This is a genomic window from Delftia sp. WSY_10, assembly GCF_043104705.1.
GTDB classification, from domain to species: Bacteria; Pseudomonadota; Gammaproteobacteria; order Burkholderiales; family Burkholderiaceae_C; genus Comamonas; species Comamonas tsuruhatensis.
The window spans coordinates 1-57671 of record NZ_JBICKY010000012.1; the positions used below are offsets into that span (position 1 = coordinate 1).

General features: G+C 67.8%; 41 protein-coding genes (1 of these 41 running past the window's edge). 14 read left to right on the plus strand and 27 right to left on the minus strand.

The genetic code is table 11. The features are described 5' to 3' along the window. From ACF8ML_RS02180 to ACF8ML_RS02190, 3 genes are all read left to right on the plus strand, one after another. Positions 1–4749: RHS repeat-associated core domain-containing protein (locus ACF8ML_RS02180; RefSeq protein ID WP_392406166.1), on the plus strand; the 4749-nt coding region annotated here is incomplete at its 5' end. After that, complete coding sequence (locus tag ACF8ML_RS02185; RefSeq protein ID WP_392406168.1) at positions 4707–5252, plus strand: hypothetical protein; 546 nt, start codon at positions 4707–4709, stop codon at positions 5250–5252. The genes ACF8ML_RS02180 and ACF8ML_RS02185, both read left to right, overlap by 43 nt. A gap of 202 nt (positions 5253–5454) precedes the next feature. Further along, positions 5455–6396 carry a hypothetical protein gene (locus ACF8ML_RS02190; RefSeq protein WP_392406170.1) on the plus strand — a complete coding sequence of 314 codons (942 nt, stop codon included), beginning with the start codon at positions 5455–5457 and terminating at the stop codon, positions 6394–6396. A 240-nt stretch (positions 6397–6636) separates the two neighbouring features. Here the strand turns inward: ACF8ML_RS02190 and ACF8ML_RS02195 are convergent, their stop codons facing one another. The 5 genes from ACF8ML_RS02195 to ACF8ML_RS02215 form a co-directional block, all read right to left on the minus strand. After that, positions 6637–8196 carry a methyl-accepting chemotaxis protein gene (locus ACF8ML_RS02195; protein ID WP_160855491.1) on the minus strand — a complete coding sequence of 520 codons (1560 nt, stop codon included), beginning with the start codon at positions 8194–8196 and terminating at the stop codon, positions 6637–6639. A gap of 191 nt (positions 8197–8387) precedes the next feature. Then, positions 8388–9701, minus strand: a complete 1314-nt coding sequence (locus ACF8ML_RS02200; protein WP_016447830.1) for a DNA polymerase IV — start codon at positions 9699–9701, stop codon at positions 8388–8390. Between the two features lie 42 nt (positions 9702–9743). Further along, entirely contained in the window at positions 9744–10682 is a 939-nt protein-coding gene (locus tag ACF8ML_RS02205) for a DMT family transporter (protein WP_017404187.1), read from the minus strand. A 232-nt stretch (positions 10683–10914) separates the two neighbouring features. After that, the gene (locus tag ACF8ML_RS02210) at positions 10915–11742 is read right to left on the minus strand and encodes an anti-sigma factor domain-containing protein (RefSeq protein WP_016451141.1); all 828 of its coding nucleotides are present in this window, start codon (positions 11740–11742) and stop codon (positions 10915–10917) included. Positions 11743–11779: 37 nt separating this feature from the next. Beyond that, positions 11780–12364 (minus strand): RNA polymerase sigma factor, encoded by a 585-nt coding sequence (locus ACF8ML_RS02215; RefSeq protein ID WP_016447833.1) that lies wholly within the window; start codon positions 12362–12364, stop codon positions 11780–11782. 304 nt (positions 12365–12668) lie between these two features. On the opposite strand from ACF8ML_RS02215, the gene ACF8ML_RS02220 reads away from it, so the two are divergent. Continuing rightward, positions 12669–13217: a DUF3455 domain-containing protein gene (locus ACF8ML_RS02220; RefSeq protein ID WP_016447834.1), complete on the plus strand. Its 549-nt coding sequence runs from the start codon at positions 12669–12671 to the stop codon at positions 13215–13217. Positions 13218–13236: 19 nt separating this feature from the next. Here ACF8ML_RS02220 and ACF8ML_RS02225 read toward each other — a convergent pair whose 3' ends face one another. After that, on the minus strand, positions 13237–14094 hold the full coding sequence (locus ACF8ML_RS02225) for a helix-turn-helix transcriptional regulator (protein ID WP_017404188.1): 858 nt from the start codon (positions 14092–14094) through the stop codon (positions 13237–13239). A gap of 296 nt (positions 14095–14390) precedes the next feature. Here ACF8ML_RS02225 and ACF8ML_RS02230 point away from each other — a divergent pair, with 296 nt between their 5' ends. After that, positions 14391–16091 carry a 2-isopropylmalate synthase gene (locus ACF8ML_RS02230; protein WP_392406172.1) on the plus strand — a complete coding sequence of 567 codons (1701 nt, stop codon included), beginning with the start codon at positions 14391–14393 and terminating at the stop codon, positions 16089–16091. 64 nt (positions 16092–16155) lie between these two features. On the opposite strand, the gene ACF8ML_RS02235 is transcribed toward ACF8ML_RS02230, so the two are convergent. Beyond that, positions 16156–17331, minus strand: coding sequence for an alpha-hydroxy acid oxidase (locus ACF8ML_RS02235; RefSeq protein ID WP_016447837.1), 1176 nt, complete (start codon positions 17329–17331; stop codon positions 16156–16158). Between the two features lie 219 nt (positions 17332–17550). Between ACF8ML_RS02235 and ACF8ML_RS02240 the strand changes: the two genes are divergently transcribed. Together ACF8ML_RS02240 and ACF8ML_RS02245 are read left to right on the plus strand one after the other, a co-directional pair. Further along, the gene (locus ACF8ML_RS02240) at positions 17551–19209 is read left to right on the plus strand and encodes an L-lactate permease (RefSeq protein ID WP_016447838.1); all 1659 of its coding nucleotides are present in this window, start codon (positions 17551–17553) and stop codon (positions 19207–19209) included. Between the two features lie 155 nt (positions 19210–19364). Next, complete coding sequence (locus tag ACF8ML_RS02245) at positions 19365–20330, plus strand: GNAT family N-acetyltransferase (RefSeq protein ID WP_392406174.1); 966 nt, start codon at positions 19365–19367, stop codon at positions 20328–20330. A gap of 38 nt (positions 20331–20368) precedes the next feature. Here ACF8ML_RS02245 and pbpC read toward each other — a convergent pair whose 3' ends face one another. The 15 genes from pbpC to argH form a co-directional block, all read right to left on the minus strand. Continuing rightward, positions 20369–22693 (minus strand): penicillin-binding protein 1C, encoded by a 2325-nt coding sequence (gene pbpC / locus ACF8ML_RS02250; RefSeq protein ID WP_392406175.1) that lies wholly within the window; start codon positions 22691–22693, stop codon positions 20369–20371. A 33-nt stretch (positions 22694–22726) separates the two neighbouring features. Next, complete coding sequence (locus ACF8ML_RS02255) at positions 22727–23287, minus strand: HdeD family acid-resistance protein (RefSeq protein WP_012207099.1); 561 nt, start codon at positions 23285–23287, stop codon at positions 22727–22729. A 94-nt stretch (positions 23288–23381) separates the two neighbouring features. After that, entirely contained in the window at positions 23382–24251 is an 870-nt protein-coding gene (locus ACF8ML_RS02260) for an endonuclease (RefSeq protein ID WP_392406178.1), read from the minus strand. Continuing rightward, positions 24248–24637 carry a glyoxalase/bleomycin resistance/dioxygenase family protein gene (locus ACF8ML_RS02265; protein WP_016447842.1) on the minus strand — a complete coding sequence of 130 codons (390 nt, stop codon included), beginning with the start codon at positions 24635–24637 and terminating at the stop codon, positions 24248–24250. Before ACF8ML_RS02265 ends, ACF8ML_RS02260 begins: the two co-directional genes overlap by 4 nt. A 48-nt stretch (positions 24638–24685) precedes the next feature. Further along, positions 24686–25534, minus strand: coding sequence for a carbohydrate ABC transporter permease (locus tag ACF8ML_RS02270; protein ID WP_209799583.1), 849 nt, complete (start codon positions 25532–25534; stop codon positions 24686–24688). Continuing rightward, positions 25531–26427, minus strand: a complete 897-nt coding sequence (locus ACF8ML_RS02275) for a carbohydrate ABC transporter permease (RefSeq protein ID WP_392406181.1) — start codon at positions 26425–26427, stop codon at positions 25531–25533. Before ACF8ML_RS02275 ends, ACF8ML_RS02270 begins: the two co-directional genes overlap by 4 nt. Before the next feature lie 21 nt (positions 26428–26448). Next, positions 26449–27744, minus strand: a complete 1296-nt coding sequence (locus tag ACF8ML_RS02280; protein ID WP_160855509.1) for an ABC transporter substrate-binding protein — start codon at positions 27742–27744, stop codon at positions 26449–26451. A 91-nt stretch (positions 27745–27835) separates the two neighbouring features. After that, complete coding sequence (locus ACF8ML_RS02285; protein WP_046985879.1) at positions 27836–28903, minus strand: ABC transporter ATP-binding protein; 1068 nt, start codon at positions 28901–28903, stop codon at positions 27836–27838. Between the two features lie 93 nt (positions 28904–28996). Further along, on the minus strand, positions 28997–30397 hold the full coding sequence (locus ACF8ML_RS02290) for an amidase (protein WP_392406184.1): 1401 nt from the start codon (positions 30395–30397) through the stop codon (positions 28997–28999). A gap of 131 nt (positions 30398–30528) precedes the next feature. After that, positions 30529–31473: a helix-turn-helix domain-containing protein gene (locus ACF8ML_RS02295; RefSeq protein WP_016445818.1), complete on the minus strand. Its 945-nt coding sequence runs from the start codon at positions 31471–31473 to the stop codon at positions 30529–30531. A 95-nt stretch (positions 31474–31568) separates the two neighbouring features. Continuing rightward, positions 31569–33656, minus strand: a complete 2088-nt coding sequence (locus ACF8ML_RS02300) for a BCCT family transporter (protein ID WP_026062436.1) — start codon at positions 33654–33656, stop codon at positions 31569–31571. A 206-nt stretch (positions 33657–33862) separates the two neighbouring features. Next, positions 33863–34390, minus strand: coding sequence for a DUF2867 domain-containing protein (locus ACF8ML_RS02305; RefSeq protein WP_154833666.1), 528 nt, complete (start codon positions 34388–34390; stop codon positions 33863–33865). 89 nt (positions 34391–34479) lie between these two features. After that, a complete protein-coding gene (locus ACF8ML_RS02310) occupies positions 34480–40542 on the minus strand; it encodes an alpha-2-macroglobulin (protein WP_392406186.1) in 6063 nt (2020 codons plus the stop codon). A gap of 433 nt (positions 40543–40975) precedes the next feature. Further along, positions 40976–41974, minus strand: a complete 999-nt coding sequence (locus ACF8ML_RS02315; protein ID WP_016445812.1) for a Bug family tripartite tricarboxylate transporter substrate binding protein — start codon at positions 41972–41974, stop codon at positions 40976–40978. A 25-nt stretch (positions 41975–41999) separates the two neighbouring features. Continuing rightward, complete coding sequence (argH, locus tag ACF8ML_RS02320) at positions 42000–43481, minus strand: argininosuccinate lyase (protein WP_016445811.1); 1482 nt, start codon at positions 43479–43481, stop codon at positions 42000–42002. A 181-nt stretch (positions 43482–43662) separates the two neighbouring features. Between argH and ACF8ML_RS02325 the strand changes: the two genes are divergently transcribed. Together ACF8ML_RS02325 and ACF8ML_RS02330 are read left to right on the plus strand one after the other, a co-directional pair. Next, on the plus strand, positions 43663–44817 hold the full coding sequence (locus tag ACF8ML_RS02325; RefSeq protein ID WP_026062438.1) for a sensor histidine kinase: 1155 nt from the start codon (positions 43663–43665) through the stop codon (positions 44815–44817). Continuing rightward, positions 44798–45559, plus strand: a complete 762-nt coding sequence (locus ACF8ML_RS02330) for a LytTR family DNA-binding domain-containing protein (RefSeq protein ID WP_047326600.1) — start codon at positions 44798–44800, stop codon at positions 45557–45559. Before ACF8ML_RS02325 ends, ACF8ML_RS02330 begins: the two co-directional genes overlap by 20 nt. A gap of 158 nt (positions 45560–45717) precedes the next feature. Here ACF8ML_RS02330 and ACF8ML_RS02335 read toward each other — a convergent pair whose 3' ends face one another. Further along, positions 45718–47202 (minus strand): aminotransferase class V-fold PLP-dependent enzyme, encoded by a 1485-nt coding sequence (locus tag ACF8ML_RS02335; protein WP_016445808.1) that lies wholly within the window; start codon positions 47200–47202, stop codon positions 45718–45720. Positions 47203–47229: 27 nt separating this feature from the next. Then, positions 47230–47700, minus strand: a complete 471-nt coding sequence (locus ACF8ML_RS02340) for a Rid family detoxifying hydrolase (protein ID WP_016445807.1) — start codon at positions 47698–47700, stop codon at positions 47230–47232. A gap of 638 nt (positions 47701–48338) precedes the next feature. Here ACF8ML_RS02340 and ACF8ML_RS02345 point away from each other — a divergent pair. Continuing rightward, complete coding sequence (locus ACF8ML_RS02345) at positions 48339–49751, plus strand: cache domain-containing protein (protein WP_392406188.1); 1413 nt, start codon at positions 48339–48341, stop codon at positions 49749–49751. Next, complete coding sequence (locus ACF8ML_RS02350) at positions 49748–50410, plus strand: response regulator transcription factor (RefSeq protein ID WP_034366318.1); 663 nt, start codon at positions 49748–49750, stop codon at positions 50408–50410. Before ACF8ML_RS02345 ends, ACF8ML_RS02350 begins: the two co-directional genes overlap by 4 nt. A 17-nt stretch (positions 50411–50427) precedes the next feature. Here ACF8ML_RS02350 and ACF8ML_RS02355 read toward each other — a convergent pair whose 3' ends face one another. The 3 genes from ACF8ML_RS02355 to polA all read right to left on the minus strand — a co-directional run bounded on the left by ACF8ML_RS02355 (position 50428) and on the right by polA (position 55362). After that, positions 50428–51261 carry a ZIP family metal transporter gene (locus ACF8ML_RS02355; protein WP_016445804.1) on the minus strand — a complete coding sequence of 278 codons (834 nt, stop codon included), beginning with the start codon at positions 51259–51261 and terminating at the stop codon, positions 50428–50430. A gap of 303 nt (positions 51262–51564) precedes the next feature. After that, positions 51565–52461 carry a dienelactone hydrolase family protein gene (locus ACF8ML_RS02360; RefSeq protein ID WP_392406189.1) on the minus strand — a complete coding sequence of 299 codons (897 nt, stop codon included), beginning with the start codon at positions 52459–52461 and terminating at the stop codon, positions 51565–51567. Between the two features lie 57 nt (positions 52462–52518). Continuing rightward, positions 52519–55362, minus strand: coding sequence for a DNA polymerase I (gene polA, locus ACF8ML_RS02365; RefSeq protein ID WP_074921077.1), 2844 nt, complete (start codon positions 55360–55362; stop codon positions 52519–52521). A 72-nt stretch (positions 55363–55434) separates the two neighbouring features. On the opposite strand from polA, the gene ACF8ML_RS02370 reads away from it, so the two are divergent. The 3 genes from ACF8ML_RS02370 to ACF8ML_RS02380 all read left to right on the plus strand — a co-directional run. Next, positions 55435–55809: a hypothetical protein gene (locus ACF8ML_RS02370; protein ID WP_016451118.1), complete on the plus strand. Its 375-nt coding sequence runs from the start codon at positions 55435–55437 to the stop codon at positions 55807–55809. A 126-nt stretch (positions 55810–55935) separates the two neighbouring features. After that, the gene (locus tag ACF8ML_RS02375) at positions 55936–56892 is read left to right on the plus strand and encodes a homoserine kinase (RefSeq protein ID WP_016445800.1); all 957 of its coding nucleotides are present in this window, start codon (positions 55936–55938) and stop codon (positions 56890–56892) included. Positions 56893–57038: 146 nt separating this feature from the next. Next, a protein-coding gene (locus tag ACF8ML_RS02380) for a BPSS1780 family membrane protein (protein WP_016445799.1) crosses the window boundary here: on the plus strand, positions 57039–57671 show its 5' portion. Its footprint extends 201 nt past the window's final position; 633 of the gene's 834 nt are visible here — the first part of the coding sequence; the start codon lies at positions 57039–57041; its stop codon lies beyond the right edge, outside the window.

Sequence of the window (57671 nt, forward strand, 5' to 3'; positions counted from 1 at the left end):
CCCAGCCTGTGCGCCAGCGAGCAGCCGGGCAACGGCATCGTGCGCATCGAAGGCCCGGATACAAAGGGCACCAAGGAAACCAAGCCCGGCCAGGAACGGCACTACACCTGGCAATGGATGGACGGGCGCGAGCTGCGCTTCAACCACCGGGGGCGCCTGACCCGCATCAGCCTGCCCTCGGGCGAACAGGTCCGCCTGGACTACAACGCCAAGGGCAACCGCCTGCTCAAGGTCACCGACCCGCAGGGCCGCAGCCTGCGCCTGCACTACGCCCAAGCTTCGGGCGAGGGCAGCTTCACCGGCGTGCAGGCCATCGACACCCCGCTGGGCCGCATCGACTACCGCCACGGCAGCGCACCGTTGCCCGGCAGCACCCAGCCCCAGGCCAAGCTGAACGCCAGCCTCGTGCAGGTCAGCCTCCCATCGGCCGATGGCCAAGCCCCGGTCCAGCGCCACTACCACTATGAGAACCCGCGCCACCCCACCTTGCTCACCGGCATCAGCGTCCAGGGCCAGGGCAGCGACGGCAAGCCCATGGACGAGCGCATCGCCAGCTACGCCTACGGCGACACCGGCCGCGCCATCTTGAGCGTGCGCGGCCCGCCGGACAGCCACCAGGAAAAAGTCACCCTGGACCTCAGCCAGCCCTGGAAGAACACCCTCACCAACAGCCTCGGGCAAACAACCACCTACCACTACGACACCATCGGCGGGCAATGGCGATTGCTTGAAGTGCGCGGCCCGGGCTGCGCCAGCTGCGGCCCCGGCGACATGCGCTACCGGTACGACGCGCAAGGGCGCCTGACCGAAGCCACGCGGCTCGATCCCGCAGGCCGCCCGCTGGAAGGCACGCGCACCGAGCTGGACCCCTTCGGCCGCCCGCTGGCCGTATACCGCATCGCCTACACACAAGGCCAAGCCCGGGCCCCGCAACTGCAGGTGCGCTACGGCTACGGCAAGGACCCCTGGAAGCAATACGCGCCCGAACTCATCGCCCGGCCCAGCGTCGTGCCCGGGCGCGAACACCAGATCCGCATCCGCTACAACAGCAGCCGCCAGCCGCTGCAGATCACCGAGACGGGCTTCAGCCCATTGGATGCCCAGGGCCAGCCCGCAGGCAATGCGGACGGCGCCACGCCCATCGAACGCAGCACGCGCTACCGCTACACCGAGATCAACGGCCGCAGCGTGCTGGTGGACATCGACGGGCCGCTGCCCACCTCGCTGGCAGGCTATGACGACGGAAGCCCGGCGCAGAACGACCTCACGCGGCTGCGCTGGGACCGCAGCGGCAGCCACGTCACGCGCGTGCTGCAGCCCGATGGCACCGCCGTTGCGCTGGAGCATGACCAGGCCGGGCGCATCATCCAGATGCACAGCCGGGATCCCTCGGCCAAGGAGGATGAAACGGGCTGGCGCACCGAACTGCGCCACGACGCCCAGGCCCGACTGGTGGCCATGCGCAGCCTGGCCCCCGACGCCAGCGTGCTGCAAGAGCAAAGCTGGCGCTATGACGCGCTGGGCCACCTCACGGAAACCGGCACCGGCGGCTGGCCCGGCAACGGGGACAAGACGAGCAATGCCGCCTATGCGGCCCAGAGCCGCCAGCACCATGACGCCCTGGGCCGCCTGCTGTGGAGCGCCGATGTCCGAGGCAGCTTCACACAGCACCGCTACGACACGGAAAGCCGCCTGCTGCAGTCCGGTCGCTACGGTGGCCGCGCCGATGACGGCAGCCGCCTCATGGCCCAGGTGCAGACCTACCAGCCCGGCGCGCCAGAGCAGCCGCCATCCGCCGCAGACGAGGCCGGCACTGAACCTGCACCGCAGGCACGCCAGTTCTACGACGACTTCGGCCGCAGCGTCGCCACCCTCAGCCCCGACAGCGGCCTGAGCATTCGCGGCTACGACGCCACCGACCGGTTGGTCTCGGGCCGCGACGCCCTGGGCCAGCAGGCGCGCTACGAATACGACCTGCGCGGCCGCATCCTGCGCCAGACCATCACGCAACTGCCGCAAGATGGCGCGCGGCCAAGCACCACCACCACCCGCTGGCGCTACCAGGGCCCCAGGCTGGTGGCGCTGGAGCATCCCGAGCAAAGCGAGGCCTACGAATACAACGACAGGGGCCTGCGCGTGCGCAAGCGCATCACCCGCCATGAAGAAAGCGGTGCAAACGGTGAAAGCGGGGAGAGCAGCCAGCACCACACCCTCCACTACGAATACGACAGCCACGGCAGACTCTCCGCCGCCAGCCTTCCCGACGGCAGCTGGCTGCACTACCTGCGCGACGGCCATGGCCAGATCACCGGCCTGCAGCGGCAGCGCGTGCGCACTCCCTGGCTGCGCTGGCTCAGCCCGGCGCAAACCATTGCCACCGGATTCGAGCGCGACCTGGTGGGACTGCGCAGCTGGCAGGCAGGCAACGGCATCGAGGCCCGCTATCAGCGCAGCCGCGAAGGTCTGCTTGCGCGCATCGTCTACCGCCAGACCGGCAAGAACAACACACGCACTGCCTCTGGCACATCCCATGACTGGATGCTGGGCGCCCGGCCCGCGGACATTGCAGAGCAACTGCTAGGCCTGACCCCGGCCCATGCGGCCGAGCCCATGCAAGCCAAGGCACAGGCCACTGCAGCAACTGCCGCGCAAACGACAGCCGAACCGGCGCCCGACCAGCCCGGAGCCCTGGGCCAGCCCACCGAGCCCCAAGCCCTGCTGGACATGCGCTACCTGTGGGACAGCCAAGGCAACCTGCTGCTGCGCCAGGACCACTACAGCCAAGCCCCGCAGACTTTGCACCAGGACAGCCATGCCTACGACATGCACGACCGCCTGATCGTCCAGGTCCAGCGCACTGGCCAGGAACTGCGCTCCAGCCGCTACCACTATGACGAGGCCGGCAGGCGCACCCTGGACCAGCAGAACGTGGCCTCCGGCGATCTGCAGGCGGGCACGCGGGCCATCGCCTACCTGCCAGGCAGCCACCGCTGGAGTGCCGAGCGTGCAGCGGACCAGAAAGACACAACCACCCAGCGCACCCAGTACAACGCCAACGGCCAGCCCCTGCAGGCAGGCCCGCGCAGCTACCGCTGGGACGCATTGGGACGGCTGGAACAGGTCAGCGAACAGGGCGCCCCGCTGGCCCGCTACCGCTACAACCACCGGGGCGAGCGCATTGCCAAACACACCGGCAAGGCCCAAGGAGGCAGCCGGGCGTACCTCTACGAATCCGGCCAACTCAGCGCCGAACTCGATGCCCAGGGCCGCATCACGCGCCAGTACATCCACCTGGGCCAGTGGCCCCTGGCCGTCATCGACACGCCCCAAGGCCGCAAGCCTGCGGATGGCGCCGGCACGCTGGGGCGCATCGTGCAGGACCTGGGCACCATCGCGGGCCGCTGGGTGGGCGGCGGCGAACGCCTGGCCTGGCTGCACACCAACCACCTGGGCGCCGTGGAAGCGGCCACCGACACGCAGGGCCAGTTGATCTGGCGCGCCCGCTACACGGCGTTTGGCCGGCAGCAGGTGATGTCCCAACCTTCAGCCCCGGGCTTTGAAATGCCGCTGCGCCTGCCGGGCCAGTACCACGATGCCGAAACCGGGCTGCACTACAACCTGCACCGCTACTACGACCCGGACCGGGGCCAATACCTCACACCCGATCCGTTGGGCATGCCGGATGGACCCAATCCCTACAGCTATGTGCGGGGCAATCCGCTGCGGTATGTGGATCCGGAGGGGTTAATTCTGTTTGCGTTTGATGGAACAGGTAATTCCAATCCACCACCCGGAAATGACACGTTATCCAATGTCTACAAGTTTTTTCTAGCGTATGACGAGACAGCGAATGGACCGCGCCTGCATATCAATGGTGTGGGCCGTGATGACTTGGAAAAAGGTATCCGCACACGAATGGGAGACTATTCCAGGGGTGTCACAGCCCGCGAACGTGTGGACTACATGCTGGGACAGCTGGATAAGTACATGGAGTCTCATCAGTTTGCGGACGGAAAGAGAGTAAGTATAGATATTGTAGGTTTCAGCCGTGGTGCCGCCATGGCCAGGGACTTTGCAAACCGGGTGATCACTCGCACCAAGGAGCGTCGATGGAAGGAAAAATCCGACTGTGTGGAAATGCGTTTCCTGGGGCTGTGGGATACCGTAGCACAGTTTGGTGCCCTTGGAGCCAGCAATGACGAATGGCAACTCGCTATTCCTGCTGAAATTCAACATGTATTCCAGGCCGTGGCGCTGAATGAGCATCGCTCAATATTCCCTGGTGAAGCTATTGATCGAGGCATCCAGTTAGGCTTTATTGGAAGCCATTCCGATATTGGCGGCAGCTTTGGGACGGGCGACTTGTCCAATGTGGCGCTGAACTGGATTACAGAGAAGGCAAAGGAGAGTGGTTTAGCAATGAGAAGCTGGGAGGAGGCTGGTGACAAAAAATGGGGCACAGTAACCGAGCCCGTTCTTCACGACAAAAGCACTACACCTCCCGGCGGAATTCCAGAAGACAGCCTTTTTTGTTTAAAAAAGAACAATGAAAAGAAAGGTGATTGTATCTATCGACGTGTTGCAGAGATAGAAGGACTGACGCACGCCGAGAGCCAAAAATTCATCAAATATAGAGACAGGCCGGGATTTGATAGGGATGGTGTATCAGCTATTACTGGAGATATAGATATAAGGGAATATGCAAAATGGCTACAAGAAAATTATGGACTAACCGTCGCACTGCGATAGTTTATTTTTCCTCATCATTTTTATTACCATTAGCCAGTTGCGCAAATAGAAAGCAAGGCATTGGCTTGTCATTGTCTTTTTACAACAAAGGAATAAGCTCATTATTAGCAAAGCGTTTTGATTTTGACGGACGACGAGGACCATTTCCTGGTCCACTTGGCCCAGGAGGAGGAGGATCACATATGAGTTTTATGCCAGGAGATACACAAGGAGGAATACCAAGATCTGTAGAAATAGAGTGGTTTATTTATAGCAATGAATTTCTCGATTGGTCAAAAAACACTCCGCAAGAAATAAAGTACTCGAGCAAAAGCGATGAAATTTATGAGAAACTCTGGGCCACCAACCCCCATTACGTACAGCGTGTGGACCTGACTCCCATACTGACTCCAGAGCTTATTTCAAAAATCCGAGCAGACCGCCAAAATACCCAATTGAAGATGATTGTCATATTTCGAGATGACAAAGTGGAAGTCACCGCTGAACCTTATAAGTGGCGCTAGACAGAAGCAATTACTCAGGACATTAAATAAGGGGTATATGCAGGAAAATAAGCTCCAGCCCATCCATGACGATATGGATGCAAACCCCGTAGGCCTGTGTTCTTTCATGTTGTACTTTATGCCTATGCATGAACAATCCAGAACACATTCCACAACATGTCGTACGCCAGACAATCATTCATCAAACCATTCGGAATATTTCATGAAAATATTCCAATTATTGATCATATATTTTGCGACCAGCATCACTCAAGCGTACGCAAAGTTAAATTTATCCACTACAAATACAAAGCCAGCCCATCCTCCGTATGTACAATTAATCTCACGAAATGGCACCTCGCATCTAGTCAAGTCAATATTAAAAACACACTCATCTGAAAACACCCCATCTCTATATACCCAGGAAATGAGATGTGGCTCAGAAAAATCCACCGAGATAATAAATTCACCGATCAGCCTCTATATTCTCCCGTCATTTGCACAAACCACCCAATACCGTCCATTACTAGTTCACATGGGCCGCAAAGGCGATTCGACAATTCTGCAATTGAAGAAAGACTTGTCAATGGTATCGCGCACCAGACCATTGAGCGAAATGACACTTGTCCGCAGCATCGCCGCAAGTGCCAAGGGCTATTTCATAGGAGGAATAACAGAAAAAGATATGCCATTCCTACAACATCTCAGCCATGACCTACAGAAAAGCAAGCCACTAAAAATACAAGGCAATCGCCAAGGGGAGATAACGGCGCTGTTCGAAAGCCAGGGGCGCATCATCGGAATCATCAACTATTACGTAGAAAAAATCTCTCAGCAATCTATCGGATCGGCACTGAGAGTCTATGGTGCCACAGGAAATCTGTTGATTGAAATCCCTTTGAATTCAACTGCAACCACAGGCATTGCACTCAAAGATGGAGGCCTGGCCATCAGCTACTGGATCGGCGAGCAGCTCTATGTAGAAAAACGTTCGGAGAATTTTGGATTTCTATGGAGAACCAAGCTTCATCAACGCCAGAACATCGCTTCCATTTTTGGGAAGATGGTAGAGGTGGGCAAAGACATTGCCTGGGTTGGCGTAAATGATAGGAAGCTCCTATTCACCGCATCAGTCAGCAAGACCAATCAGTCCATACAAGCATAGATACAGAATCAGGTGTAGTGGCATCCGGCAATGATTTCAACTACGTGCATGCTTATGGCAACGAGCTGCATATCGTCAGCGCGGACTCTCGCCTCAAAACCGACTCAGGCGCGAACAGCACCGAATTCTGTTTTATCGAAAGCCGGGATTTCTGAACTGTCCCGGCATTTCAAGGCAGTCACAGCCCATGGCCTGACTGTGGCCTGCCCCAAGCAGACCCCCTCCAACCGGCCCTTCCCCTCACCGCAACGTAAACACCTCCAGCGACCGCTCCAGCGACTGGGCGCTGGCGCGCAGCGAGCCCGCCGCGCCGGCCGATTGTTCGACCAGGGCGGCGTTTTGCTGGGTGACGGAGTCGAGCTGGGCCACGGCGTCGTTGACCTGGGCGATGCCTACGGATTGTTCGCGCGTGGCGATGCTGATCTGGTGGACCAGGTCGCTGACGCGGCCCACGGCGTCGACCATGCCGTCGATGGTGCGGCCTGCGGCGTCCATGCGGGCGTTGCCATCGTTGATGCCGTCCACGGTGCGGTTGATGAGGCCGCTGATTTCCTTGGCGGCCGAGGCGCTGCGCTGGGCGAGGGCCCGCACTTCGCCGGCCACGACGGCAAAGCCGCGGCCCTGCTCGCCTGCGCGTGCCGCTTCGACGGCGGCATTCAGGGCCAGCAGGTTGGTCTGGAAGGCAATGCTTTCGATCACGCCGATGATCTCGCCCATGCGGCGCGAGGAGCCGCGGATGTGCTCCATGGCAGCGCCCACTTCCTGGATGGCGGCGCCGCTCTTGCCGGCGACCTGGCGGCTCTGGTCGCTTTCATGGGCCATGAGCTGGGCCGTGTCGGCGGTCTGCGCCACGGTGCCCGATATCTCTTCCATCGAGGCTGCCGTCTGCTGCAGGCTGGTGGCCTGGGATTCTGTGCGCTGCGCGAGGTCGAAGCTGCCCTGGGCGATCTCGTGGGCCGTCGTGGCAAAGCCGCGCATTTCGGTGCGCACGTCGCCGACCACGGCGCGCAGGTTGATCTGGATCTGCTGCAGCCGCTGCATCAGGGCACCCATGGGGCCGCTGTAGTCGTGCTGCATGTCCGTGCCCAGCTGGCAGCTGGCAATGTCGGCGGCAAAGCCGCTGGCCTGCTCCAGGCCCGCCACGCAGCGCTGCTGGAAGCGCCACAGCACAAAGCTGCCGCCCGCCAGCAAGGCGGCCAGGCGCGTGCCCCAGGCTGCGGCGCCCTGCCAGCCCAGCAGGTCGGGCAGCATGGCCGCCAGGCCCACGCCGCCCAGCATCAGCGCCATGCGGGCTGTCAGGCCCAGGTCGCTGCGGCGGTCCCACAGGCCTGCCAGGCCCAGGCGGCGCAGTTCACCGCCGCGCAGTCGCAGGGTTTCCTGGCCGGCATCGGCTTCGGCGCGCATGCGGGCATAGAGGGCTTCGGCGGCTTCGATCTCAGCCGCCTGGGGCTTGGTGCGCACGGACAGGTAGCCGCGCGGCCGGCCGCCTTCCATGATGGGCGTGACGTTGGCGCGCACCCAATAGTGGTCGCCATTCTTGCGCCGGTTCTTGACCAGGGCAGTCCACGGGTAGCCGTGGGCGATGGTGCGCCACATGTCCTTGAAGGCGGCGGCCGGCATGTCCGGGTGGCGGATGAGGTTGTGCGGCTGGTCGATCAGTTCCTCGTAGGTATAGCCGCTGACCCGCACGAAGGCAGGGTTGCAATGGGTGATCTCGCCCTTGGTGTTGGTGACGGATACCAGCAGCTCATCGCCCGGAAAGTCGTAGTTGAGCTGGCTGACGGGCAAATTCACGCGCATGGGTACCACTCCTTTGGGATGTCTCTTGTTCTTGTGAAATGGCAAGGCGAAGCGCTCTGAAGCCACCGGAATCCATCAAACGGAAACACAAATTCACATTTCCAAATCATCTCACAGCACGGCAACCCCAGTCCCATGCTCGGAACTGGTGCATGGTTTTACAGCGTGTGCGCCAGATTTGTGGTGATGATTCAGAACAGTTGAGGTGTAAAGGGATCGCTGTCCGGCGCGGGCTGGGCCGGTCCCCTGAGCAGTTGCTCGCGCGCCAGCGGGTCGTGGGCGGTGGCGTTCCAGTCGGCCGTGCGAACGAGGTTGCCCACGCGCACGCCCAGCAGGCGCAGCCGCTTGGCCAGGGGCACGCGCTTGAGGCATTGGCCTGCGGCGCGGCGCAGGGTGGCGGCATCGGCCATGGGCAGCTCCAGCGTGTGGTCGCGCGTGGCGGTCTTGAAGTCGTCGTAGCGCAGCTTGATGCCCACGGTGCGGCCCATGTAGCCCTTGCGCTGCAGGTCCTGGGCCAGGCGTTCGCACAGGTCGGTGAAGATGGCGCTCAGTTCGGCCCGGTCGCGCACGGCATGCAGGTCGCGCTCGAAGGTGGTCTCGCGGCTCATGGAGACGGGCTCGCTGTGCGTGACCACGGGCCGGTCGTCACGGCCCCAGGAGGCACCATGCAGCCAGTTGCCGTAGGCGCGGCCAAACCATTGCACGAGCTGGGGCAGGCTTTGCGCGGCCAGCTCGCCGATGGTCCGTATGCCCAGCGCCTGCAGCTTGGCGTCGGCCTTGGGGCCTATGCCATTGATCTTGCGGCAGGCCAGCGGCCAGATGACGGTCTGCAGGTCCTCGGGCTGGACGATGGAGATGCCGTTGGGCTTGTTGAATTCGCTGGCCATCTTGGCCAGCAGCTTGTTGGGGGCCACGCCGATGGAGCAGGTCAGGCCCGTGGCGTCGGTGATGGTTTTCTGGATCAGCCGGGCCAGCACGCGCCCGCCTTCGCGCTGGCCGCCAGGCACGTCGGTGAAGTCGATGTAGACCTCGTCCACGCCGCGGTCCTCCATCAGCGGGGCGATGGAGACGATGATCTCCTTGAACATGCGCGAGAAGCGCCGCACCTCGGCAAAGTCCACGGGCAGCATGATGGCCTGGGGGCACAGGCGCGCGGCCTTCATCATGCCCATGGCCGACCCCACGCCGAACTGGCGCGCCGGGTAGGTGGCCGTGGTGATCACGCCCCGGCCGACGTAGTCCTTGAGGCGCGAGAACTCGTCCACCGGAATCTCGTGCAGCCGCCCGGCGTAGCGCGCATCCAGCGCCTCGTCATGCGCGCGGCGCCCGCCGCCGATGACCACGGGCAGTCCCTTGAGCTGCGGATAGCGCAGCAGCTCCACCGAGGCATAGAAGGCGTCCATGTCCAGGTGGGCGATGCGGCGCGCAGGCGCAGCATCGGCAGGGCTTGCGGGTGTCGTGGGTGTCGTTTCAGGCACGCCGCCATTATTGCGGCAACTGTGCATTCATACAGCCTGCAGGGCTTGTTCCCACAGGCCCTGGACCATTCATCCCTGCAGGCAGATGAGGACCAGTCCCAGCACCATCAGAGCCATGCCGATCTTCTCCTGGCGGCTCAGGCTTTCGCTGAGCACGCGGCGCGAGACGATGTAGCTGAACACCACCTCGACCATGCCCAGCGTGCGCACGGGCGCGGCGCCTTGCAGGGCGTAGGCGGTGAACCAGGCCAGCGAGGCGGCCGCGCCCATGCCGCCGGCCAGCAGCGACACGCGCCAGGCGCGGAAGATGGGGCGCAGGCCCTGCGCGTGGGTGCGCGCAATCCAAGCGCCCAGGCCCAGGGTCTGCATGAGCTGGGCAATCAGCACGCCCCAGGCGCCCGACAGCCAGGGAGATATCTCGCCCAGGCGCGCCAGTTCCACGGCGCCGCCCCGGTAGCCCACGGTGGCGATGGCAAAGCAGGCACCGCAGGCCAGGCCGTAGAGCGCCGAGCGGCTGGCCCAGGCCGACAGCGACAGCATCTGGCCGCGCGGCGGCAGCGACAGGATGAGCACGCCCAAGGTGGCCAGCGCCATGGCCAGCAGGGCCACGGCCGTGGGCAGCTCGTGCAGGAAGAGGCCTGCGAACAGGGCGACCTGCAGCACCTCGGTCTTGGACAGGGTGACGGCCACGGCGAAGTTGCGCTCCTTCATGGCCAGCAGCAAGGCCGCCGTGGCCGCTACCTGGAAGAAGGCGCCCAGCGCGATCCAGCCCAGGTAGGCCCAGGAGAACCGGGGCAGCGCCCAGGCCCCGTCCCCTCCCAGGTACAGCGCCAGCAGGTAGATGCCGGCAAACGGCAGGCCGTAGAGAAAGCGCACCAGGGTGGCCGGCAGGGTGCCGAGTTCGGAGGTCAGCGAGCGCTGGGCCGTATTGCGCACAGTCTGGGCGGCTGCGGCGAACAGCACCACGGGCACCCACAGCCAGGTCAGGTCTTGGAGGGAAGAAAGCATGTCGGCAAAAAAGGGAAGGCACCGCCGGCATGGCGCGGGCGACTGAGTGCCGGCCAGCATAGCCGCCGGTCGGGCACCAGGCGCACGCACTTGGAGAAGGCTGCCGCGCCCGGCAGCGAAACAGAGGCCGGCCAGCCAACGCTGCACGCGCGCCCTGCTCTGGCCAGGGCAAGCAGGCTGCGTTGTGCAGCAGCACGGCCGTCGCCAATGGCGAGCGGGCCTGCGCGGCGCGCTACAGGTCGCGCCGGATCAGCGCGCCCTTGAACAGCACCGGTCCCGTGGGCCCGGTCTGGCTGGGCACGCCGCCCTTGGGCTCCAGGCTGATGGCCAAGGCAGGCACGCCCTGGACTTCGGCGGCCGCTGCCGTCAGCTTCACGAGCTTGTCGCGTCCCAGCACGCCCAGCGATTGCGGGCCGCCCTGGGGCGGCAGGGCCCACAGCTGCAGCGATTTGTCTGCGGCCTCGTGGAAGTCGCCCACGCGCTGCAGCACCAGGCTGTTCTTGCCGGGGTCGAAGGTCACGAGCATGGAGGCATCGGCCTTGTCGTCGGCCAGCACGGCCACGTACTGGATCTGGGGCGTTGCCTGCAGCGCGACCTGGGCGGCCTGCAGCTGGTTGCGCAGCACGGCCAGCTGGCGCTCACCGCTTTGGCGCAGGTCCTGGTGCGACCACAGCCCCACGGCCACGGCCGCCACGGTGGCGCAGGCGCCCAGCAGGGCCGCGCCGCGCCACCAGGCCAGGGCACGGCCCACGCCGGATTTCGCGCGTTCGTCCAGGCCTTGCCCATCAACGGCGCGCCGCCGGTGCGGCTGGGCGGCGCGGGCTTTTTCGGCCTGCAGCAGGTTGTCGATGCGGACCCAGACCGCATCGTCGGGGCGCACGGGAGCCTGCATTTCGGACAGGGCCGACCAGCGGCCCTGCCACAGCAGGGCGGCGGCGCGCACCGGGGCCTGGTCACGGGCCAGTTGCTCGAAGCGGCGGCGTGCCGCACCGCGCAGCGTGCCCAGGGCGTATGCGGCGGCCAGCCGGTCCAGCAGTTCGGGGTGTCGGGAAATATTCATGGCAAATCCTTGGGCCGCTCAGAGCATGTCATCTGCATCACGCATGGCGCGAGAGGCAGCGGCGCAACTGCTCCAGGCCGCGCCGGATCCAGGTTTTGACCGTGCCCAGCGGCAACTGCAGCTGGCCGGCCAGTTCGCCGTGGCTGAGGTCACGCAGGTAGGCCAGGCTGACCACCTCGCGCTGGCGGCCTTCCAGCCGCTCCAGGCACTGGTACAGCGCCACCGCCTGCTCGCTGGCCTCGGCCAGTTGCAGCGGGCCCTGGCTTTCATCGCTACCGCCGCCATGGGCTGCCAGTTGCGCCTCATCGAACTCCTCGTTCAGGTGCAGGCGTTCGGCGCGGCGCCGGCGCAGGAAGTCCAGCGCCCTGCTGCGCACCACCAGGCCCATCCAGGCCAGCGGCGGGCTCAGCGAGCCCCGGTAGCCCGAGGCGCTGCGCCAGATGTGCAGGTAGCTGTCCTGCAGCACGTCTTCGGCCCAGTCCTTGTGCCGCAGGATGCGCAGCGCAAGCCCGTACAGCCGGGACGAGGTGGCCTCGTACAGGCTGCGGAGCGCGGGCTCGTCCTGCGCTGCGATGCGGTCCAGAAGGTCCATCAGCTCTTGGTCGGTTGGTGTAGTGCCCATGCACGCATTGTGGGCGAGCGGGCGGCCCCGTGGCCCGCACTGTTGCGTCGCCGCCCCGGGGGGCTTGTCGTGTCCTTCAATCGGCTGCAGGGGTCATATCGGTGGCCTGCAGGGGGTCTGGTACCGGTCTGCCGGCCTGCGCCGGCTCTCACTGGGCAATACGCAGCACATTGCGAACCGGATGCGGATAAATTTTTTTTGCACCCAGGTGAATCCAACCTCACCCATGCTGCGTATTCCGTGTGTCGCGCCCCGGACAGCGGTCCAAGGCGACATCCCTCAACCCCTCGACCTGGAGAACCTCATGAGCTACATCCTCCCCCTCGGCCTGGCCACCATGGCTGCACTGACGCTTGGCGCCTGCTCCTCCATGGACATGAGCAAGAGCTATTCCCAGTCCGGCCTGCCGGCCGCCGTGCAGGTGCCCGCAGGCCACAAGGTCGCCATGGAAACCGTCGGCATCGGTCAGATCACCTACGAGTGCCGCGCCAAGAAGGACCAGGCGATGGAGCAGGAGTGGGCCTTCGTCGGCCCCGATGCCCGCCTGACGGACCGCCAGGGCCGCGTCATCGGCCGCTACTTCGGCCCGCCCGCCACCTGGGCGCACCAGGACGGCTCCAAGGTCACGGCCACCCAGGTCGCGGTGGCGCCGTCCAGCGCAGGCAACATCCCCCTGCAACTGGTCAAGGCCGAACCTGCCACCGGCATGGGCGCCATGCAGGGCGTGACCTATATCCAGCGCGTGGCCACGCGCGGCGGCGTGGCGCCGGCCATGGCCTGCAACAGCTCCACGCTGGGCCAAAAGCAGGTGGTGCAGTACCAGGCCGACTACATCATCTGGAAGGCTTCCTGATCCGCCGCCACCGGTGCCGCTACGGCTGCCCGCCCCCTGCCCCGAAGGCCGAGGGCGGCATGCCGAACTGGCGCCTGAAGGCCAGCGAATAGGCGCTGTGGCTTTCATAGCCGGCCTCCAGCGCCACCTGCACGATGGGCCGGCCGGCCAGCAGGGCCTGCATGGACGACAGCAGCCGCGCGCGCTGCCGCCAGCGGCCGAAACTCAGGCCGGTGGCCTGCAGGAAATGGCGGTGGAAAGTCTTCTCGCCCATGGCCAGCCGTGCGGCCCAGTCGGCGGCCGTGGCGGCCAGGTTTTCAGCCCGTTCACCGCCCTGGCCCACGGCCTGGCCGCCTTCGGCCAGCGCGCGGCAGACAGCCGCCATGCGCGCATCCTGCGGCCAGGGCAGGTGAAATGGCACGACAGGCGGCTGGCGCAATTCCTGCAGCAGCAGTTCGACGACCAGCCGGTTCCTCGTTTCATCCTGTCCGCGCTGCGGCGCCGCCGGCCAGCGCGCGACCTCGCTGATCAGCTCGCGCAATAGCGGCGAGACCTCGATCACGCAGTCCGCCACCGGCAGCCCCTGCGCCGCCTGGGCATCCACGAACAGGCTGCGCACCTGCACGGCACCACGCATGCGCAGGCTGTGCGGCACGCCCGAGCACAGCCAGACGCCGCGCGTGGGTGGCACCACCCAGCGCCCGCTGCGCGCACGCACCTCCAGCACGCCCTGAACGGCATAGAGCAGTTGGCAGCATTCGTGGGAGTGCTCCTGCACTTCCATCCCGGCCGGGTAGTCGCCGGCCACGCCCGTGACGGGCAAGGGCGCGGCAGCCTGCAGCTCAGGCAGGCCGGCATGGCCACAGGGCACGGCGGGAAGGTCGGCGGCAGTGCGCATGTTTGTCCAGATCCATGGAGAAAATGAGAAATTCTATAAAGACAGACAAACGCCCTGCCCGCAAACTGGCAACCGTTCCCTGTGATTCACCGCCATCGCACCATGCACCGCCTGCCCTCGCCCTCCCTACCATCCCTGGCCCATGGCCGGGGTCCGGGCGCCTGCGCAGGCGCCGCATTTCGCACCGACTCTCCCTGATCCCGGCCTGGCGCAGCTTCCCCACACCGGGAAGCCAGGAGAGCGGGGCTGCCGGCCGATCCGGTGGCTGCATACCCAGCGTTTCCTGCGAGGCCCGCATGCTGAAGAATCCCGCGTCCAGATACCTTCCCTTCCCCGCCGTCGACCTGCCCGACCGCCAATGGCCTTCGCGCCAGCTGAGCCAGGCGCCCGTGTGGCTGTCCACCGACCTGCGCGACGGCAACCAGGCCCTGTTCGAGCCCATGAACCGCGAGCGCAAGCTGCGCCTGTTCCACGAGCTGGTGCGCATAGGCTTCAAGGAGATCGAGGTGGGCTTTCCCTCTGCCTCGCAGACCGACTACGCCATCGTGCGCCACCTGATCGACGAAGGGCTGATCCCCGCCGACGTGACGCCCATGGTCATCACCCAGCTGCGCGAGGACCTGATCCGCGCCACGGTGGACAGCGTGGCCGGCGCGCGGCGCGCCATCGTGCACTTCTACAACGCCGTGGCACCGGCCTGGCGCGAGATCGTCTTCGGCATGCAGGTGCCCGAGATCATCGCCATGGTGGAGCGGCACATCGCCCTGCTGCGCGAACTGACCGATGCCCACCCCGAGACCGAATGGGTTCTGCAGTACTCGCCCGAGACGTTCTGCATGGCCGAGCTGGAGGTATCGCTGGCCGTGTGCAACGCGGCCATCCGCGCCTGGGATGCAGGCCCCGCGCGGCCCATGATCATCAACCTGCCGACCACGGTGGAGGTGAGCACGGCCAATGTCTTCGCCGACCAGATCGAGTGGATGCACCGCCGCCTGGAGCGACGCGAGCACATCGTGCTGTCCGTGCACCCGCACAACGACCGGGGCACGGGCGTGGCCTGCGCCGAGCAGGCGCTGCTGGCCGGCGCCCAGCGCGTGGAAGGCTGCCTGTTCGGCAATGGCGAGCGCAGCGGCAACCTCGATGTGGTGACGCTGGCGCTCAACCTGTACACGCAGGGCATCGCGCCGGGACTGGACTTCTCGGACATCGCCGCCGTGGCGCGCATTGCGGAGGAATGCACGGCCCTGCCCATCCACCCGCGCCACCCCTATGTGGGCGACCTGGTGTTCACGGCGTTTTCGGGCTCGCACCAGGACGCCATCGCCAAGGGCTTTGCGGCGCAACGGCCCGATGCGCCCTGGCGCGTCCCCTACCTGCCCATCGACCCGCAGGACCTGGGCCGCACCTACGACAGCATCGTGCGCGTCAACAGCCAGTCGGGCAAGGGCGGCATCGCCTTCCTGCTGCAGCGCGACCATGGCGTGACCATGCCCCGGCGCATGCAGGTGGAATTCAGCGCCGTGGTGCAGCGCCAGGCCGACGCCAGCGAGGCCGAGCTGGCCAGTGAAGACCTGTGGGAGCTGTTCAAGTCCACCTACCTCGCACCCCGGCAGCTTCCCTGGCGCTACCACAGCCACTATCTGTTCGACAGCGCCAAGGGCCAGGGCATTGCGCTGGAAGTGGTGCGGACGGACGGGCTTCGAATGCAGCTGCATGGCGAGGGCAGCGGTCCCATCGACGCCGTGGCCGCTGCCATCGGCCAGCACCTGGGCGTGGCGCTGCGCATAGACCACTACGAGGAGCGCAGCCTGGGCCAGGGCGCCGGCGCCACGGCGCTGGCCATCGTCGAGGCCGCCCTGCCCGGCGTGGCGGGCACGCGCTTCGGTGCGGGGCGCCATGCCAACATCGTGACCGCCTCCATCCTGGCGGTGCTGCATGCGGCGGGCCGGCTGGTGGCGGCGCAGCCGGAAAACCGGCGCGTACCTGCCCAAGCCTGAGGCGCAGCCTGAAAGGAAAAAAGGACCGCCGAGGCGGTCCTTTTCTCGTGCAGCTTTTGCCGGTTCAGCGCACGGCGCCCGGATAGGTTCCGGGCAGCAGGATGCTGCGGTCCACGGTATCGATCTGCGTGTGGCCGCAGAAGGCCATGGTGGTCTCCAGCTCCTTCTGGATGATCTGCAGGGCGCGCGTCACGCCATGCTCGCCGTAGGCACCCAGGCCGTAGAGGAAGCTGCGGCCGATCATGGTGCCCTGGGCGCCCAGGGCACGCGCCTTGAGCACGTCCTGCCCGCTGCGGATGCCGCCGTCCATCCAGACCTCGATGTCCTTGCCCGCCGCCTCGGCAATGCCCGGCAGCGCCTCGATGGACGAGGGTGCGCCGTCGAGCTGGCGCCCGCCGTGGTTGCTGACGACGAGCGCGTCGGCGCCGCTGTCGGCCGCCAGGCGCGCGTCCTCGGCGTCCATGATGCCCTTGAGGATGAGCTTGCCGCCCCAGAGCTTCTTGATGCGCTCCACGTCGCCCCAGTTCAGGCTGGGATCGAACTGGCTGGCGGTCCACGACGACAGCGAACTCATGTCGGCCACGCCATCCACATGTCCGACGATGTTGCCGAAGGTGCGGCGCTTGGTGCCCAGCATGCCCAGGCACCAGTGCGGCTTGGTCGCCAGGTTGGCCAGGTTGCGCAGCGTGGGCTTCGGTGGCGTGGACAGGCCGTTCTTGATGTCCTTGTGGCGCTGGCCCAGGATCTGCAGGTCCAGCGTCAGCACCAGGGCCGAGCAGTTGGCCGCGCGGGCACGCTCGATCAGGCGCTCCATGAACCGGCGGTCGCGCATCACATAGAGCTGGAACCAGAACGGATGGCGGCCCGTGTGCTCGGCAATGTCCTCGATGGAGCAGATGCTCATGGTGGACAGCGTGAACGGAATGCCGAAGGCCTTGGCCGCGCGCGCGCCCAGGATCTCGCCGTCGGCATGCTGCATGCCGGTCAGGCCCGTGGGCGCGATGGCCACGGGCATGGCGACCTGCTCGCCGATCATGGTGGTGCGCGTGCTGCGCCCCTCCATGTTCACGGCCACGCGCTGGCGCAGCTTGATCCGGTGGAAGTCGTCCTCGTTGGCGCGGTAGGTGCCCTGGGTGTAGGAGCCCGAATCGGCGTAGTCATAGAACATGCGCGGCACGCGGCGCTGGGCCACGACGCGCAGGTCTTCGATGCAGGTGATTTTGGAAAGGTCGGTGGACACGTTTTCTGGCTTTCTGGAACCCGCATGCCGCGGGACTGCCGAGCATGGTAGTGCCGTGCGCGGGCTCCGGCCACCCGTTCGGGTTTGAAGTGATTTGTGCGCCGATTGAAATTTTCTCTCTCGCAGCCCAACCCAGGGCTAACGCTAGTGCGCCAAACCGCCATGGGAGTAACGATCCGCCCCGCACAACATCCTAAAAACTCTTCAGGAGAAGCTCCTATGGTTTGGCAACAGGTCTACGACCCTCTTTCCAACATGTGGCTGTCCACACTGCTTGCGGCCATTCCGGTCGTGGTCATGCTGGTGGGACTGGGCTTTTTGCACATGAAGGCCCATCTGGCGGCCGGCGCCGGGCTGGTTGCCGCGCTGGTGATCGCGGTCTTCGTCTACAACATGCCGGCCGGCATGGCCGGGCGCGCGGCGCTGTTCGGCGGCTTCACGGGGCTGCTGCCCATCGGCTGGATCGTCCTGAACATCATCTTCCTGCACCAGCTGACCGAAAAGAACGGCAGCTTCAAGATCCTGCAGGACTCCATTGCCGGCATCACCGAGGACAGGCGCATCCAGCTGCTGCTGATCGCCTTCGCCTTCGGCGCCTTCTTCGAGGGCGCGGCCGGCTTCGGCACGCCCGTGGCCGTGACGGCGGCCATCCTCATCGGCCTGGGCTTTTCGCCGCTGGCCGCCTCGGGCCTGTCGCTGATCGCCAATACCGCGCCCGTGGCCTTCGGCGCGCTGGGCACGCCGGTGATCACGCTGGCCAAGGTCCATGGCTACGACCTGATGGAGGTCACGGCCATGGTCGGCCGCCAGCTGCCGTTCTTCTCGGTGCTGGTGCCGTTCTGGCTGATCTGGGCCTTTGCTGGGCGCAAGGCCATGATGGAGATCTGGCCCATCATTTTGGTGACCGGCGTGTCCTTCGCCATTCCGCAGTACCTGGTGTCCAACTTCATCGGACCCGAGCTGGTGGACATCATCGCGGCCATCGTCTCCATGGTCTGCACGGTCGGCTTCCTGCGCATATGGCAGCCCAGGACCATCTGGCGCTCGACCTCGCTCAAGGGCCATGAGAGCAGCGGCGGCGAGGCCCAGGCGCCCCGCGCCGTGACCCAGCACCCGCGCGCCGACGTGATCCGCGCCTGGACGCCCTGGGCCATCCTCACGGTCTTCGTCTTCATCTGGGGCCTGCCCTCGGTCAAGGCGGCGCTCAATGGCCTGTTCGCACCGGCCTTTCCCATGGAAGGCCTGCACAACATGGTCGAGAAGGTGCCGCCCGTGGTGCGCCAGCCCACCAAGGAAGGCGCCATCTACACGCTGAACCTGCTGTCGGCCACGGGCACGGGCATCCTGCTGTCGGCCATCGTGGGCGGCCTGGTCATGAAGTACAACCCCGTGCAACTGGTCAGCCAGTTCGTGCGCACCCTCTGGCTGGTGCGTTATTCGCTCATCACCATCGTGCTGATGCTGGCGCTGGGCACGCTGACGCGCTACTCGGGCACCGACACCACGCTGGGCCTGGCCTTCGCCAACACCGGCGTGTTCTACCCCTTCTTCGGCACGCTGATGGGCTGGCTGGGCGTGGCGCTCACGGGTTCGGACACGGCATCGAACGTGCTGTTCGGCGGCATGCAGAAGGTGGCGGCCGAGCAGCTGGGCCTGTCGCCCAACCTCATGGGCGCGGCCAACAGCTCGGGTGGCGTGATGGGCAAGATGATCGATGCGCAGTCCATCGTCGTCGCCTCCACGGCCACGCGCTGGTTCAACCACGAGGGCGACATCCTGCGCTACGTGTTCTTCCACTCCGTCGCCCTGGCCTGCCTGATGGGCATCTTCGTGACGCTGCAGGCCTATGTCTGGCCGTTCCGCCTGATGGTCAATTGAGCCTTGCGCATCTGCGCCAGGCCCCAGCCGCCCGCATGCGCCGGGCGGCTTTTTTGCGCCTGGGGTATGCATCGCTGCATCAACAGATGCGCAGCGGCATCTATGGTTGTACCATGCAACCATATTCAAACCCTGCACGGCCCCAAGGAGCACCCATGCCGCAGCACGATCTTTCCCTGGTGGACGACATCCGCGCCGCCTCGCGCCAGATGGTGCGCGAGCTGGGCTTCATGCAGGCCACGCTGGCGGCCACGGACTATCCGCCCTCGGCCGTGCACGCCATCCTGGAGATCGGCGCGCAGGGGTCCATGGCGGCCTCGCAGCTGGCCCAGGCGCTGGGGCTGGAGAAATCCAGCGTCAGCCGCATGGTGCGCAAGCTGGTGGAGGCCGGCGAGCTGAAGGAAGCCGCCGATGGCGAGGACGGCCGCGTCAAGCGGCTGGCCCTCACCGCCAAGGGCCGGCGCACGCTGGCCGCCATCGAGGCCTTCGGGCGCCAGCAGGTGACGGCCGCGCTGGACCGCATGCAGCCGCCGCAGCAACAGGCGGTCTCGCGCGGGCTGGCCCTCTACGCCCAGGCACTGCAGGCGCATCGGCAGGAGGAGCCCCTGCCCGCACCCGCGCAGATACAGGTCCTGCCCGGATACCGGCCCGGCTGCATCGGCCGCATCGTGGAAATGCATGCGCGCTTCTATGCACGCCACGCAGGTTTCGGCGTCTTCTTCGAAAGCCGCGTGGCCAGCGGCCTGGCCGAGTTCGCTAGCCGGCTGGACAAGCCCTGCAACCAGCTGTGGACGGCGCTGGACGGCGACCGCGTCGTGGGCTCCGTGGCCATCGATGGCGAGGACCTGGCCAAGCACCCCGAGGACCGCCAGGCGCACCTGCGCTGGTTCATCCTGGACGACGGCCTGCGCGGCGCCGGCACGGGGCGCCAGCTGCTGCAGCAGGCCCTGGCGTTCTGCGACCAGCAGGCCTTCGAGGCCACCCAGCTGTGGACGTTCAGCGGCCTGGATGAGGCACGCCGGCTCTACGAATCGTCAGGCTTCACCCTGGCCGAGGAATGGCCGGGCCAGCAATGGGGCGAGACCGTGACCGAGCAGCGCTTCGTGCGGGCTCGGCCCTGATGCTGCCCTGAGGCTGCCCTGGGGCCGCACTGCGGCCTTCAGCGCCCGCCCGCGCGCGAAGCCACCACGCCGGCGCCGCGCACCTCCACCTGCACGCTGTCCAGCACCTGCCCCTTGGCATCGACCAGTTCCAGCCGGTGGCGGCCGGGCCAGGGCATCCAGGCGGCGGCAGCCCCCCGGCCGATCTCCTTGGGCGGCGGCTCGGCCGCGCCGGGCGCGGCAGCACTGACCATGCGCCAGCGCAGGCTGGCGTCCTGCCATTCCTGCGTGGCGGCCGTGCCTGCGGGGCGGGCCGACAGCTGCACGCGCTGGCGGTCTGGCGGAATGTCGGGGTCCAGCGCGAGGATGGTGCCGTTGGCCGGGCGCGCAATGCGCACGGGCGAGGCGGCCGAAGTCCCGCGTGTCGATGCGGATGCGGCAGGCAGGCCGCTGCCCGCCATGGCGAACAGGCTCTGCTGCGTGCCCGCCACGAACCATTCGCTGCGCGCGCTCTCCAGCGGCAGGCCCGACGCATCGGGGCCGAAGCGCACGGCCTGCTGCAGCACGCCCGCCGGCGCCTTGGGCGCGCGGCTGGGTGTGCGGGCATGCAGGAAGCCCATCACGGCGGCCCAGACAGGTGCCGCGCCGCTGGTGCCGCTGACCGAGTGCATGGCCTCGCCGCGCGCATTGCCCACCCACACGCCCACGGTGTAGCGCTGCGACCAGCCCACGGCCCAGTTGTCGCGCATGTCCTTGCTGGTGCCGGTCTTGACGGCCGTCCAGAAGCGCGTGGCCAGCACGCTGTCGGTGCCGAAGGTGGGCGCGCGCGCCATGGGATCGGACAGGATGTCGCCCACGATGAAGGCCGCGCGTGCGTCGATGGCCTGCACGGGCGCAGCCGGCTTTTGCGCTGCGGACCCCGCGCCCGTGGGCTGCGCCGCCCAGCGCACGGGCGTCAGCTGCCCGCCGTTGGCCAGGGCGCGGTAGGCGTTGGTGAGCTGCAGCAGCGGCACCTCGGCACTGCCCAGCGCCAGGCTGAAGCCGTGGTAGCCGCCGCTTTCGCGCAGCGGCAGGCCCAGGCGCTGCAGTTGCGAGAAGAAGGCATCGGGCGTGACCATGACCAGGGTGCGCACGGCCGGCACGTTGAGCGACGACGCCAGCGCCGTGCGCGCCGAGACCCAGCCCTTGAAGCGCCGGTCGTAGTTCTGCGGGATGTAGAGCCCGTTCTGCGTGGGAATGTGGGCCGATGAATCCTCGATCAGCGAGGCCGCCGTCAGCCGCCGCTCGGCAATCGCCTGGGCATAGAGAAAGGGCTTGAGGGTGGAGCCGGGCTGGCGCATGGCCGTGACGCCATCCACCTCGGCCGCCTGGCTCAATTCGCCCGACGAGCCCACCCAGGCCAGCACCTCGCCCGTGGCGTTGTCCAGCACGACGATGGCGCCGTCCTCCACGTTGCGGCCCTGCAGCTCGCGCAGTTGCTGCTGCAGGCTTTGCACGGCAAAGCGCTGCACGGGCGCGCTCAGCGTGGAGCGCACGCGGGCCTGGCCTTTGGACTGCGGCTCGGCCAGCAGGCGGCGCGCCAGGTGGGGGGCCTGGCCTTCGCTGGCCGCCCATTGCCGGCGCAGCAGCACGCTGGCGGTGAGCAGTTCCATGGCCGTGCAGTCGCGCGCCGCCGCATCCTCGGGCGCCAGCGACTGCAGCACGCCGCAGGCGCGCCGGCCCACGCGCTCGGGCGAGGCGTTGGGGGCACGCACCAGGGCGGCGGCAATGGCGGCCTCACGTGCGTCCAGCCCGTGCGCGGCCTTGCCGAACAGGGTGCGCGACAGCGCATCGATGCCCACGATCTCGCCCCGGAAGGGCACCAGGTTCAGGTAGGCCTCCAGGATCTGGTCCTTGCGCCAGCGCCGGTCCAGCACCTGGGCCGACACGGTCTGGCCCAGTTTCTGCACCACGCTGCGCCCGCCCGGGCCCTGGCGCCAGTCGCCGTCCAGCAGGCCCGCCAACTGCATGGTGATGGTGCTGGCGCCGCGCGTGCGCTGGTTCCAGAGGTTGCCCCAGGCGGCGGCGGACACGGCCGCCCAGTCCACGCCGCTGTGCTCGTAGAAGCGCTTGTCCTCGCTGAGCACCAGGGCCGTGCGCAGCGCGGGCGAGATGTCGGCCAGGGCCACCCAGTCGCCACGGCGCACGCTGGCGTCGGTGCGCTGGCGCTGCAGCACCTCGCCCTCGCGCGAGAGCAGTTCGGTCTCGGAGGAGCGGTGGCCTTCGCGGACTTCGGAAAAGCTGGGCAGCGCCTGGGCGGCACCGGCCGCCGCGAACAGCAGCGCGGCCGCCAGGGCCGCGCGGGAAAGACGCATGAAGGGGGAAGGTCGCCGGGATTCGATCATGGAGCCGGCATTGTCCGCCTTTGGGCCAGCGGCTCAGGAAGAATGGCGTATGCCCTTCTTGAGCTTGAAGGACAGCAGCACCATGAGCACGCCGAAGACCACCGCATACGTGGCCAGCACCCAGAGCATGGCCATCATGCCCGCGCCCGGCTGGGCCAGCACAAAGGCGCCGAACAGCACAGACAGCACGCCGCCCAGGATCAGCAGCCACTCGCCCGTGATCTCCTTGCGCAGCCGCACGGCCGCCACGATCTGCAGCAGGCCCGTGACCAGGGCCCAGGCGCCGATGTACAGCGTCATGACCAGGGCCGTGACGCCGGGCGCGACCACGGTGAGCACGCCCACCACCACGCCGGCCAGGCCCCACAGCAGCAGCACCCACCAATGGCGCATCTGGTCGCGCCCCTGGATGGCCGAATACACGCCCAGCAGGCCATCGACGAAGGTGAAGGCACCGAAGGTCAGCACCAGCGCCGCCAGCGATACCGCCGGCTGCGCCCAGGTCAGCACGCCGAAGGCGATGGCGACCAGGCCGCGCAGCAGCAGCACCCACCAGGTGCGGTGAAGAATCGTGGACAGCGGATTGGGGCTCATGGATGCTCCTTCAAAACAGTCCCCATGACCTTGGAGCAGGCCCGCCACACTGTCTGTAGGCGAAGGCCGGCTTGGCGGCGGACCCTGACCTGGATCAATCCAGCTGCAGCAGCACGGGCTGGTGGTCCGAGAGCCTTGTGTCGCTGTCCACGGCCCAGCCACGCACATGGCCGCGCAGGCTGTCGCTGACCCAGGCGAAATCGCAGGCGCCGGGCTCGGGGCCCCACTGGCGGTCGAACAACCGGAAGGTGGGCGGCTGGGGCTTGTCCGGGTGCAGCACGCTCCAGCTGTTGTGCCATTGGCCTGCGCTCAGGGCGCCCTGCTCGCCGGCCGCCCAGGGGGCGGACAGGCCGGCGTATTCATCCTCGTGCGGCTCGAAGTTGAAGTCGCCGCAGAGCACGGCATGCGTCGTGTGGGGCTTGGTCTGCTGGGGCGAGCCGTCGCTGGCTGGCTGGGGCGGCGCCTCGGCCTGGCCCAGGGCCTCGATCTGCAGGGAACGCAGCGCCAGCGCCTGGGCCATGCGCTGGCGGCGCGAGAAATATTCGAGGTGGGTGCTCATCACGCGCACGGGGCCCAGTGCGGCATCCATCACGGTCACTGCCGTGCAGCAGCGCGGCATGCTGCGCACGCCGCCATCGTGCGGATACGGCAGGCGGTGATGGGCCACCTGCAGAGCAGGCAGGCGCGTGGCCACCAGGTTGCCGAAGCGCTGCCGGCCCACGGCCGTGAATTCGTCCACGGCGGCGCCGAAGAAGACCTTCCAGCCTTCGGGAAGGGCCTGGCGGATCTGCTCCACCTGGTCGCCGGGCGCGCCCTGCAGGCCCGGATAGTGGATGGCGATTTCCTGCAGGCACAGCACGTCGATATCGGCCATGGACAGCGCATGCGCCACGATGCGCTCCGGGTCCATGCGGCCGTCCAGGCCCAGGCACCATTGGGTGTTCCAGGTGAGGATCTGCATCATGCGGACAGCGGCTCGCGCAGCTGGAACAGGTTGCCTTCGGGGTCCATGGCGTTGCACACGCGAAAGCCCGGGCCCAGCCAGGACTGCTCCCACAGCTGGCCGCCATGGGCGATGACCAGGGGGCGCACGGCCGCAAAGCTTTTCACGGTGGCAAAGAACTTGATGGCCACGTTCTCGCGCGGCTGGGGTGGCTCGGTGATGGTGATGTGCCGCGCAATCGCCTCGGGAATGGCGTGCAGCACCAGTTGCAGGTCCGGCGACTGCAGCACCATGAGCTCGCTCGTGTGGTGCAGCATGCGCATGGCCAGCACCTCCATGTAGAACAGCGCCAGCCTGTCGGGCTGCTTGGCGTAGATGAACAGACCTGCGGATGCGGGACCGGACATGGTGGACCTCGGGGTGAAAGGCTGGGACAAGGAACTTTAGCACCGCCCTCACTTGATCCCCGCACGCATGAAGCTCTGCACGAACTGGCGCTGGAACAGCACGAAGGCCACCAGCAGCGGGCCCGAGCTCATCAACGTGGCGGCCGTGATGGTGGCCCACTCCACGCCAGACTCCACGCTGGAGAACACCTGCAGGCCCACAGTGAGCGGGCGCGCCTGCACGCTGTTGGTGATGATCAGCGGCCACAGGAAGTTGTTCCAGTGAAAGCTCACCGACACCAGCGCAAACGCCAGGTACACGGGCCGCGCCAGCGGCACGTAGACGCGCCACAGGATCTGCAGGGTGCTGGCACCCTCCACCCGCGCGGCCTCGTCCAGTTCCCGGGGAATGCCCAGGAAGGTCTGGCGCAGCAAAAAGATCGCAAAGGCCGATGCGAAGTACGGCAGGCCTATGCCCAGCAGCGTATCGACGGCGCCCAGTCGCGACACGGTCTGGTAGTTCGCCACCAGCAGGATGTCCGGCATGATCATCAGCTGCACCAGCACCAGCGCAAAGGCCAGGCCCTGGCCGCGAAAGCGGTAGCGTGCAAAGGCATAGGCGGCCAGCGTGCCCAGCACCAGCTGGGCCGCCAGGATCATGGCCACCAGCACGGCCGTGTTCAGGAAATAGCGCGCAAAGGGCGCGGCCTGCCAGGCACGGCGAAAGTTCTCCAGCGTCCAGGGCGCGGCCAGGTCGAAGCGTGCCGAGTATTCGGGCGGATGGAAGGCCGTCCAGAACGCATAGGCCAGCGGCAGTATCCACAGCAGGGCCAGCAGCCAGGCGGCCAGCGTGTCCAGCCAGGTGGCGCCGTACAGCGCGGGCGGCGCATGGCGCGGGGCAACGGGTGCGGCGCTCATTGGTAGTGCACCTTCTTGTCGAGCACGAAGAACTGCAGCAGCGCCACGGCCGCAAGCACCACGACCAGCACCACGGTGATGGCCGCCGCATAGCCCGTGTCCCAGAACTTGAAGCCCACTTCGTACAGGTGATAGAGCAGCAGCGTGGAGGCGTTGTCCGGCCCGCCGCGCGTGAGGATGAAGAGGTGGTCCACCAGGCGGAAGGCATTGATCACCGCATTGACCAGCACGAACAGCGTGGTCGGCATCAGCAGCGGCCACTGCACGCGGCGCAGGAAGTACCAGCGCGAGGCCCCCTCGATGGCCGCCGCCTCCTTGAGGCTGGGGTTGAGCGTCTGCAGCGCGGCCAGGTAGAAGATCATGAAAAAGCCCGCCTCCTTCCACACCGCCACCACGGTCACGCAGGCCAGCGCCGTGGACGGGTCGCCCAGCCAGTTGTGCGCGGGAAGGCCCACTGCGCCTCGCAGCTGCTCCAGCAGCCCGTACTGCGGTGTGTAGAAGAACAGCCAGATGTTGGCCACGGCAATCATGGGCAACACCGTGGGCGTGAAGTACGCCATGCGCACGAAGGCGCGGCCGGCCAGCCTCTCGTTGACCCACAGCGCCATGGCCAGCGCCAGCGCCATGGACAGCGGAATCGTGGCCGCCGCAAACCACAGGTTGTTGCGCACGGCCTGCCAGAACACCGGGTCGTCCAACATGACGGCGTAGTTCTCCAGCCCCACCCATGGCCCCGGCTGGCCGCCGCGCGGCGTGGCATGCAGGCTGTCGATCAGCGTGGCCACGGCCGGCCAGTGCGTGAAAGCCACCAGCAGCACCAGCGCCGGCAGCAGCATCAGCCAGGCATGGACGGCCTGGCGGCCGCTCGCAAAAGAGGAGGAAGCGTGGCTCATGCGGTCAACGGCGCGAGGCCATCACTTGTAGCGGCGCAGGATGCGGTCGGCCTCCCTTTGCGCATCCTGCAGGGCCTGGGCCGAGGTCTTGCTGCCGTTGAGGGCGGCCTGCACGGCGTCGTTGAGCACCTTGGTCACGCGCTGGTTCTCATGCGTGGAGAACTCGGCCACCGACACGGGCAGCTGGTCGCGCGCCACCAGGGCCTGCGGGAAGTCCTGGCCGTACTTCTTGAGCGCGGGCGTGTCATAGGCGGCGGGCGAGACGGCCACGTAGCCGCTGTCCATGCTCCACTGCGCGGCCAGCGGGGGCTGGGTGACCCACTTCATGAACTGGAAGGCCGCCTCCTGCTGCTCCCGGGGCGCCTTCTTGAACAGGTAGAAGTTGCCCCCGCCCGTGGGCGAGCCCTTGCGCACGTTGCCTGCGATCTGGCCCACGCCGAAGTCGAATTTGGCATTGGCACGGATATTGGTCAGGTTGCCCGTGGTGGTGACGATGATGGCGGCCTTCCTTTCCATGAAGTCCTTGGGCGTCGTGCCCCACTCCACCACGCCGGCAGGGTGCACGCCTTCCTTGACCAGGCCCACCCAGAAGTCCAGCGCCTCCACTACCTTGGGGCTGTCCAGCGTGACCTGGGTGCCTGCCTCGTTGGCCAGCAGCACGTCATTGGGCGTGGTCAGCGTCTGCAGCATCCAGTAGGCAAAGCCGGTGGACGGGATCTGGATGCCGTACTGCACGACCTTGCCGCTGGCGTCCTTCTTCGTCAGCCTGTGGGCGGCTTCCTTGAGCTCCTTCCAGTTCTGCGGCGCCTTGTTCGGGTCCAGGCCGGCTTCCTTGAAGGCTTCCTTGTTGTAGTACATGACCACGGTGGAACGCTGGAAGGGCACGCCCCAGGTCTTGCCGCCCGCCTGACTGTTGGCCATGAAGGCCGGGTAGAAGCCCTTGAGCCAGGCCCGGTCGGCATCGGTCTTCACGAAGTCGTCGATGGGGGCGATGGCGTCCTCGTCGATCAGCGTGAACATGTCGGTGGACAGCAGCACCGAGGTGGCCGGCGGCTTGCCCGACTTGTGGGCCGTCAGCGCCTTGACGATGGTCTCCTGGTAGGTGCCCGCATAGACGGGCGTGATCCGGTACTGCGGATGGGCCTTGTTGAACTCGGCCGCATAGCCGTCGATCACCTTGGTGATGGGGCCGCCCACGGCCACGGGAAAGTAGAACGGCACCTCCAGCGGCGTCTGCGCGCTGGCGGTGTGCAGCAGGCCCGTGGCGGCCAGGGCGGCAGCGGCTGCGAGGGTTTTGAGGAAGGCATGGCGTTGCATGGCGGACTCTCCTGGAAGGTGCTTCGGGTGCGAAAGCCGGAACGGCTGAAACGGTGGAACTGCGGAGGAAGATAGGAGCGGTGCCACGGCCTCAGGCCGCGCAGCGCCGCCCCTGTTCGTCAAAGAAATGCGTGGCCTCGCGCGCCCAGCGCAGGCCCACGAGCTGGCCCGGCTGCAGGCCGCCGAGCTGGCTGCCAGCGGTGCGCACCATCAGTTGTTCGCTGCCCACGCGGCAGCGCAGCACCAGGTCGGCGCCCAGGTATTCGAGGCTCTCGATGTCGGCAGCCACCACGGGGCCGCTGCCGACATCGCCATGGAGCGACAGGCGCATGTCCTCGGGCCTGACGCCCAGCCAGCGCGCCTGGCCCGGCTGCTGCAGGCCGGCGGGCGCGGCGCTGGCATGGCTGCCCGCGATGTGCAGGCCGTCGAGGCGCGCGATGTTCATGGCCGGCGTGCCGATGAAGCGCGCGGCAAAGGTGGTGGCGGGCCGGCGGTAGATCTCCTGGGGCGCGGCGCATTGCTCCACGCGCCCCTGGCTGAGCAGCACCACCTGGTCGGCCATGCCCATGGCCTCGGCCTGGTCGTGCGTGACATAGACCACGGTCAGGCCCAGGCGCCGCTGCAGCTCGCGCAGCTCGGTGCGCATTTCCTGGCGCAGCTGGGCGTCGAGGTTGGACAGCGGCTCATCCATCAGGCAGACCCGGGCGCGGGCCACCAGGGCGCGGCCCAGCGCCACGCGCTGCTGCTGGCCGCCCGACAGCTGGCCGGGCCGGCGCGCCAGCAGCGCGTCCAGGCCCAGCAGCGCGGCGGCCTCGTCGATGCGCCGGCGTGCCTCGGCCGCCGGGACCTTGCGCACGGACAGGCCGAAGCCGATGTTCTGCGCCACCGTCAGGTGCGGGAACAGCGCGTAGTTCTGGAACACCATGGCAATGCCGCGCCGAGCGGGCGGCAGTTGGGTGACGTCCTGCCCATCGATGCGCACACGGCCCGAGGTGGCGCTTTCCAGGCCCGCGATGATGCGCAGCGTGGTGGACTTGCCGCAGCCCGAGGGACCGAGCAGCACGCAAAAGGATCCGGGTTCAATGCGCAGATCCAGCGCCTGCAGTGCCGTGGTGCCGCCCCAGGACTTGGCAACACCTTCCATCTCGATCAAGGACATCACGCCAGTCTAGGAAGGCTGTGTGACAGGCCCGTGTCGCGCCACCGGACTGGCGCCCCGCGCAGCTCAGGCAGCTCAGGCAGCTCAGGCAGCTCAGGCAGCAGGGTGCCGTCTGTGCCAGTCCGTGGCCTGCTGGAACGCCCAGCCCGCGCGCACCAGCAGGTCTTCGCGGAAGTCGGGGGCCACGAACTGGAAGGCCACGGGCGCGCCCTCGGGAGTGCGTCCGCCGGGCAGCGTGATCGTGGGGCTGCCCGTCAGGTCGAACGGGCAGGTGTAGCGCAGCATGCCCGAGAACAGCTCGGCATCGGAGCCGAAATGCGCCATGCGCTGCAGCGTGGGGGCCCCAAAGGCCGTGGCGGGGACCAGCAGCAGGTCCACCTGCGCGAAGAGTGCGCGTACCCGGCCCGTGAAGTCCGCGCGGCGCAGCAGCAGCCGCTGGTAGTCGGTGGCGGACAGGCCCAGCCCCAGGTCGATCAGCCCGGCGAGCCCGGGGCCATAGGCCTCGCGCCGTGCAGGGAAAGTGGCGCCGTGCGCCACGGCGGTCTCCACCGCGCACAGCGCCGGCCAGTCCTCCACCGCCTGGGTGGCATCGGGAAAGCGGACTTCCTGCACGCTGGCCCCCAGGCGCTGCGCCACCGCCAGGGCCTGCTCCACCGCCTGGCGGGAAGGGGCATCCACGCCGTCCAGTGCCCATTGCCGGTCCATGCCCAGGCGCAAGCCGGAGAATCCGCGCGTCATCAGGGCCAGATAGTCGGGCACGCTGCACTGGCTGGCCGTAGGGTCCAGCGGGTCCGCCCCGGCGATGGCCGCGAGCATGGCTGCGGCATCGGCGGCACTGCGCGCCATCGGGCCTATGTGGTCCAGGGACGCGGCCAATTCGAAGGCGCCGTGGCGGCTCACCCTGCCCCAGGTGGGCTTGAGCCCCGTGATGCCGTTGGCGGCCGATGGAAAGCGGATGGAGCCCCCGGTGTCCGTGCCCAGCGATCCGAAGCACAGCCCCGCCGCCGTGGCCACGCCCGAGCCGCTGGACGAGGCCCCGGGCCATAGCTGGGCGCCCCAGGGGTTGACGGGGGCAGTGATCTCGGGATGGTGGTCGGCGAAGGCGCCTTCGGTCTGCTGCAGCTTGCCCAAGATGACGGCGCCGGCCTCGCGCAGCCTGCGCACCACGGTGGCATCTTCCGTGGGGCGATGGTCGCGGTGCAGCGTCATTCCATGCGTGGTGGGGACGCCCCGGGTCCACAGCAGGTCCTTGAGCGCCAGCGGCACGCCGTGCAGCGCACCGCGGCGGCGGCCCTGCGCGATCTCGGCGTCGGCGCGGCGGGCGTCCTCCATCGCCTGCTGCGCCATCACCGTCACGTAGCTGTGCAGCCGCGCGTCCACGGCCTCGATACGCGCCAGCATGTGGCGGGTCACCTCTTCCGACGAAATGCGGCGGGACTGGATCTCGCGCCCCACCTCCAGCAGTTCGAGATGGTGCAGTTCGCTGTCGTTCATGGCATGTCTCCCGGCGCCCGGCTCCGGGGCGCCACCGTTGTTGCACTGGAAAAGCCGCACGGGACGCGCGGCAGCCCCATGCTAGGGAGCCGGCGGCACCGACGCTTGTTCGGGAGGGTCAGCGACCTTGCTCAGGCGGCCAGCAGGCTGCGGGGCGTGCAGCCGAACGCCTTGCGAAAGGCTCGGCTGAAGTGCGCCGCATCGGAGAACCCATGCGCGAAGGCCGCCTCGGTCACGCTGGAGCAGCGCCCCTGCATCAGGGCCTGGCGGCTGGCCTGCAACCGCAGCTGCCATACCAGGCCCATGGGCGTCTGGTTGTGCCGCGCAAAGGCCCGCGTCACGGTACGGGGCGAGACGTTGTGCTGCTGCGCCAGCCATTGCAGCGACAGCTCGGGCGAGCCCAGGTTGTCCTGGATGAACGCCTGGATGCGGCCATGCAGGTCCCTTTCCGCGCGGGGCTGCACGGCCATTTCCTGCATCTCCAGCGCCAGGGCCAGCACGTCGAGCAGCGCCATGCCAAAGCGCTGCGCCAAGGCATCACCGTGCGGCGCAGGCGGCATGGCCATGGCCTCGCCGAGCATGGCCCGCAGCGGCGCCACGGCCGGGGCATGGCCATGCAGCGCCCGTCCCGCGTGCAAGGGTGCACGGGCAAAGCGATTCAACAATTCGCTGCGCGGAATGCGCATCAGCAGGATATCGCGGGGCGCCACCGAGAATTCGAAGGGCTGCGCAGCGTCATAAAGCACCAGATTGCCCGCACTCAGCCGGGCCACTTGCCCGCCCTGGCGCACCTCGGCCTGGCCCTGGAGCAGATAGCCCAGCCACAGCTCATCGCGGGCATGCAGGCGCAGGTGGGCTGCGTTGCGCACCCAGCGGTGGCTGGGCGCCGACATGGCACTGATCTCCAGCAGTCCCAGGGACCGCACGGACAGCGTGGCCCCGAAGCCGCCGGGACCTGCACCATCCCCCTGCGCGCGGTGGCTGTCGGCCGGGATGCAGTGGCGGCAGACCACCTCATGCCAGTAGTCGAAACGATGGCGTGGCTCCTGCGAATGGGTAGAGTATTCGAGCTGCATGGCAGCGCCCAGTATCCGCAGGCGGCCGCCGGCTGGCACCCCGGTGTTTACCCAAAGGCCCGGGGTGCCGCGACGGCGGCGCTGCCAGGCACGGCTCAGCTGTGGCCCGGAGCCCGGTTCAGCAGATGCGTGCGCTGGTCGGCGCTCAGCGACAGGTAGCGCTCGTAGTGGCGCAGGATGTCGGCGATGACTTCCTCGCTGCGCAGGTACTGGATGTCGTGGCCCAGGCGTCCGTCCTCGAAGAACGTGATGGGCTCGTAGACATGGCGGCGCTCCTGCTCGTTGGCCGCCTCGCTCACCAGGAAGGTGGGCACCGTGCGGCGCGTGGCGCGCACGCCGTAGACGAAGTCGCGCAGCGAGGGATCGGGCACGGTCAGGCGCACGGCGCCCTCGCCGTCCAGGTCCTCGGTGACCACCGCCTCGACGCCGCGCTTGTGCATTTCGGCTGCCACCTCGTTCATGGCGGGCAGCACCACGCCAGCCAGGAACCTGCGCACATCGGCGCGCGAGGGCTGGTGCACGATCTGCTCCAGGCGCTTGCGCCAGTGCTGGCCGCTCCAGAAGCTGGTGGCCGGAGCCAGGTCGGGCGAGAAGTGCGCGCGGTCGGCCAGCAGGCCGCGCCACAGCCCGTAGCACAGCGCCAGCATGATGACGGCCACCGGCAGGGCCGCCACCAGGGTCATGGCCTGCAGTGCCTTGAGGCCGCCGGCCAGCATCAGCACCATGGCCGTCGCGCCCAGCACGGCAGCCCAGAACAGCCGCTGCCAGACCGGCGAACGCGCATGGCCGCGCGAGGCGATGTTGTCCACCACGAAGGCCCCGGAGTCCGCCGAGGTGACGAAGAACACCGCGATGAGCACGATGGTGAGCCAGGCCACGGGCTTGAACCAGGGCAGGTACTCGAAGAAGCGGAACAGCAGCGCATCCACGTTCGAGGCCGTCTGCCCCAACGCGCCCATGGCCACGTGGGTGTCTATCCAGATGGCGCTGTTGCCGAAGGCCGTCATCCACAGCAGGTTGAAGGCCGTGGGCACCAGCAGCACGCCGGTCACGAACTGGCGGATGGTGCGCCCGCGCGAGATGCGTGCGATGAACATGCCCACGAAGGGCGACCAGGAGATCCACCAGGCCCAGTAGAGGATGGTCCAGCCGCCGAACCAGCCTTCCTGGCTGGGCGGCTCGTAGGCAAAGGTGCGGAACGACAGCTGCACCAGGCCAGACACGTAGTTGCCGATGTTCTCGCTCAGCGCCTCGAACAGGAAGACCGTGGGCCCGGCGACGATGACGAAGGCCAGCAGGATGAAGGCCAGCATGAGGTTGAACTCGCTCAGGCGCCGCACCCCTTTGTCCAGGCCCGAGACGGCCGACAGCCCGGCCAGGCAGACCACGATGACGATGACCGCGATGCGGAAAGCCGCCGCAGAGGTGTCCCAGCCCGTGAGGGTGTGCAGGCCGGCGGCCAGCTGCAGCGCGCCGTAGCCCAGCGTGGTGGCGATACCCGCGATGGTGCCCACCAGCGCGAAGGCATCCACGCTGTGGCCGATGGGGCCGTTGATGCGCTTGCCCAGCAGCGGGTACAGGCCCGAGCGCATGGTCAGCGGCAGGTTGTAGCGAAAGCCGAAGTAGGCCAGCACCAGGCCCATGGTCCCGTAGACGGCCCAGGCATGGAAGCCCCAGTGGAAGAAGGTGGACTGCAGGGCCTCACGTGCGGCGGCCGGCGTGGAAGGCACGGCCGTGGGCGGCTTGAGGAAATGCTGCAGCGGCTCGCCCACGCCGAAGTACATCAGGCCGATGCCCATGCCGGCGGCGAACAGCATGGCGGTCCAGGAGATGAAGCTGAACTCGGGCTCCGCATCATCGGGCCCCAGGCGGATGTCGCCGAAGCGGCTGGACGCGACGAAGATCAGAAAGACCAGGAACAGCGTGACCGAGACGGCATAGAACCAGTCCATGTGCCCCACCACCCAGGCCTGGGCGCTGGAGAACAGCCGGTCGGCGCTGTCGGGCATGAAGCCGCAGTACAGCAGCAGCAGGCCCAGCACCAGCAGGGAAGGAATGACGACGGGGCCCGAGAACGTGATGCGCGGTGCAGGCTCTGCAGGCGATGGCGTGGCCGCCTGCGGCGCATCCGGTGGCGGAGCCGCCGGTGGCGCCGTGCGGGGATCGGTGTTCATGTCTGGCATAGACCCTCTCTCTCTTGTGATCAATGGTGTGCCCGGGAACCGATTCGCAATGGTGGCGGCCTTGCCCTTGTGGGGCGGGCCGCGTTCCCTGCTCGGGGTATGTCCGCCGGGCAAAGGCCGCAAGTATCGTGACTCTTCGCGTCTGCCCGCGTCGGACGCAGGCCCTGAAGGCTTCCGTTTTGCTGACGTGATGCCTTCAGGCCAGGTCAGCCGGCCAGCCTGGCCACCACGGCCGGGGCGATGACGCGGTGGGCCGGCGCCACGCCCAGCATGTAGATACGGCCCAGGGCATTGTGCACATGGACCACGGTGGACATGGCGGCGGTGAAGGTGGCGGACGGCGTGCCCTCGGGGCCGGGCAGCCGCATGAGGGAGACCTGCACGTCCAGGTGCCTGTCGCTGTCGCCCAGCACCACCTCGCTGTCGCTCAGGGCATGGACACGGAAGATGCCGGCGCGGTCGCCCACGCGGTAGCTCGATGGCTGGCGCTGCGCATCGACGCCGCTGAGCGTGCCCAGGTCCTTGATGCCGAAGGGCGCCACCACGCGGTTGCGCAGGCGCATCAGAAAGTCGATCCAGCCCGGCGTGCGGCCCACGCAGCGCAGGTACAGCGCCATGGGGCTGCTGCCGTCGTCCGGCAATTGCAGCTGGTAGCTGTCGTGGAAATAGGCGGTCTTGAGGCGGTCCTGCAGGGCGCTGCCTGCGGGAACCGGGGAGAGGATGACTTGTGCCATGGAGCGGAGGGTGATGAAAAAAGGGGGTGGTCCTGCAGCCATCATAGGCCGCAGGGCCGCCCCCTTGTCAGGGCGCCATCAACGCTGCATCAGCGCTTGTCGCCCACCTTGATGCGGGCGTTGGGAACCTCGCCGAACATCTCGGGCGCATACAGCGCCTCCACCCGCGTGGGCGGCAGCGCGAAGTCGCCGGCATTGTTCAGCCGCACGGTGTACTCCACGCGCGTATTGCCCTTGGGCAGGTACTGGTAGTAGGCGCGGTAGGCCTCGAAGCTGCGCTCCTCATAGGCCAGCCAGCCCGCGCCTTCTGCGCGCTCGCCGCCCGAGGCGATCTCCGAGTCGCGCCCCAGACCGCCGCCCAGGATGGTGGCGCCCGTGGGCACGGGGTCGGTGATGGCCACCCAGGTCATGTCGGTGCGGGCCTGCACCTCCAGCGTGACGCGCAGCACGTCGCCGCGCGAGTACTGGCCTGCGGGCAGGCTCTTGTCGGCCTGCTCCACGGGCTTGACCGTGCGCGTGACGGTGTAGCCGGCGCTGAACGGCGCCTTCAACTGCACGGCCGCCACAGACTGCAGCGTGAGCCAGGGCTTGCCCGTGCCCTGCTGGGTCACCGTCAGCTGGCCCTTGCGGGCCTCGCCCACCGCGCTCCAGGGCAGGAACATGGTGTTGTTGCGCAGGCCGCCGACCACCGTGGTCGCGCCGAAGCTGGACGCCTGGTGCGCCGCGCCCTCGGTGTCGCTGGCGCGCATGCGCGTGACCTGGCTCCACTCCACGCGGGCCTGGGACGCGCCCAAAGCCGCCTGGGTGGCGCCCGTCACGGGCGTGGCCTCGAACTGCTGCGAGAAGCGCTGCAGTGCCAGCGCCCCCCACAGGTTGGCCGTGGTCGTGCCCCAGGCGCCATTGCTCTGGCGCGAGATGAAGCCGTTGGCCAGGCGCGGCAGCTCTTCCTTCCACGTCGGGTCGTCCATGTTGACCAGCATCAGGCGGGCCAGGTTGACCTCGGGGCCCTGCATCAGCCACCACCACTGGTCGTCCTGCTCGTTGCTGAAGGCCACGCGCGTGCCCTGGTAGCTCAGGCGGGCGCGCAGGATCTGCTGGGCCTGGGCCAGCTGCTGTTCGCGCTGGGGCAGCTCGCGCATGTGCTTGAGCAGGGCCACCCAGTCGATGACGGCATGGGTGGGCCAGTCGTTGGGCGCGATGGTGATGCTGTCGAGCATGCGCGGATTGGCGCGGCCCGTCAGCGCCAGCGCCTGGATGGCGGCCAGCTTGCGCATGTCCAGGTCCTTGCGCGGGCTCCAGAAGCTGCGCTGGATGCGGCCTTCGACGAAGGCGATCAGGCCGTTTTCCATGCGCTCGCGCTCGGCCGCCGGCAGCACGAAGCGCTTGTCCACGCCCTGCGCCAGTGCCGAGAGGTTGAGCAGGTGGGCCGTCAGCGTATCGCTGCCGCGGGCCGCACGGCCCGAGCCGTCGCCGGCCAGCGGGAAGTAGCTGGCCAGGCCGTCGCTGTCCAGGTAGCTGGGCAGCTGGCCCATGGTGGACTGCCACAGCGTGGCGTCACTCATGCCCACGGCCTTGCTGGTGACCTGCTCCAGGCAGCTGTAGGGATAGCGCGCCCACCAGTCGCGCACGCCCGGCAGGCCTTCGGCCAGCTTGGGCGCCAGCGACATGCGCAGGCCGCCGCGGCCGGCCAGCGCGTCGGCCGGCAGCTGCACGGGCAGGTTGATGCTGCCATCGACCTGCATCAGCGTGCCCTGCTGCACCGTCAGCGGCACGGCCGGGATGATGCGCTGGCTGACTTTCAGCCTGTCGCTGGCGGGCTTGTCGCCACCTGCGGTGTCACGGGCCTCGATCTCCCAGATCAGCGACTCGGCGCGGGTCTGGCCCAGCTGGGCCGGGGCGGTGACGTTCCAGCCCACCTCGCGCGCCTCGCCCGCGGGAATCTCCACGGTCTGCGCTGCCAGCTCCAGCAGCGTGGCGCGCGGCGTGACCTGCACCTTCATGGCCTTGGCCGAGGTGTTGCGCAGCGTGACCATGGCACGGAACTGGTCCTCCTCGCGCACCAGCGGCGGCAGGCCGCTGATGATCTGCAGGTCCTGGGCCGTGCGGATGGGCGCCTGGCCCGTGCCGAACATCGACACGCCATGGTCGGCCACCGCCACCACCTGGAAGGTGGTCAGCGAGTCGTTGAGCGGCACGCTGACCTGGGCCTTGCCCTGGGCATCGAGCACCACGCTCGGATTCCACAGCAGCAGCGTCTCGAACAGCTCGCGCGTCTGGCTGCGGCCACCGCCGCCGCCAGCGGCCACGGCCTTGCGGCCGTAGTGGCGCCTGCCGATCACCTCCATCTGCGCGGTCGAGGTCTGCACGCCCCACTCGCGGCGGCGCAGCATGGCGTCGGCCAGCTGCCAGCTGGTGTTGGGCATGAGTTCCAGCAGGGCCTGGTCCACGACCGCCAGGGCCACCTCGGCGCCAGCGGCGGGCTTGCCGTCGGGCAGCGTGGCGCTGATGGTGACCTTGGCGGTGCCGCGCACCTGGTAGCTGGCCTGGTCGGCCGTGACCTTGACGTCGATGCGGTGGGCCTTGGTGCCCACGCGGATCTCGGCCATGCCCAGGCGGTAGGCGGGCTTGGACAGATCGACCAGGGCCGTGGGCGCGATGTATTCCTTGCCCTCATGCCAGAAGGCATTCCACCACTCGCGCGGCGCCTTGAAGCCCCAGGTGAAGAAGCTGTACCAGGGCACCTCGCGCAGCCGCCCGCGCAGGGCCAGCACGCTCACGTAGACGTTGGGCCCCCAGTCGGGCTGGACCTTCAGCTCCACGGTGGGGTTCTGGCCATTGAGCTGCATGACCTGGGTGCTGACGATGCCTTCGCGCTCCACGGCGACCAGGGCCGTCGCATAGCGGAAGGGCATGCGCACCTGAAAGCGCGCGGTCTCGCCGGGCTCGTAGCTGCGCTTTTCGGGCAGCACGTCCATGCGGTCATGGTCCTCGCCGCCGAACCACAGCTCGCCCTGGCGCGTGACCCAGACGCTGGAGGCGGCCTGGGCGGGCCGGCCATCCTTGTCGGAGGCGGTGACGATCAGCTCCACCTCGCCGGGCTGCGACAGCTGGGCCTCGCACTGCACCATGCCCTGGGCATCGCTGTTGCCCGTGCACACCGTGCCCATGGATTGGAGCGCGGTCTGGTTGTCGTAGCTGTAAAAGCCCCCCACCAGGCGCTTGCGGCTGCTGGTGGTGACGCGGGAGATGGCCTCGACCTTGACCGGCACGCCGGCCTGGGGCTTGCCGTCCACCCCCAGCGCCAGCGCCTGGAACTGCAGCTTGCGGCCCGTGGTGATCCAGCTTTCGGCACGCACGCCGGCCACGATGGCCGCGGGCCACAGCATCTGCGTGCTGCGCAGGGTCTGCACCTCGCCATTGGGGTCGGCATAGGTGGCCTCGATCAGCAGCTCGCGCGGCTCGCGCAGCTTGGGCAGGTTCTCGATCTTGAGCTTGCCCAGTCCTTCACGGTCCAGCGTCACGGGCAGCTTGTCGGCCACCACCTTGCTGTCCTGGGAGGCCGTGGCCTCCTCGTCATCGCTCTGGCCCGTGTCCTGGGCGCTGCGCGGTGCCGAGAAGCTGAAGCCCTGCCAGTCGCTGCGGTCCATCCAGGTGGAGCGCACCAGGGCGGACACACGCACCGGCAAATTGGCGGCCGGGCCGCCGGAGACGTAGTTCACCTGCACCTGCACCGGCAGGCTGGAGACGCCGACCAGGGCCTGCTTGCCCTCGGGGCCCACACGGCCTTCGAGCACGGGCAGGCGGAATTCCTCGACACGGAAGCTGCCCGTGCCGAAGCGGTTGTTGCGCCCGCGCGAGCCGTTGCCATCGCCGCGCAGCTCCACGGAATACGAGCCGAGCTTGGCGCCCTTGGGCACGGAGAAGCTGTTTTCCGCACTCAGGCCGCCCGTGCCCGTGGAACGCCACTGCAGCGGCTGCGTGTACTGCTGGCCGCTGCCTTCATGGGTGATGACCAGTTGCGTGGGCCGCTGCTCGGGCAGCGCAAAGCCGCCCTGCCCCTGGCCGATGCCGGTCTGGGTGCGCATCAGGTGCTTCATGGACACGGTCTCGCCGGCGCGCAGCAGCGTGCGGTCGAAGATGGTGTGGGCCACCTCGTCGCGCTGTGCGCTGCGGCTGGTGGGCACGTTGAAGCGCCAGGACTCGATGCCGCGCTGCCAGTCGCTCCAGGTGAAGGCCAGCTCCTGCTGGCCGTCCTTGCCCTGGGCGCGTGCGCTGACGAAGTAGGCCGGCGAGCGGTAGCCGACACCGCCCGTGCACTGGGGCGGCTCGGGCGACAGGCCGTCCAGGCGCGCCACGCCACTGGCGTCGGTGGTGGCCGAGGTCAGCACCTTGCCATTGCAGTCGGAGACCTGGACCCTGGCATTGGCCACGGCCTGGCCCTTGTCCAGCGTGGTCACCCAGGCGGCCGCGTTCTCGCGGCCGAGCTTGAAGTGCACGGACAGGTTGGTCACCAGGGCCGAGGTGCGCACATACATGCTGCGCGCCGAGCCGTAGCGCTCATCGAGCAGCGACTGCCCCAGCAGCGGCGAGGCGATCTCGACCACGTGAAAGCCCGGCGTGAGCGGAATGCCCACCACCTCGAAGGGGCGCGGATCGCCCTTGACGGGCTTGGGCAGCTCCAGCGTCTTGACATCGCCCTGGCCGGCCAGCAGCGACAGCATGCGCGTCTGCACATAGTCGCGGTTTTCGTTGTCGATCACGGGCGGCAGCGGGCCCTTGATGTCGCGCGAGGCGCGCTTGCGGTCCATGTCGGAGGACTCGTAGTCCGCCACGCGGCGCATCCAGGCGATGATCTCGGCATCGCTGCCGGGCTGCTTGGTGCTCACGCGGCTGGCATCCAGGGACCTGGTGGCCAGCTCGGACTCCACATTGCGCAGCGTCACGGGCAGCAGGGCCGGGCCGTCCGGGCCTTCGGCATAGCGCTCGACGATGCCGAAGGGCGAGGCCGCGAACTTGGCCAGCGGCGGCAGCGCGCCCGTGGCCACCTGCAGCGGGAACATGTCGGCATTGCTCAGGCTGCGGCCTGCCGCGTCCTTGAACTGCGGAGGCAGCTCCACCGTGTAGCGCGCCTGGGCCTGCATGGTGGCCGGGAAGCTCAGGTTCTGCACCAGCGAATCCTCGCTGAGCTTTTCGCCGTATTCGCTGTCGATCACGGGCGCCACCTTGGAGGCGCCGCTGCTCAGGCGAATGCCCTCGGCCAGCTTGCGCGGCACGGGGGCGTTGAAGCGCAGGCGCATGGGACGGATCGGCAGGCAGGCGGCCTGGGCGTTCTCGCGCTCGCAGCTGAACTCGGCGGCGAAGGGCTCGCGCACGCGGTACTCGAAGCGCTTGTCCTGGCGGCTGGCCACGCCGTTGGGCGTGGCAATGCCGGCGCCGAAGACCAGCTTCATGGTCGTGCCCGCCGTCAGGCGGCGGTTGCAGGCCAGCGTGGCGTACTGCAGCGGGTTCTTGGCAGCGGCCTTGTCCCAGCCGCGGTGCTTGAGCAGCTCGTCGCGCTCCTTGCCTTCGATCAGGCGCACGGGAATGCGCTCGCCCACGCCTTCGGCCGTGCACCACATGTGCTGCTGCAGGCTTTGCACGGTGGCCGGGCCCGACAGGCGCAGCGCGAAGTACTGCTCCTCGTCGATCTGTTCATAGGTGTCGGGTGCCATGTCCAGCACGGCCGGGCCGCCGGTCTGGAACTGGTAGCTGGCAGCGCCCGTCACGGCCGTGCCCGCAGGCGACTTGTAGCCGGCCACGAGCTGGGCCGTGCAGCGCACGCCGGGCGGCAGGGCCTGCTTGAAGTCGAACACCCATTCGCGGTCGCTGTTCCAGCGGCCCGTGCCCTGGGTAGCCGCCGCATCGCTGCAGCTGAGCGTGACCGGCGCGGCCGCCTTGGGGTCGCCAAAGCGCACGGCCGTGCCATCGAACTGCACCACCACCTGCTCGACCTTGGCCACCTCTCCCTGCGGGCTGAACTGGCGCACGCCCACGGCCTGCGCCGCCAGCGCCGCCGATCCCAGCAGCAGGCCCAAACCCCACCGGCCCCAGGGCCGGCCGTGCGCCGGCGGACTCTGGAACCCCTTGATCGCTGTCGTGCGAAGCACCCCCATGGCAATCCCTTCTGTCGGGCTCAGATGGCCCGGTGTTTTCTTGGAATGAGCAGGCTTTCAGCGCTGCGGCGCGCGCCGTGCACGGTGCACAGGCTGCAAATGAAAAGCCCTGCGCTGCGGCAGGGCTCGGCGGCAAGGGCTGCAACGAGGCAGATGCCCGCCGCCCGCATGCGCCGAATGCAGGGCCGCATCCGCTGCGGCTGAAAACCACTGCGCGGGATGATACCGGGCCGCATCCGCTGCAGGCCCCGCTGCAGGTGCCCGGAACCGGGTCTGCGGTGTATCCATCTGTAAGACATCGGCGCACAAGGGCGTCATATATGTCTGATCACAAGGATTCGCGCCACCCACTGCACCGTCAGCTCCGGCGATGGCCGTACCAAAACACAGCGCTTGCCGGTTGCGGAGGCTGTCGCCCCGCAGTCCGCCTGTCTTACTGCGGCTGGAAGCCGCTGGTCTGGATGATGCGTTTCCAGACCTGGGTATAGGCCTGCTCGCGCTCGGCCAGTTGCGCGGGCGGCATGTGGCCCACGGTCAGGCCCAGGGCGGTGAGCTGCTCGTGCACATCGGGCTGTTTGAGCACGGTGGCCACGGCGGCGGAGAAGCGGTCGATGAAGGCCTGGGGCGTGCCGCGCGGCGCGTAGATGCCGTAGTAGGGCGTGTCCTCGAAGCCCTTGACGCCCTGCTCGGCCAGCGTGGGCACTTCGGGCATGGTGGCCTGGCGGCGCGTGCCCAGCACGCCGATCACGCGCAGCTTGCCGGCCTTGTGGTTTTCCATGAAGTCCTGCACCGAGGCGATGCCGGCCGGGATCTGGTTGCCCAGCATGTCGGCCAGCATGGGCGCGCTGCCCCGGTAGGGCGCGGCCACCAGGTCCAGCCTGTAGTGCTCGCCCAGCAGCCTGACCAGGAATTCCGGCGTGGACGCGGGCGCGGGAATGCCGATGCTGCCGCGCTTTGCGCCCTGGCGCACCCACTCCACATACTCGGCGAGGTTGCGCGCCGGTGTGTTGGCGGAGACCGCCAGCGCGTTCACGAAGGTGGCAAAGCCGGCCACGGGAACGAAGTCATGGGCCGGGTCGAAGCCCGGCTTCTTCACCACCTGGGGCAGGATGGAGATGGTGTGGTCATGCGTGAGGAACAGCGTGTGGCCATCGGCCGCAGCCGCCTTGAGCTGCTGCGCCGCGATCTGCCCGCCCGCGCCGGGGCGGTTGTCCACCAGCACCGTGGTGCCCAGCACGTCCTTGAGCCGGTCGGCCAGCAGGCGTGCGATGGCATCGGTGCCGCCGCCCGGCGGAAAGCCCACGAGGATGCGAATGGCCTGCCCCGGCTGGGCCCAGGCCAGCGGAGCCAGGGCGGACGAGGCGGCAACGGCGGTCACTGCGCCGGCGGCGCGCAGCGCCCCCGTCAGCAGTTGGCGGCGGGAGGATGTCATGGCGTGGCTCCGGCGAACGGGGGGATCAGCCCAGGCGTGCGTTCAGGCGTGCATTCAAGCGCGCCTGGTGGCCTGCGAGCTGCTTGCGCACCTGGGCCGGCGCCGTGCCGCCCAGGGTGTTGCGCGCATTGAGCGAGCCTTCCAGGCTGAGCGCCTCGAAGACGTCGGCCTCGATGCCGGGATTGAAGGCCTGCAGTTCGGCCAGCGGCAGCTCGGTCAGGTCCACGCCCTTTTGCGAGGCCAGCTTGACGGCATGGGCCACGGTCTCGTGCGCGTCGCGGAAGGGCAGGCCCTTCTTGACCAGGTAGTCGGCCAGGTCGGTGGCCGTGGCGTAGCCCTTGAGCGCGGCGGCGCGCATGGCTTCGGCGTTGACGGTGATGCCGCCCTTCTTGCCGCCCGTGGCCGGGTCGGCCTGGCCGCCGATCATCTCGGCGAAGATGCGCAGCGTATCCTTCAGGGTGTCCACCGTGTCGAACAGCGGCTCCTTGTCTTCCTGGTTGTCCTTGTTGTAGGCCAGGGGCTGGCCCTTCATCAGGGTGATCAGGCCCATCAGGTGGCCGACCACGCGGCCGGTCTTGCCGCGTGCCAGCTCGGGCACGTCGGGGTTCTTCTTCTGCGGCATGATCGACGAGCCCGTGGTGAAGCGGTCGGCGATGCGGATGAAGCCGAAGTTCTGGCTCATCCAGATGATCAGCTCTTCGGACAGGCGGCTCACGTGCACCATGCACAGGCTGGCGGCCGAGGTGAATTCGATGGCGAAGTCGCGGTCGCTGACGCCGTCCAGCGAGTTCTGGCAGACGCCTTCCATGCCCAGCGTGCGGGCCACGCGCTCGCGGTCCAGCGGGTAGGTGGTGCCGGCCAGGGCGGCGCTGCCCAGCGGCAGCACGTTGACGCGGCGGCGCAGGTCCAGCATGCGCTCGGCGTCGCGCTTGAACATTTCCACATAGGCCAGCAGGTGGTGGGCAAAGCTCACGGGCTGGGCCACCTGCAGGTGGGTGAAGCCGGGCAGGATCACGTCCACGTTCTTCTCGGCCACTTCGACCAGGGACAGCTGCAGCTCGCCCAGCAGGCCTTCGATGAGGTCGATCTCGCCGCGCAGCCACAGGCGCACGTCGGTGGCCACCTGGTCGTTGCGGCTGCGGCCCGTGTGCAGGCGCTTGCCGGCGTCGCCCACCAGCTGGGTCAGGCGGGCCTCGATGTTCAGGTGCACGTCTTCCAGGTCGAGCTTCCACTCGAACTGGCCGGATTCGATCTCCTGCGTGATCTGCGCCATGCCCTTGCGGATGGCTTCATGGTCGGCGGCGGCGATGATGCCCTGGGCCGCCAGCATCTCGGCATGCGCCAGGCTGCCCGTGATGTCGGCCTGCCACAGGCGCTTGTCGAAGAACACGCTGGAGGTATAGCGCTTGACCAGATCGCTCATCGGCTCTTCGAAGAGAGCGGACCAGGCCTGGGCCTTGGTATCGAGCTGGTTGTGCGAGGCGGACGTTGGTTGATTGGCAGACATGTGAGGACGCGATCTTCGATGGGGCTGTGCAGGCAGCGCAGGCGGCGGGCGGCATCGCCCCCCGGCGCAGGCAGGAAGCGAAGATTCTATCGACCTGGGCGGCGCCACGCCCGTGCAGGGGCCTACACGGGCCTGCATGGGCCTGCATGGGCGGTGTGACCGCTGTGCAGGCCCGCCCGGCATGACCATAATCCGGGCATGCGGCGCGAACCCCACCCGCCGAAACACTACCTGCCGCCCCTTGCCGACCCAGCCAACCCCCACCACTGCCCCCCCGCCCCTGCCCGCGGCGCTGGTCTTTGACGCCTGCAACGTAGGCGTGGTGCTGCGCGCCGTGCTGTTTGTGCAGGCCGTGGTGGCAACGGCCTCGATGTTCGGCGCCGACTCGCCCCTGCAGTGGCTGCAGGGCATGGCCCTGCTGACCGGCGCCTGCCTGCCCGGCACGCTGGTCTGGCTGGTGGCCGCCTGCCTGCTCAAGCACCCGCTGCAGCGGCTGCCCGCCTCCGGCCAGTACGCGGCCGGCGTGCTGCTGGGCATGGCGGCCGGGCTGTATGCCTGCGCCATGCTGCACCTGGCTGGCGGCACCAGCGCCCCCTGGCTGGCCAGCGCCGTGTCCGGCGGACTGCTGGCAGCCCTGCTGGTCGCAGCCCTGGTGCTGCGCGCACGCGGCCACGCACCCGCCGACACGCAGGCGCGGCTGGCCGAGCTGCAGTCGCGCATACGCCCGCATTTCCTGTTCAACACGCTCAACAGCGCCATCGCCCTGGTGCGCGCCGAGCCCGCCAAGGCCGAGGCCCTGCTGGAGGACCTCAGCGACCTGTTCCGCTATGCGCTGGCCGAGCCGCACAGCACGACCACGCTGGCCGAGGAGATCGAGCTGGCCCAGCGCTACCTGGCCATCGAGCAGGTGCGCTTTGGCGAACGGCTGCAGGTGCGCTGGCAACTGGACCCTGCCGCCCACGGCGCCCTGCTGCCGCCGCTGCTGCTGCAGCCGCTGGTGGAAAACGCCATACGCCATGGCGTGGAGCCCAGCGCACGCGGCGGCAAGCTGCAGGTGCGCACCGAGCGCCGTGGCGATCTGGTGGAGGTGCGCATCACCAACACCCTGCCCTCCGAGATCGATTCCGCCAGCGCAGCCGGCACGCGCGGCAACGGCATTGCGCTGGCCAATGTGCGCGCCCGGCTGTCGCTGCTGCACGACCTGCAGGCCCACCTCACGGCGCGCACGCTCAACGGGCATTTCGTGGTGCGCATCAGCCTGCCGCTGGCACCGCCTGCCAGCCAACCCACGAAGGCTTTATCGAAGAAGAAGCACCATGCACATCCTGATCGTTGACGACGAAGCCCTGGCCCGCGCGCGGCTGCGCACCCTGCTGGCCGACGTGCAGGCATGCACGGGCAGCGGCCCGCACCAGGTCAGCGAGGCGGCGGACGCCCGCCAGGCCATGGCCGTGCTGCAGGCGCCGGGCCCGCGCCCCGTGGAGCTGGCACTGCTGGACATCCACATGCCCGGCCAGGACGGCCTGGCCCTGGCCCATATGCTGCGCCGCCTGCCGCTGCCGCCTGCCGTGGTCTTCGTCACCGCCCATGCCGGCCACGCGGTCGAGGCCTTCGACCTGGATGCTGCCGACTACCTGACCAAGCCCGTGCGCCGCGAACGCCTGCAGCAGGCCCTGGCCAAGGCCGCGCGCACGGCAGCGCACCAGACGGCCGAACGCGACGGCGGCCCCGTGCTGCTGATACAGGACCGGGGCGCCACCGTGCGCCTGCCCCTGTCGGAGGTGCTCTATCTCAAGGCCGAACAGAAATACGTGACCGTGCGCACCGTGGGCCGCAGCTACATCCTCGACGGTGCACTGGCCGACCTGGAGGCCCGCCACGCCGACCACCTGCTGCGCGTGCACCGCAACGCCCTCGTGGCACGCAGCGCCCTGCGCAGCCTGGAGCGCCACGACGACCCCACCGAAGGCGAAGGCTGGGCCCTGCGCCTGCACGGCATCCCCGAACTGCTCATGGTCTCGCGCCGCCAGCTCCCCCAGGTCCGCGCCGCCATCCGCGACGAAGGACAGCCCGGCTGAGGCGCAGGGCTCAAGGAGCCAGGCCCAAGACAGCCCCCCGCGTCAGAAAGCACGCCCGCAACACAAGCATGGCCCAACGCGAGGGACACCGAGCAAGGGCCGCCCCGCAGCGAGGGTGTCGTCCCCCTCGGGGGGAAGGCGCGCAGCGCCTCAGGGGGCTACATTTTTCTAGACAGATCCCACATCGCATCCACCAGCAGATCGATGTCCCGCGCGTCATGCCACAGGTGCGTGGACACGCGCACGCCGTAGTGGTCTGCCGCCGCGCCGATCACGGGGAAGTTGGAGTTGCGGATCACGAAGCCCTGCGGATAGTCGCTGAGCATGCGCGCCACGAAGGTCGAGGACTTGGTCCCGTTCATCACGTCGTCCTTGTTCTGGAACGGGTTGAAGCAGGTCAGCGCCGACAGCAGCTTGGGATCGTCCTTGGGCGAGTACAGCGAGTCCACGCCCCAGCGCTCGACGATCTTTTCCTTGAGGTAGGACGACAGCGTCAGGTCATAGGTCTCGATCTTCTTGCGGCCGATGCTGTCCCACTGCGCGCAGGCCTGGGCCAGCGCCATGAACATGGGCGTGTGCACGCTGCCGCAGGAAGTGACCGAGGCGGCGATGTCGTAGGTCTCCTTGGCCGTGGTCGTGCGCTCCAGCGCCGGATAGGCGCTGGTGTGCACCGGGTACCACTTGGGCAGGGGCAGCGGGTTGGAGGCGCGGATCTTGTTGCGGATGATGAGGATGCCCGTGGAGCCCGGGCCGCACTGCCACTTGTGGCCCGCGCCCGACATGAAGTCCATGCCCAGCTCCGCATAGTTGTAGGCCATCATGCCCGGCAGGTGGGCGCCGTCCACGATGCTGATCAGGCCGTGCGCCTTGACCACGCCCATCAGGTCGGCAATGGGCAGCATGGTGCCGGTCTTGTAGGTGGGAGAGGACCACATCATGGCGCGCACGCGCTTGCCCTGGGCCTTGAGCGCGCGGATGCGCTCGTCGAACAGGTTCACGTAGGTGGCGGCCGTCTGGTTGTTGCCCACGGGCAGCGCAATGCGCGAGACCTCGATGCCGTAGCGGTCCTGGGCGATCTTCAGCGGCGTGTCGCCGCCGCCGTGCTCGTGGTTGGTGGTCACCACCACGTCGCCACGCTGCCAGTCGATGCCCAGGATGGCGTGGCACATGCCCGAGGAGGTGTTGGCCGAGAAGGCCAGCTCGTCGGCATCCACGCCAAAGCCCGGCGCCACCTGCTTGCGCAGGTCCAGCAGGTTGCTGTAGCCGTTGCCCGAGTCGGCGGCCTTCTTGCGGTTTTCGGTATCGAACACATCGAGCACCAGCTTGGGCATGGAGCCCGCCGTGCCGATGTTCATGTAGGTCTTCTCGGGCTTGAGGATGAACATGCTCTGCACGTCGGTCCAGAAGGCCTCGTCACGCATGAGCTGCTCGCGCAGCGCAGCGGCCGAGGTCTGGGCATTGCCGCTGCCGCAGGCAGCCAGCAGTGGGCCCAGCGTGGCTGCGCCGGTGCCGTAGCCCAGCATGCGCAGGAAGTCGCGGCGCTTGGAAGTCCAGCGCGCGGGATAGCCGGATTCGCCGGCGGCCGCAGTGGCGGTCAGGGATGTGGCCTGCTCGGCCGCGATCTGGGGGTGTCGTGCGTTCATGCGGTCCTCCTGTCGTTGCGCAAGCGGTCAGCGGCGGCCGACGATGGCCGAGATTTCGATCTTCACATCGCGCGGCAGGCGCGCCACCTCCACCGTGGCCCGAGCGGGGGCGCCGGTCTTGAAGTACTCGCCATAGACCTTGTTCATGGCGGCGAACTCGTTGAGGTCCTTCATGAAGACCGAGGTGGACAGCACATCCTCATAGCCCAGTCCCTGGGACTTGAGCTTGGCGCCGATGTGGTCCAGCACGGCGCGCGTCTGCTCCTCGATGGTCGTGCCCTGGATGGCCGTGCCCTGCGCGTTCAGCGGCAGCACGCCCGAGAAGTAGATCGTGTTGCCATGCGCCACCATCTGCGAATACGGGCCGATGGCCGGATAGATCTGCGTGGTGGACAGCACCTCGCGCTTGTGGGGCGCGGCGCAGCCCGCCAGCGTCGCTACCGCCGCCGCCACACCGCATGCCAGCGCCACGCGCCGCAGGTTCGATCGAATATCCATGGTATTGCCTTTCTGAAACAAGAATACAAACTGCCACTGCCGTGCCGCGCATTACTGCAACGGCGCCCCGGAAACACTTCGTCACCATTTAATTGGGTCATCGAAGGCGACATGAATCATTGACACAAAATGATTCGAATCAGTGATTTCACGGAGAAATTCTAGGCAGGGATCTGGAGCATTCGATAATGAATTTTCCCCTACGCACCACTACGCAGGACCGCTTGCGCAGTGCTACGCAGCAGGATAACTCTCTTCTGAAACAACGGCTTGGCACGGAACCTGCTCAACCGTAGCCAGGCATGTCAGACAGATGAGGGACGGCGCACCACAATACGGCAAAACCATTATTCAAGACCCCAAAAAGGGGACAACGCACCAAGAAAATGCATATCGGATTCCCTATGTCAATGGGATATTCTTTCGTGCGCGAAATATATTATCCATGGCATTTTCCTTGGGATATTCAAATTCCTTTTCCTGCGCGCGTGGATATGCAGCGCGCACAGGCTATTGGCAGATACGACGCCCGCCATTCAAGGTCCGCTGCCGGGCCCCGGCGCCATGCGCGCAAGCCCTGTTGACAAGGTCCGTGCACTGGGCGGAAAAGATCGTCGGTGCACCCCACACAGGCTCCCATGCAACTTCCGCTGAAACTTGCGCTTCTGTCGATTGCCGCCATCGCGCTGGCCCTGAGCCTGGTCGCGGTGACCGTGCAACACCAGACACTGGAGCTGGCCCGCCAGGAACGAGAGCTGGTCGAGACCGCCTACCTGCACAGCAAGGAGACCGAGCTGCGGCACTACGTGCAGCTGGCGACCACGGCGCTGGCGCGCATCCAGTCCAGCGGCGAGGAGCCATCCGTGCAGCGGCGCCAGGCGCTGGATACGCTGGCGCGCATGCAGTTCGGCGAGGACGGCTACTTCTTTGTCTACGACGAACACGGCAACGTGCTGCTGGATGCGCGGCAGATGGGCCTGTCGGGCGTGGACCTGTGCGATCCCAACAGCCCGGGCGGCGCAGGGCCCGCCAGGATCATCCTGGATGCCGCGCGCAGCGGCGGCGGCCTGGTGCGCTACCAGTGGCAAAAGCCGTCCTCGCTGCGTACCGAGGCCAAGCTCGCCTACGTGGCCACGGTCCCCGAATGGGGCTGGTCGCTGGGCACGGGCCTGTACCTGGACGATGTGGAGCAGGCGCTGCGCCAGATCGACGAAAGCGCCCAGGCCAATATCGCGGCCACGCGCTGGCGCATCTTCGGCATTGCGGCGCTGTGCATCGTGCTCATCGGCGTGGCGGGGCTGGCGTTCAATCTCAGCGACCACCGCGTGTCCAGCACCAAGCTGCAGCGCCTGGCCCAGCGCGTGGTGCATTCGCAGGAGGAAGAACGCACGCGCGTGGCGCGCGACCTGCATGACGGCGTGGTCCAGGTGCTGGTCTCGTCCAAGTTCCTGCTGGAGACGGCCCAGGCCCAGCTCAGGCGCCTGGCCGCACAGGACCCGGCCACGGCCCAGCGCATGGTGGACCAGGGACTGGAGCAGCTCAACCACGCGCTGGTGGAGATACGGCGCGTCTCCCACGGCCTGCGCCCCGCCTTGCTGGACGACCTGGGCCTGGCCCCGGCCCTGGCACTGATGAGCCAGCAGATGCAGGCCGAGGACGGCCTGCGCATGCAGTTCGGCTGCCGGGGCGAGACCCGCTTTCTGCCGCCCAGCCACGCCACGGCCCTGTTCCGCGTGGCCCAGGAGGCCGTGACGAATGCGCAAAACCATGCGCAGGCCACGCGCATCGACGTCAGCCTGCACTTTCAGCGCCGCCGCGTGGTGCTGCAGGTCAGCGACGACGGCCAGGGCTTCGACATGCGCCGCGTGCAGCGCGACCGCCAGGGCGGCATCGGCCTGCGCAACATGCGCGAGCGCATCGAGGGCCTGGGCGGCCATCTGAGCATCAGCTCGGGCGCCCGGGGCACCCGGCTGGTCGCCGTGCTCTACCGCAGCGGCGGCATGCCGCTGTCTCCCTCACCGGAATTCGAACTCCCACAGGCCGCTGCATGAACCCCATGATCCGCATCCTCCTGGTGGACGACCACCCTCTTGTGCGCGACGGCGTGTCCATGCGCCTGCAGGCCACCGACCATATCCGTGTCGTGGGCGAGGCCGCCAGCGTGGACCAGGCCGTGCCGCTGGCGCGCGAGCTGTCGCCCGACCTGGTGGTGACCGACATCCGCATGCCGGGCGCCAGCGGCATCGACCTGGCCGCGCTGTTCCGCGATCAGTTCCCCCTGGTGCGCGTGCTGGTGCTGTCCATGCACGAGGACCCCGAGTACGTGCGGCGCGCCGTGGCACTGGGCGCACGCGGCTATGTGCTCAAGGATGCGCCGGCGCAGCAGCTCATCGAGGCCATAGACCGGGTCTACGCGGGCGGCCTGTACTTCAGCCCCGGCCTGCAGCCCGTGGTCGAGGACGACGGCGCCGGTGCCGGCCCCCGGCGCGCCCTCACGCCGCGCGAGGCCAGCGTGCTGCAGTGGATCTCGGAGGGCCGCTCCAACAAGGAGATTGCGGCACTGATGGGCACCTCGGTGCGCACCGTGGAAACCCACCGGCTGCACCTGCGCCGCAAGCTGCGCATCGACGGCCATGCGGCCTTCATCAAGTACGCCGTGGACTATGCCGACCTGCTGGGCAGCACGCCCGTGCAGGCCGGTGCGGGATAGCCTGAAACGCCGCCCGCTCAGTGCGCGTGCGCCGCGCGGCTGACCACGGTGACCAGCACGATGCCCAGCATCAGCCAGCCCACCTGGGCCACGGTCTCACGCGCGCTCAGGCGCTTTTGCAGCTGGGGAATCAGGTCGGCCAGCGCCACGTAGATGAAGCTGCTGGAGGCCACGGCCAGGAAGTACGGCAGCAGCTCCTGCAGCTGGCCGACCAGGAAATAGCCGCCAATGCCGCCCAGCGTGGTCACGGCCCCGGCCATGGACACCTTGATCAGGGCCACGCGCCGGTTGGAGCTGGACTGGCGCAGCACCACGATGTCGCCCATGTGGTGCGGCACCTCGTGGGCCAGCACCGACACCGCCGCGATCAGCCCCAGGCGCATGTCGGCCATGAAGGCGGAGGCGATCAGCACGCCATCGCCGAAGCAGTGCACGCTGTCGCCGGTCAGCACCGCCCAGCCGCCGTGGCGGTGGCCATGATGGTGGCCATGGGAATGGTCATGGGCGTGGCCCTGGTGATCGTGATGCTCGTGGTGATCGTGCTCATGGGCCGGCGGCGCGCCGTGCTCATGCCCGTGGTGCCACAGCTCGGCCTTGGACAGCAGGAAAAAGAACACCAGGCCCACCAGCAGCGTGACGAACAGGTCGTGCGCGCCGGCCTCGCTCTCGAAGGCTTCGGGCAAGAGGTGCATGAAGGCCGTGGCCAGCAGCGCGCCCGCCGCCAGGCTCAACAGCCGCTGCGGCATCATGCCCGGCGAGCGGTTGCCTCCCAGCCCCATCAACAACGCGGCCACCCAGACGCTGCCAATACCGGCGGCCAGGGTGGCCAGAATGATTGCTACCAATGTCATAGCGATTTGTGCTTCAACCGTATGCCCTTGCAGGCGAAACCCGCGAATTCTCGCAGAAAGACCGGCCCCATCGCAGCCGTGGCCTGCGATCCCATGAAGGAAGCAGGCCACGGTGTCGGGTGCCCTCGGTTTCAGCCTACAGAAGCTGTCAAGCCCCCCCTGCGCGAATAAAGTTGAAAGCTAGTCAGCAATACCTTAAAAACTGGCGCGTCCTCACACCAGGGACACCGAGGAAGGGCCGCCCCGCACCGAGGGTGTCGTCCCCCTCCCGCGAAGCGAGAGAGGGGGAAGCGGCGCAGCCGCTCAGGGGGTCACCCCATGCTTATTGAACCAGGCCAGCATTTTTTGCCAACCGTCGCGCGCAGCCTGCTCGCGGTAGCTGGGCCGGTAGTCGGCATGGAAGGCGTGTGGCGCCTCCGGGTAGATCACGAACTCCGAGGCCTTGGCCGCTGCCGAGCCCTGCTTGAGCGCCTCGCGCATGCGCTCCACGGATTCCAGCGGAATGCCCGTGTCCTGCCCGCCATACAGGCCCAGCACCGGCGCCTTGAGGCTGGAGACCAGCTCCAGAGGATGGCGTGGCTGCAGCGCGGTCTTGGCGCCTTCCAGCCGGCCGTACCAGGCCACGCCGGCCTTGACCGGGCCATGGGCCGCATACAGCCAGGTGATGCGCCCGCCCCAGCAAAAGCCCGTGATGGCCAAGCGCGCCGTATCGCCGCCCTGCGTGCCCGCCCATTGCACGGCGCCGTCCAGGTCGGCCATGACCTGTTCGTCGGGCACCTTGGAGACCAGCTCGCTCATGAGCTTGGCGATCTCGATATAGGTCTTGGGATCGCCCTGGCGCGCATACAGATCGGGGGCGATGGCCAGGTAGCCGGCACGCGCCAGGCGGCGGCAGGTGTCGGCAATGTATTCGTGCACGCCGAAGATCTCGGAGATCACCAGCACCACGGGCACATTCTTCTTGCCGGCGGGCGCGGCGCGGTAGGCCGGCACCTTGAAGCCGTTCACGGTGAAATGCACCTCGCCGGCCGTCAGGCCGTCGGCCGGCGTGGAGATGGCGGTCTGCGCCATCAGCGGCGTGGCCGCTGCGGCATAGCCCAGGCCCAGGGCCGTCTGCAATGCCAGGCGCCGCGTGGGCCCCTCTTCGCTGCTGCGCCCCGGAACCAGGGCCTTCAGGTCTTGCTGCTGATCGTCACGCATGCATCTCTCCTTGGTGGTGGTTGAGAACCGGCCAAGTCTACGATGCGCGCGTGAAGCTCAATGTGCCTTGTCCCAGTTGGGGCCGACGCCCACTTCGGCGAGCAAGGGAACCTTCAGCTCCGCCACGCCGGCCATCAGGCGCGGGATCTCGGTGCGCACCCAGTCCGACTCGCCTTCGGGCAGCTCGAACACCAGTTCGTCGTGCACCTGCATGATGACGCGGACCTCGGACTGCCTGGCATCGAGCTCGGCCTGCACCGCCACCATGGCCTTCTTGATCAGGTCGGCCGCCGTGCCCTGCATGGGCGCGTTGATGGCCTGGCGCTCGGCCGCCTTCTTGCGCGGGCCGCTGCCGCCGTTGATGTCCACCAGGTACAGGCGGCGGCCGAAGACGGTTTCCACGTAGCCGTGGTCGCGCGCGAATTCCACCGTCTCGTCCATGTAGCGCTTGACGCCTGGATAGCGCTGGAAATAGCGGTCGATGTAGGCGGCGGCAGCCTTGGTCTCTATGCCCAGGTTCTTGGCCAGGCCAAAGCTGCTCATGCCGTAGATCAGCCCGAAGTTGATGACCTTGGCATAGCGGCGCTGCTCGCTGCTGACCTGCTCCAGCTCCACGTTGAAGACTTCCGATGCCGTGGCCCGGTGCACGTCGCGGCCTTCGTGGAAGGCGCGCAGCAGCGACTCGTCGCCCGACAGGTGGGCCATGATGCGCAGCTCGATCTGCGAGTAGTCGGCGCTGGCGATCACATGGCCGGGCGCGGCAATGAAGGCCTCGCGCACGCGCCGGCCTTCGGGCGTGCGGATAGGGATGTTCTGCAGGTTGGGGTCGTTGCTGGACAGGCGCCCCGTCACGGCCACGGCCTGGGCGTAGTGCGTGTGCACGCGGCCCGTGCGCGGCAGCGCCAGCTGGGCCAGCTTGTCGGTATAGGTGCCCTTGAGCTTGGACAGGCTGCGGTGCTCCAGCAGCTTGGCGGGCAGCGGATAGTCCTCGGCCAGCTTCTCCAGCACCTCTTCATCGGTGCTGCGTGCGCCGGTGGCCGTCTTCTTGACCACGGGCATGCCCAGCTTGTCGAAGAAGATCTCGCCCAGCTGCTTGGGGCTGGCCAGGTTGAAGGGCTGGCCCGCGATGTCGTAGGCCTCCTGCTCCAGCTGCACGATGCGCTGGCCCAGGTCGTTGCTCTGCCTGGCCAGCGTGGCGGCATCGATGAGCACGCCGTTGCGCTCTATGCGGAACAGGGCCTCGCTGGTGGCGATCTCCAGCTCGTAGATGCCGCGCAGGCCGTCGTGCGCCTGCAGCTGCGGCCACAGCACGCGGTGCACGTCCAGGGTCTGGTCCGCATCCTCGCAGGCGTAGGCGGCAGCCTTGTCCACGGGCACCTGGGCGAACGGGATCTGGTGGGCGCCCTTGCCGCACAGGTCTTCGTAGCTGATGCCCGTGCGGTTGGTGTGGCGCAGCGCCAGGCTGGCCAGGCCGTGCGGGCGGTGCACCTCCAGCACATAGCTTTGCAGCATGGTGTCGTGCACATAGCCCTGCACCTCGATGCCGGCATTGGCGAAGACATGGCGGTCGTACTTGACGTGCTGGCCCAGCTTGGGCCGGGCGGCATCCTCCAGCCAGGGCTTGAGGCGCTGCAGCACCTCGTCGGCCGGCAGTTGCTCGGGCGCGTCGGGGCCGGCATGGCGCAGGGGGATGTAGGCAGCGGCGCCGGGCTCCACGCTCAGCGAGATGCCGACGATCTCGGCACGCATCTCGTCCAGCGAGGTGGTTTCGGTATCCAGGGCCGTGAGTTCGGCGGCGTTGATCTTGGCCAGCCACTGGTCGAACGCTTCCCAGGTCAGCACCACGTCGTAGTCCAGCGCACGCTGCTGGGCGGTCTCGGCCTCGGCGGTGGCGTCGTCGGATTCGGCCTGCTCCTGGGCAAACATGTCGCCCGTGGACTGGTCGGCACGCGGCTTGGCCGCGGGCTTGCGGCCGGCCTTGACGGCTTGCAGCGCATCGGGCTCGGGCGCGGCACCGCCGAGCATGCGTGCCAGCCCCTTGAAGCCGTAGCGCTCATAGAACTCGCGCAGCGGCGCGGTATCGGGCTCGCGCGGAGCCAGCGCGTCGAGCACGGGCAGGGTGGGCACTTCGGCGCTCAGGTCGCAGTCGGTCTTCATGGTGACCAGCTGGCGGCTCAGCGCCAGCTGGCCCGAGGCGATGGCATCGCGCAGGTTCTGGCCAGCCACTCCCTTGATGCCGTCGGCCGCAGCGATCAGGCCGTCGAGCGAGCCGTGCTCGGCCAGCCACTTGACGGCCGTCTTGGGGCCGACCTTGGCAACGCCGGGCACGTTGTCCACGGCATCGCCGACCAGCGCCTGGTAGTCGATCATCTGCGCAGGCGGCACGCCGAACTCGGCAGTCACGCCGGCCACGTCGCGGCGCTTGCCGCTCATGGTGTCCATCACCATGATGTGGGGATCCACCAGCTGGGACAGGTCCTTGTCTCCACTGGAGATGACCACGTTCACGCCCTGGGCGGCGGCCGTCTTGGCCAGGGTGCCGATCACGTCGTCGGCCTCCACGCCCTGGATGGCCAGCACGGGCCAGCCCATCAGGCGGACCACTTCGTGGATGGGCTCGATCTGCGAGCGCAGATCGTCGGGCATGGGCGAGCGGTGCGCCTTGTATTCGGGATAGAGCGCATCGCGGAAGGTGGGGCCGCTGGCGTCGAACACGCAGACCGCGTAGTCGGCCGCCACTTCCTTGCGGATCGCCTGGAGCATGTTGATCATGCCGCGGATGGCGCCCGTGGCGGGGCTTTCCGGGTTGCCGGGCTCGGCGCGCAGATCCGGCATGGCGTGGTAGGCGCGGTAGAGGTAGCTGGAGCCGTCGATCAGCACCAGGGTCTTGGAATTGCTCATGCGCCGATTGTGCACGCGCCGGCAGGGCGACAGGGCGGGACAGGGCCCGCCGCAAGACCTACAATGGAGCCCATGCGCGCCGCTCCACTTCTCATCCTCCTGAGCCTGGCCGCCAGCCCCGTGCTGGCCCAGAACCCCACGCCTGCCCCGGCTGCCTCCACCGCCCCCGCGGCGGCGACCGCCGGGCAGACCGCGCCGGACACGGCCAGGCCCGAGGCCCGCGACCGAAGCAACCAGCGCGTGGAACGCATCCATGTGGAAGACGAAGGCAGCCGCGTTGACGAACTGCGCGTGGGCGGCCAGACCCGAAGCATCACCGTGCAGCCCAAGGTCGGCGACATGCCCTCCTATGAGGTGCAGTCCAACGACGGCGCCCGCTCCTCGCGCAACCGCGGCGATGGCGACGGCACCAACGGCACGCGCGTCTGGAACCTCAAGAAGTTCTGATCCTCACCGGACTGTCCGGGCCCCGGGCCCGGCGGCATCCCAGGGGGCAGCACCTGACGGCGCTGCCCTCTTTCCATATCTGACGACAACGATTTCCGCCGAGCCGCGCTGGCCGGCAATGCAAACATGGCCGTTTTCACCGAAGTCTCCGACAAAGATGCGCGCGAGCTGCTGCGCCGCATGTCTCTGGGTTCCTTCAAGGAGCTGCGCGGCATCCAGGGCGGCATAGAGAACACCAATTACTTTCTCACCACCGAGCAGGGCGAGTGGGTGCTGACGCTGTTCGAGCGCCTGACGGCCGAGCAACTGCCCTTCTACCTGTACCTGATGAAGCATCTGGCGCAGGCCGGCATTCCCGTGCCCGACCCGCAGGCCGAGACGCGCAGCGGCGACATCCTGCTGCGCGTGTGCGGCAAGCCCGCCTCCATCGTCAACCGCCTGCCCGGCAGGAGCGAGCTGACCCCCCAGCCCGCGCACTGCGCCGCCGTGGGCGAGATGCTGGCGCGCATGCACCTGGCCGGCAGAGACTACGATCGCCAGCAGCCCAATCTGCGCGGCCTGCCCTGGTGGAACGAGACCGTGCCCACGGTGATCCCGCACATCGACGCACCCACCGCCGACCTGCTGCGCTCCGAACTGGCCTTCCAGAACCATGTGGCCGCCTCGCCCGCCTATGCGGCCCTGCCGCGCGGCCCCGTGCATGCCGACCTGTTCCGCGACAACGTGATGTTCGATGGCGAGCGCCTGACCGGCTTCTTCGATTTCTACTTCGCAGGCGTGGACAGCTGGCTGTTCGACCTGGCGGTGTGCCTCAACGACTGGTGCATCGAACACGCCACAGGCGCCCATGACGCGGCCAAGGCCAAGGCCATGATCGATGCCTACCAGTCCGTGCGCCCCCTGACCGCCGCCGAGCGAGAACTGTTCAACCCCATGCTGCGCGCGGGCGCGCTGCGCTTTTGGATCTCCCGCCTGTGGGATTTCCACCTGCCGCGCGAGGCCTCCATGCTCGTTCCCCACGATCCCACGCATTTCGAGCGCGTGCTGCGCCAGCGCCTGGCCCGCCCCGTGGCGCTGGACTGACGTTCCAGGCCGGCCACGACGCGGCTGCCGGAGGGCTTTGCGGTCCACGGGCCGCGCTTCCTCGGGTACAGTCCCCGTTCGGGCGCCAGCGGCGCGGCCCATGCCAGAGGCCATGCCCCATCCAGGCGCCCCGACTTCCTCACCCCATGAAACTTCTCATCGTTCCCGCCCGTACCGGCCTGCAATGGGTGCAGCAGGGCATCCGCACCTTCCGCCAGCAGCCGCTGGCGCTGGCGGCACTGTTCTTTCTGTCGATGGCGGCCATGTCGCTGGTCACGGTGCTGCCGCTGATCGGCCCCGTGATCGCGCTGGGCCTGCTGCCGGCCACATCGCTGGCCATGATGGTGGCGGCGGCCGAAGCCTCGCACGGGCGCGCGCCCACGCCGGCCCTGCTGCTGGTGGCCTTTCGCACCGGGCGCCAGCGCCTGAATTCCATGCTCACGCTGGGCGCCATGTATGCGGCAGGCTTCTTGCTGATCATGGGCCTGTCCATGCTGGTGGACGATGGCCAGTTCGCCAATGTCTACCTGGGCGGCGAGCCGCTGACGCGCGAGATCGCCGAATCGCCCGACTTCCAGGCCGCCATGTGGCTGAGCATGGGCCTGTACCTGCCGCTTTCGCTGCTGTTCTGGCATGCGCCGGGCCTGGTGCACTGGCACAACGTGCCGCCGGTCAAGGCCGTGTTCTTCAGCCTGGTGGCGTGCGTGCGCAACATCGGCGCACTGGTGGTCTTCGGCCTGAGCTGGATGGGCGTGTTCATCGTGGCCGGCATCGTGATG

Excerpts from the sequence above, each read along its gene's own strand:
- ACF8ML_RS02215 (WP_016447833.1), bottom strand. The coding sequence starts at position 12,364 with ATGGGCACTACACCAACCGACCAAGAGCTGATGGACCTTCTGGACCGC.
- ACF8ML_RS02190 (WP_392406170.1), top strand. The coding sequence starts at position 5,455 with ATGAAAATATTCCAATTATTGATCATATATTTTGCGACCAGCATCACT.
- ACF8ML_RS02340 (WP_016445807.1), bottom strand. The coding sequence starts at position 47,700 with ATGGATATTCGATCGAACCTGCGGCGCGTGGCGCTGGCATGCGGTGTG.
- ACF8ML_RS02225 (WP_017404188.1), bottom strand. The coding sequence starts at position 14,094 with ATGCGCACTGCCGCCGACCTTCCCGCCGTGCCCTGTGGCCATGCCGGC.
- ACF8ML_RS02255 (WP_012207099.1), bottom strand. The coding sequence starts at position 23,287 with ATGAGCCCCAATCCGCTGTCCACGATTCTTCACCGCACCTGGTGGGTG.
- ACF8ML_RS02290 (WP_392406184.1), bottom strand. The coding sequence starts at position 30,397 with ATGAACGACAGCGAACTGCACCATCTCGAACTGCTGGAGGTGGGGCGC.
- ACF8ML_RS02230 (WP_392406172.1), top strand. The coding sequence starts at position 14,391 with ATGCTGAAGAATCCCGCGTCCAGATACCTTCCCTTCCCCGCCGTCGAC.
- ACF8ML_RS02280 (WP_160855509.1), bottom strand. The coding sequence starts at position 27,744 with ATGCAACGCCATGCCTTCCTCAAAACCCTCGCAGCCGCTGCCGCCCTG.
- argH (WP_016445811.1), bottom strand. The coding sequence starts at position 43,481 with ATGTCTGCCAATCAACCAACGTCCGCCTCGCACAACCAGCTCGATACC.
- ACF8ML_RS02315 (WP_016445812.1), bottom strand. The coding sequence starts at position 41,974 with ATGACATCCTCCCGCCGCCAACTGCTGACGGGGGCGCTGCGCGCCGCC.
- ACF8ML_RS02375 (WP_016445800.1), top strand. The coding sequence starts at position 55,936 with ATGGCCGTTTTCACCGAAGTCTCCGACAAAGATGCGCGCGAGCTGCTG.
- ACF8ML_RS02360 (WP_392406189.1), bottom strand. The coding sequence starts at position 52,461 with ATGCGTGACGATCAGCAGCAAGACCTGAAGGCCCTGGTTCCGGGGCGC.
- ACF8ML_RS02305 (WP_154833666.1), bottom strand. The coding sequence starts at position 34,390 with ATGGCACAAGTCATCCTCTCCCCGGTTCCCGCAGGCAGCGCCCTGCAG.
- pbpC (WP_392406175.1), bottom strand. The coding sequence starts at position 22,693 with ATGATCGAATCCCGGCGACCTTCCCCCTTCATGCGTCTTTCCCGCGCG.
- ACF8ML_RS02330 (WP_047326600.1), top strand. The coding sequence starts at position 44,798 with ATGCACATCCTGATCGTTGACGACGAAGCCCTGGCCCGCGCGCGGCTG.
- ACF8ML_RS02355 (WP_016445804.1), bottom strand. The coding sequence starts at position 51,261 with ATGACATTGGTAGCAATCATTCTGGCCACCCTGGCCGCCGGTATTGGC.
- ACF8ML_RS02300 (WP_026062436.1), bottom strand. The coding sequence starts at position 33,656 with ATGCCAGACATGAACACCGATCCCCGCACGGCGCCACCGGCGGCTCCG.
- ACF8ML_RS02335 (WP_016445808.1), bottom strand. The coding sequence starts at position 47,202 with ATGAACGCACGACACCCCCAGATCGCGGCCGAGCAGGCCACATCCCTG.
- ACF8ML_RS02295 (WP_016445818.1), bottom strand. The coding sequence starts at position 31,473 with ATGCAGCTCGAATACTCTACCCATTCGCAGGAGCCACGCCATCGTTTC.
- ACF8ML_RS02240 (WP_016447838.1), top strand. The coding sequence starts at position 17,551 with ATGGTTTGGCAACAGGTCTACGACCCTCTTTCCAACATGTGGCTGTCC.
- ACF8ML_RS02370 (WP_016451118.1), top strand. The coding sequence starts at position 55,435 with ATGCGCGCCGCTCCACTTCTCATCCTCCTGAGCCTGGCCGCCAGCCCC.
- ACF8ML_RS02220 (WP_016447834.1), top strand. The coding sequence starts at position 12,669 with ATGAGCTACATCCTCCCCCTCGGCCTGGCCACCATGGCTGCACTGACG.
- polA (WP_074921077.1), bottom strand. The coding sequence starts at position 55,362 with ATGAGCAATTCCAAGACCCTGGTGCTGATCGACGGCTCCAGCTACCTC.
- ACF8ML_RS02285 (WP_046985879.1), bottom strand. The coding sequence starts at position 28,903 with ATGTCCTTGATCGAGATGGAAGGTGTTGCCAAGTCCTGGGGCGGCACC.
- ACF8ML_RS02275 (WP_392406181.1), bottom strand. The coding sequence starts at position 26,427 with ATGAGCCACGCTTCCTCCTCTTTTGCGAGCGGCCGCCAGGCCGTCCAT.
- ACF8ML_RS02325 (WP_026062438.1), top strand. The coding sequence starts at position 43,663 with ATGACCATAATCCGGGCATGCGGCGCGAACCCCACCCGCCGAAACACT.
- ACF8ML_RS02350 (WP_034366318.1), top strand. The coding sequence starts at position 49,748 with ATGAACCCCATGATCCGCATCCTCCTGGTGGACGACCACCCTCTTGTG.
- ACF8ML_RS02245 (WP_392406174.1), top strand. The coding sequence starts at position 19,365 with ATGCCGCAGCACGATCTTTCCCTGGTGGACGACATCCGCGCCGCCTCG.
- ACF8ML_RS02270 (WP_209799583.1), bottom strand. The coding sequence starts at position 25,534 with ATGAGCGCCGCACCCGTTGCCCCGCGCCATGCGCCGCCCGCGCTGTAC.
- ACF8ML_RS02205 (WP_017404187.1), bottom strand. The coding sequence starts at position 10,682 with ATGCTTTCTTCCCTCCAAGACCTGACCTGGCTGTGGGTGCCCGTGGTG.
- ACF8ML_RS02185 (WP_392406168.1), top strand. The coding sequence starts at position 4,707 with ATGGCTACAAGAAAATTATGGACTAACCGTCGCACTGCGATAGTTTAT.
- ACF8ML_RS02310 (WP_392406186.1), bottom strand. The coding sequence starts at position 40,542 with ATGGGGGTGCTTCGCACGACAGCGATCAAGGGGTTCCAGAGTCCGCCG.
- ACF8ML_RS02195 (WP_160855491.1), bottom strand. The coding sequence starts at position 8,196 with ATGCGCGTGAATTTGCCCGTCAGCCAGCTCAACTACGACTTTCCGGGC.
- ACF8ML_RS02200 (WP_016447830.1), bottom strand. The coding sequence starts at position 9,701 with ATGCACAGTTGCCGCAATAATGGCGGCGTGCCTGAAACGACACCCACG.
- ACF8ML_RS02265 (WP_016447842.1), bottom strand. The coding sequence starts at position 24,637 with ATGTCCGGTCCCGCATCCGCAGGTCTGTTCATCTACGCCAAGCAGCCC.
- ACF8ML_RS02260 (WP_392406178.1), bottom strand. The coding sequence starts at position 24,251 with ATGATGCAGATCCTCACCTGGAACACCCAATGGTGCCTGGGCCTGGAC.
- ACF8ML_RS02345 (WP_392406188.1), top strand. The coding sequence starts at position 48,339 with ATGCAACTTCCGCTGAAACTTGCGCTTCTGTCGATTGCCGCCATCGCG.
- ACF8ML_RS02210 (WP_016451141.1), bottom strand. The coding sequence starts at position 11,742 with ATGAATATTTCCCGACACCCCGAACTGCTGGACCGGCTGGCCGCCGCA.